Here is a 56,713-nt window from a genome sequence, read left to right on the forward strand (position 1 = left end):
GGGTGCTCGGTGCGGACGCGTTCGGTGAACCCGACGGGGATCGTGGACTTGACCACGATCGTCGCCTCGGGCGCGACCTGTAGTACCTGGGTGATCACGGACTCGACCGAGGACGTGTCGAAGAAGTTGGTGACCTCGTCGTAGTTCGTCGGGGTCGCGATGACCACCACCTGCGCACCGGTGTACGCCAGGTCCTTGTCGAGGGTCGCGGTCAGGTTCAGGGGCTTGTCCCGGAGGTATTCCTCGAGCTCTGCGTCAGCGATCGGCGAGATCCGGTCGTTGACCTGTGCCACCTTGACCGGGTCGACGTCCAGGGCCCAGACCTCGTGGTTCTGGGCGAGCAGCACCGAGTTGGACAGGCCGACATACCCGGTGCCGACAACAGCGATCTTCACGACTGAGCTCCTGACAGGAAAGGTCGATGACGCACCCATGCTATGGCGCGCTCCCCGGCCGTCCCAGCCGCCCGGTGATGGCCCAGACCTTTCATCCGTGACGCACGCCACACCGGCGCTCGTCCGGCGCGGAGGTTAGGCTTACCTCACAATGACTACGCAGACCACGAACGCACCGACAGGCAAGCCCCGCAAGGCAGCCCGCACCACGGCGACCGTGACTGCGGTCCGGCACCTGACACCGCACATGATCCGGGTGACGATCGGCGGAGAGTCCCTGGCCGCCGTCGACCCGACGTCGCAGACGGACCGCTACATCAAGCTCGTCATGGCCGAGTCCCCCGAACCCGAGGGCCGTCCGGTGCTGCGTACCTACACGATCCGCAACGTCGCCGAGTCGAGCTGGGACATCGACATCGTGACCCACGGCGACGTCGGCTACGGCGGTCCCTGGGCGCAGCGCGTGCAGCCCGGCGAAGAGGTCTCGTTCGTGGGGCCGGGCGGCGACTACGCGCCGTCTCCTGACGCCCCGTGGCACCTGATGGTCGGGGACGAGTCAGCCCTGCCCGCCATCGCGGCCGCGTGCGAGGCCCTGCCCGACGGCGCCGTGGCCCACGTCTTCGTCGAGGTCTCCGACGCGTCCGAGGAGCAGACGATCACGAGCGCCGGGGACCTGCACCTCACGTGGGTGCACCGGTCCACGGGGGCGAGCGTCGCCGACGTCGTACAGGCCGCCGAGCTCCCCGAGGGTGTGCCCCACACGTTCCTGCACGGCGAGGCAGGGTGCGTGCGCGACCTGCGCCGGTGGGCGCGCGCGACGCTGGGCGTGCCGCGCGACCTGCTGTCGGCGTCGGGCTACTGGCGCCGGGGCCGTGACGACGAGCACTGGCGTGCCGAGAAGGCCGAGTGGCGCGCAGCGGTGGAGCAGGACGATCTGGCGCTCAGCGCGCACTGAGGTGCGCCGCGGGACCTGTGCGCGGACGCGGAGGCTTCCCGCGTCCGCTCACAGGGCGTCGAGCACCGCCAGCCAGCGCTTCGCTGTCGTGCCGTCGTAGGGCGGCTCCCCCGCTCGGACGGCGGCGAGCAGGGCGTCGGCGTCCGCGCGGACGCGGGCAACGACGTCCGCCGGGTAGCCGTACTTCACGGTGTGCTCGGCGAACTCGTCCTCGTCGTCGATGGAGTACTGCTCGCCTCTCTTGCCGTCCACGTGCCCGTCCCTCATCGCGACGACGTCGAGGTCCATGTCGACGCTGGTCACCTCCCAGGCCGGAGCGCCACCGGCGCGCCCGCCGTCGTACCGCCACTCCGGCACGGTGGCCAGGTCGATGTAGATGGCTGTGTCGTGGGGGTGCCCGTTGAACGACGGGATCCAGCCGAAGTCGCCGACCAGCACCACTCCCGGCGACTTCGAGCGGTACCGCAGACCCGGCCGCGCATGGAGCGTCCGGGTCGGATAGCCCAGCCACGCACCGTGCTCGTCCGAGCCCAGATAGGCGCAGTCCAGGACCCAGTGCGGGGTACCGTCCCACTTGCGGAAGCGCATCCGGACAGGGGTACCCGGCACGGTCGGCAGCGATACCGAAAAGCCCTGGTCAGCAGGTTGTTGCGCAGACATGTCCAGGAGCCTACCGAGACGTCGTCGGGCCGTAACCCAGGGGCACTACGCTCTGGCCACCGTCGCTGTTCGCGCGGGCCCCGATGCCCTGTCGCGAGGCGCGCGACGACGCACGCGCCGCGACGGTACCCGCCACTGCCCACTGCCCCACGAGGAGCCTTCATGTCCCCTGCAAGCCGCCGTCTCGCCGCGTCCGGTGAGACTGCGCACCAGGTCCCGTCCGCTGACGAGATGATCGCCGAGGCGCTGTTGGACGTCGCCGCGATTCCCCTCCACAACCCGCATCCCGATCGGCCCGACCCGATACCCGATGCCCGCCCCCTGCCGCTGCCCGACCAGGAGACCTGGGCGTCCGCCAAGGAAGCGAACCGTCAGCCGCGAGAGGTGTGGTCCGCCCCGGACCGTGCCGCGGACCGCCCCTTCCAGGAACGGCCGGAGCCGCTCTCCGGCGACGCGGTGCTCACCGCTGCCCTCCGGCGTGGCCTCCCCATCGACGAGGCGGTCACCACCTCCATCCGTGGCACCCGCAGCCTGGACACCGCTCAGTGGCGGTCGCTGTGCCACTCGCTGATGGCGCATCCGGAGACGCGCCGTGCCGGTGTCGCCGGCGCCGCGCTCATCGCGCAGCGCGTCGGCCTGCGTGAGCTCGCCTGGGACCTGCTGCGCCAGCTCGGGCCCGACGACGCCGCGCGCCTCGCCCCCGCGGAGTACCTCCGGGCGGGCATCGCCATGGCCAACCCCGACGTCGCCCGGACGGCGGCCACCTGGGTGCGCCACGGATTCGTGACCGACGCGGCGGTGCTGCTCGAGATCGCGAAGCTCCTGTTCATCGGGGACGAGCCCGAGGCGTCGGCGGAGGTGCTCGAGGCCGCCCGGCTCGGCACGGGCCGCACCGAGCAGGTCGGCGCGTCCATCGACTACCTGGCCCCCTGGGTCGAGAAGGCACTCAGGCCCGCCAAGCCCGCACGAGTACCGACCGGCCATGTCTCGTTCGCCGTCATCGACTACAAGGCACCCGACGAGAACGTCTCGTCCAGCAACATCGGCGACGCCGTGCAGACCATCGCGAGCCTTGGTCACCTGCTGCGGCACGAGGGCCTGCGCCTGCACGGCGACGACGCCGTCGCGGACCCCGTACGGTTCCTCGCCGATCGCGTGCGCCCCGATCAGAGGGTGGCCGGACCGGGTGCCGACGTGCAGCTGACGCTGGTGCAGCGCGACATGTCCCGCCTGGACGCCGTCCCGGAGAACACGTGGATGCTCGCGTTCGGCTGGTACATGCACAGCCAGTTCGACCTGCGCTTCGACTTCCCGTTCCACGAGAACCTGCAGCCGCTGTTCGTCTCGTTCCACGTCAACAAGCACGCCATCCTCACGCCCACCGCCGTCGACTACCTCAAGGCGCACGGGCCCATCGGCTGCCGCGACTGGACCACCGTGCACCTGCTGCTCAACGCGGGTGTCCCGGCGTTCTTCAGCGGCTGCCTCACGACGACCATCGACACGGTCTTCCCGGCGGACTTCACGCGCGCGCCCGCCAGCGCCCCTGCCGTGTACGTGGACACCCCCGTCCCGGAGCACGACGCCGGGAGCGAGCTCGTCACCCACCTGCATCCCTCGGTGCGCTCCAACGATTTCGGCAGCAACCTGCACACCGCCGTCGACCTGCTCGATGCGTACCGCGGCCGGTACTCCCGGGTCGTCACCTCGCGCCTGCACGCCTTCCTGCCGTCGTGGGCCATCGGGGCCGACGTCGACTTCCGGCCCCGGAACGACGCCGACATCCGGTTCGCCGGGCTGCTCGACGCCGACGAGGGCGGGCGTCGTGCCATGCAGGAACGGATCCGGGCCGTCGTCGCACCGGCGATGGCCAAGATCCTCGCCGGGGCCTCTCGCGACGAGGTCTACGCCACGTGGCGCGCGTCCGTGGCGGACGAGGTCGAGCACGCGCTGGCGGTGCACGAGGCGCCGGTGCCCGCGCCGTCCGGCAGCTGCTCGGTGGACGACGTGGTCGCGGGTGTTCGGGCCACGCGCGTCGTCGTGGAGGCTGCACGGCCGCGCAGGCTCCCGGCGTCGGGCGAAGCCGGGACCCTCAACGTTGCAGTGGCCCTGGACGGGAACCTGCGTTCGCAGATGGAGGTGGTGGTCGCCGGAGTGGTGCGGCACACCGACCGGCCGGTGCGGGTGGTCGCGCTCACACGCGACCACACCTCGGCGGACCACGACCGGCTCGCGGGGATCTTCCCCGAGGTCACGTTTGAGTGGTACGCGTGCGACGGGATCGACTACGGGACCGTGCTCGGCATGCTCAAGCACATCACGGTCGCCACGATGGACCGGCTGCTGCTGCCCGAGCTGCTGCCGCACCTGGACCGCGTGATCTACCACGACCTGGACGCACTGTCCGTGGTGGACCTGGCCGAGCTGTACGACGCCGACCTCGGCGGGGCACCCCTGGCGGCCCGCCCGTCGATCTCGTACAACTACCGGCACGGCATCGGGAACGTCATCCGGTCCACCCGGCTGCTCGGGCACGACCCGGGCGCCGCACGTGACCTGGTGCGCACCATGACCCAGCGGCACCGGTACGGGTACCGCGGGTTCAACGCGGGCATCCTGCTGCTCGACCTGGCGGTCATGCGCGCCGACCGGTTCACTCACGAGTTCGTGCCGTACGCCGAGCGGTACGGGCTGAACGACCAGGACGTGCTCAACGCCTACGCGGGTTCGCGCTACCGGCAGCTGGACGCGCGCTGGAACGCGTGGCCCACGCAGGAGGTGGTCACCGAACCCGCGCTGATCCACTGGGCGGGACCGGTGAAGCCGTGGCACGACGACCGGTACATCCTCCTGAAGGAGCACTGGACGGCCACGGAGGCCTGGCTGGCCCCCCGCCGGGCCTGACTTGATCGCTGGTCGGGCCCACATCGTTGGTCGAGCTTGTCGAGACCTGGGTCTCGACAAGCTCGACCAGCGATGGCTCGACCAGCGGTCGGGGTCAGTAGGTGTCGGTCGACGGGGTCGGCGTGGCAGCGTTCGCGTCGAAGCCGTCCAGGACCGACGCCGTGCCCGACAGCCCGAGCCGGGTCGCGCCCGCCTCGATCATCGAGAGTGCAGCGGAGAGGTCCCGGATCCCGCCCGAGGCCTTGACCCCGAGCCGGCCGCCACCCGCCGCACCGACGGTGCGGGCCATGAGCGACACCGCGTGCACCGAGGCGCCGCCGGCGGGGTGGAAGCCCGTCGACGTCTTCACGAAGTCCGCGCCGGCGGCCTGCGCCGCCTTGCACGCGCCCACGATCTGCTCGTCGGTGAGTGCCGCCGACTCGATGATCACCTTGAGGATGCGGTCGTTCGGGACCGCGGCGCGCACGGCCGCGATGTCGGCCTGCACGGCGTCGAACCGGCCGGTCCGCGCGATGCCGACGTCGATCACCATGTCGATCTCGTCCGCGTCGTCCGACACGGCACGGGCAGCCTCGAAGGCCTTCACGTCGCTCATGTGCTTGCCCGACGGGAACCCGCAGACCGTCGCGACGGCGAGCCGTCCAGCGGCCACCTCTACCGCGAGGGACACGAACGACGGGGACACGCACACCGAGAACACGCCGAGCGCGGCGCCCTCCTCGACGAGCGTGGTGATGTCACCCGCGGTGGCCTCCGGCTTGAGCAGCGTGTGGTCGACGTACGCGGCGAGCGCCGCCCTGTCGTGCGGCACGGCGGGGGTCCGGGGCGCTTCGGGCTGAGCGGTCATACGAGTGCACCTTCAACTTTCTGGATTCCGGGCAGGATTACCTGCTCCACGAGGTCACGCCGCTCGTCGTGGTGCATGAAAGCACCCCAGGCGGCGGTGACCGTCACGTCGACGAGGTCGTCGAGCGTCCAGCCCGCCTCGTCGACGAGCAGCTTCATCTCGTGCGTCATCGACGTGCGAGACATCAGGCGATTGTCCGTGTTGAGCGTCACGGCGAAGTCCAGCTCCTTGAGCCGGGTGATCGGATGCTTCGCGATGGACTCGGCGGCTCCGGTCTGCAGGTTCGAGACCGGGCACAGCTCGAGCGGGATCTGGTGGTCGCGCACCCAGTGCGCGAGGCGGCCGAGGTCGGCGGCTCCCCCGCGCCCGTCGCCCGTGAGGCCGCTCTCAGCGGGATCGCCGGGTACGAAGGCGATGTCCTCGATGATCCGGGCGCCATGGCCCAGCCGGTCGGCGTGCCCGAGGTGCACCGCCTGCCCGATGGAGTCGAGGCCCTCGGCCTCGCCCGCGTGGATGGTCACGGGCACGTCATGCTCCGCGAGGTAGCGCCAGATCCCGAGGTGGCGCGACGGCGGGAACCCCGACTCGGGCCCCGCGATGTCGAACCCGGCCACGCCGTGGTCCCGGTACGCGACGGCGAGCTCCGCGATCTCCTGCCAGCGGTCCAGGTGGCGCATGGCCGTGACCAGCTGCCCCACCCGGATGATGTGCCCGTCCGCGGCCGCCAGGGCGATGCCGTCGTCGATCCCGGACTGGACGGCCTCGACAGTCTCCTCGAGCGACAGCCCGCCGGCCAGGTGCTGCTCCGGCGCCCAGCGCTGCTCTGCGTAGACCACGCCGTCCGCGGCGAGGTCGAGCACCGCCTCGCGGGCGACGCGCGCCAGGTTGTCCGCCGTCTGCATGACGGCGATGGTGTGCTCGAAAGTCTCCAGGTACCGGACGAGCGAACCGGAGTCGGCGGATTCGCGGAACCATTCGGCGAGGGACTCGGCGTCGGCCGCGGGCAGGGTGTGCCCTGCGGCGTCCGCGAGCTCGAGGACGGTCTGCGGTCGCAGCCCTCCGTCGAGGTGGTCGTGCAGGACAACCTTGGGCAGGGCGCGTAGCAGCGCCTCACCGGGGCGCGCCCCGGGGTCTTGCGTGGTCATGCTGACAACCTACCGTCCGGCACCGACAGCCGGCCGTCAGCCGACCTCGGGGCTCTCTTCGTCGGAGGGGTCGGCGGGCACGTCCAGCGCCTGCTCGACGACGTCCGCCTCGGCGGCGGCGCCGTCGCTGTCGGGACGCGGCGCATCGGGGACGTACTCGTCCGGGTCGTGCGTGGCGTCCACCTCGGTGTCCTCGAGCGGATCCAGGCCGGCGTCGCGCCAGGAGTCGGGACCAGGGAGTGTGCTCATCGGGCCTCCTCGTCGGGTGCTTCCATCGTCACCCGGGACTCGTCACCGTGCCACCGCCCGGCGCGCTCGGGCAGCAGCACCCAGGCGACGTGCGGCCAGCCGCCGAGCGCCGCGGTCAGCGCCTTGCGCACGCGTGCGGCCGTCCGGTCGCCGGTCGACTGCGAGATGTCCGCCCTGCCCGACGGCGCCGGGGGCGGGTCGAGCAGGGCGGCGACGGGAACCGTGTGCAGCCCGGCGCCTGACGGCTCGTACAGGACCGCGCTACCGTCCGCGCCCTCGCCGTCGGCGAGCGTGAGCAGCACCACGTGGCGCGGGACCGCGGAGTCCCAGCCACCCGTGACGTCGCCACCCGTGTACAGCGGCACCGGGACACCCGCACGCGCGCTCGCCACCGCCGCCTCCAGCAGGGCCCGAGACCCGGCCACCCGGTGGGTGTAGCGCACGCCGCCGTAGGTAGCGAACCGCGCGGCGCCCCACGGCGGCGTGCCGTAGGTGCGTGGCCAGCCCGCGACGACGAGTCCGCGCCGGTTGGTCGCGGCCTGGACGGCATGCTGCAGCCGCACGAACTGCTCGGCCGGGTCGCCGCTCGCGAGCCGCAGGGCCGCCCGCGGGTCGCCTGCCAGCCCGAGCATCGCAAGCACCGCCGACCCGCACGTCCGCTCGTCGACCTGCACGGCCGCAGCGGTGGTCCCGTCGAGCGACGGCAGGTTCAGCCGCCGTGGAAAGCCGACCGTCCCGGTGCCACGCTCCCGCGCCAGCGGGTCCAGGACGGAACGCCGCGCGCGGGACGTCACCGACTCGAGGCGCTGCTCGACGTCCTCGGGCACGGCAGGCCGGGCGAAGCGGCCCGGCGGCGGCGGGGCCGGTACCGGCCCGCCGAATGCACGCACGGCGCCGAGCATGGACGAAAGGTGCAATGTCGACGGCACGTCCACAGGCTAAGCCGGGCCGGAGCGACTCGCCGGTTCGCCACGCTGGGGTGCGCGGGCGATCCCGCGCACCCCAGAAGGTGCAGGTCAGCCCGCGAAACGGGCCCGCAAGGTCAGACGATCCGGTCCAGGACCACCGACTCGTCGGACGCCAGCGTGGCTCCGACCAGTGCTCCGGCGCCCACGTCTACCATCGACAACGCGTTCGCCGCGCCGGCCAGGGCGCCACCGAGCCCGCCGACGCCCGCGCTCTCCGGCTCCACCGTCCAGCCGCCCTGGAGCGCCTCGCGCGCCCGGGCGAACCGCTCGGGGGTGTCGGTGTGCAGGGTGAACAGCGGCTGGCCTGCGGCCACGGTCTCCCCCGGCTTCACGTGGATCTCGATGCCCGCGGCGGCCTGGACGGCGTCTTCCTTGCGCACCCGGCCCGCACCCAGCCGGTGCACGGCCACCCCGACGGCGTACGCGTCGAGCGAGGTCAGCACGCCCGACTCGGGGGCCACCACCGTCTCGGACTCCTTCGCGACCGGTAGTGGAGCGGAGACGTCGCCGCCCTGCGCCGCGATCATGGCCCGCCACTTGTCCATGGCCCGGCCGTCGGCCAGGGCCTCGCGCACGTCCGCCTCAGAGGCGGGGCGGTCGGCCGCTGCGAGCATCTCGACGGCGAGCGCGACGGTCAGGTCGACGACGTCGGACGGCCCCCCGCCCGCGAGGACCTCCAGGGACTCGCGCACCTCCAGGGCGTTGCCCGCCGTCCGCCCCAGCGGCACCGACATGTCGGTGACCAGGGCCACGGTGCGCACGCCGGCGTCGGTCCCGAGGTCCACCATGGTGCGGGCGAGCTCGCGCGCGCTCTCCAGGGTCTTCATGAACGCGCCAGAGCCGACCTTCACGTCGAGGACCAGGGCCCCGGTGCCCTCGGCGATCTTCTTCGACATGATCGAGCTCGCGATGAGCGGGATCGCCTCGACGGTGCCGGTGACGTCGCGCAGCGCGTACAGCTTGCGGTCGGCAGGAGCGAGGCCCGCCCCTGCGGCACAGATGACGGCGCCCACGGACTCGAGCTGCGCCATCATCTCGTCGTTCGACAGGGACGCGCGCCAGCCGGGGATGGACTCCAGCTTGTCGAGGGTGCCGCCCGTGTGGCCCAGCCCGCGGCCCGAGAGCTGCGGTACCGCCACGTCGAACGCCGCGACGAGCGGCGCCAGGGGCAGCGTGATCTTGTCGCCCACGCCGCCGGTGGAGTGCTTGTCCGCCGTCGGCCGGGAGAGGTCGGCGAACGACATGCGCTCGCCGGACGCGATCATCGCGTGGGTCCACCGGGAGATCTCCGCGCGGGACATGCCGTTCAGCAGGATCGCCATGGTCATCGCGGACATCTGCTCGTCGGCCACCACACCACGGGTGTAGGCGTCGACGAGCCAGTCGATCTGCTCGTCGGTGAGGGGCTCGGCGTTGTCGCGCTTCGTCCGGATGATGTCGACTGCGTCGAACTGCTCGGTCATCGGCTTGCCTCTCGCACATGGTCCAGGTCGCCCGGCCCGAAGGCCTGGGGCAGTACTTCGGTCATCGGCACCACGCCCTGCGGGGTGTCGACGAGCAGCTCCGGCCCGCCGTGCTCCCACAGGATCTGCCGGCACCGGCCGCACGGCATGATCGTCTCGCCGAGCGCGTTCACGCACGTGAACGCGGTGAACCGGCCGCCGCCCGACATCACCAGGGCGCTGACCAGCGAGCACTCGGCGCAGAGCGTCACACCGTACGCGGCGTTCTCGACGTTGGCGCCGACGAGCAGGCGGCCGTCGTCGGCGAAGGCCGCCGCGCCGACCGGGAAGCCCGAGTACGGCGCGTACGCCTTGTCCACCGCTTCCCGGGCGGCGGCCCGCAGGCCGTCCCAGTCCACCGCGCCTGCCGCATCCACAGAGCTCACGTCCACCACTCTCATCCCTTGACGTACGGCTCGCCCGACGCGGCCGGGGGACGGGACCGTCCCACCAGGCCCGCGACGGCGAGCAGCGTGACCACGTACGGAATCATGAGCATGAACTGGCTGGGCACCGGCGAGCCCACCACGGACAGCACGTTCTGCAGGTTCGACGCGAAGCCGAACAGCAGGCCCGCGAACGCGGCGCGCACCGGGTCCCACTTGCCGAAGATGACGGCGGCCAGCGCGATGTAGCCCGCGCCGCTCGTCATGTTCTCTCCGAACTGGCTCAGGTTCACGGTGGTGTAGAAAGCGCCGCCGAGCCCGGCCACGGCGCCCGCCACGAGCACCGCGTTGTACCGCGTGCGCACCACATTGATGCCGACCGTGTCCGCGGCCTTCGGGTGCTCGCCCACGGCCCGCAGCCGCAGGCCCCAGCGGGTCCGGTTCAGCGCGTACCAGACGGCGGGGACCGCGAGGAACATCAGGTAGATGAGGAGCGGCTGGCGGAACAGGACCGGGCCGAGCACCGGGATGTCCGACAGCAGCGGGATCGGGATCGCCGAGAACCGAGTGGTGGAGTTCAGCTGCTCCGCATTGGGCACGAGCACCTGCGAGTACAGGAAGCTCGTCAGCCCCACGACGAGCACGTTGAGCACCACACCCACGATCACCTGGTTCACGTGGTACGTGATGGCGAACAGGCCGAGCACGAGCGCCACGAGCGCGCCCGCGAGGACCGCCGCGACCAGCCCGGCGAGCGGGCTGTTCGTGATCGACGAGACGACGGCCGCGGTGAACGCGGCGCCGAGCAGCTGCGCCTCGATCGCGATGTTGACGACGCCCGCGCGCTCACCGATCACGCCGCCGAGCGCGCCGTAGACGAACGGCACGGACCACAGCACGGCGCCGCCGATCAGGCCGACGATCGACAGGTCGCGGGGGCTGCCGGCGCCGGCCCAGGCCAGGAAGCCGATCAGGCCGGCGAGGGCGAACAGCGCCACCGGCCACAGCGGCGTCCTGCTCCCCCGGGCCGTCCGCACTGTCGCGAACGCGGTCACCGCGAGCATGACGGCTCCGCACACCCAGGCCAGCGTCGCCGAGGGCAGCACGATCACCGGGATCTGGAAGGCGTCGCTGCGCTGCGACAGCAAGAACCGCGTGTCGCCCGAGCGCGGGACCGCTACCAGCAGCAGCGCGTACAGCGCGGTCACGGCGAGCAGCACACCCGCCGTCTTCCACGTCACGACCGTCACCGTGCGCGCCGTCTCCGACAGCGGAACGTCCAGCTGGGTGGTCTTGTGGTCGGCGCTCACGCGGCCGCCTCCTTTCGGGTCGCCTTGGTGTTCTTCGAGGCCCGACGCCGACTCGGGTCCGGCAGCCGGAAGATCGCCCGCACCAGCGGCGGTGCCGCGATGAACAGCACGATCAGGGACTGGACCACGAGCACGATGTCGCTGGGGACGCCTTCGGCGGCCTGCATGGTGGACCCGCCGGCCTTGAACGCGCCGAACAGGATGCCCGCCGCGAGCACACCCCACGGGTTGGACCCGCCGAGCAGAGCGACGGTGATGGCATCGAACCCGATGCCCGCGTCGATGTCGGAGCCGAACCCGGTAGTGACCCCGCCCAGCACCTGTGACGCGCCGGCCAGGCCGACGAGCCCGCCGGCCACGAGCATCGAGCTCACCGTTGCGCGGCCGGTGTCGATGCCGGCCACGCGCGCGGCGCTCGGGTTCTCCCCGACGGCGCGGAACGCGAAGCCCGCCGACGACCGGTTGAGCAGCCACCACACGCCGACGACGGCGAGCAGCGACAGGACGAAGCCCCAGGTCAGGTTGAACCGGTCACCCAGCAGGCCGGGCAGCTGCGCCGACGGCGGCGTCGGCGGCGTCGTCGGGTTGGACGAACCGGGCGCCTGCAGCAGCCCGGGCGTCGCCAGGAGATAGGCGATCAGGTAGAACGCCACGTAGTTGAGCATGATCGTGACGATCACCTCGTGCGCCCCGGTGCGGGCCTTGAGGAGCCCGGCGATCCCGGCCCAGAGCGCGCCCGCCGCGATGCCCGCCATCAGCGCCATCAGCAGGTGCAGCGGGAACGGCACGCCGCTGACGCCGAAGCCCACCCAGCCTGCCGCGGCGGCCGCCACGAGCATCTGCCCCTGGCCACCGATGTTGAACAGCCCGGCCCGGAACGCGAGCGCCACGCCGAGGCCCGCTGCGATGAGCGGAGTCGCGTAGCTGAGCGTCTCGGTGAGCGGCCGGATCGCGGTGACGAAGTCCGGCGCCTGCAGGTTCACCACCGAGCCGCGGAACAGCGCCGCGTACGCGCCGCCGATCGCCTGGCCCAGCGCGACGAAGGTGTCGGCAGGCCGAGAGAAGAAGTACGCCGAGGCGGCCTGCACCTCCTCGTTCGTGAAGGCGATCATGATCGAGCCCGCCACCACGGCCAGCAGCACGGCGCCGACGGACACCGTCCAGGAGCTGCTCATCGTCTGCTGCAGCGCCTTCGCCAGGCGGCTCTCCGTGTCGTCGCCGACCGTTTCGCCGGCCGTACGGGCCCGCTCCTGCTCCAACTCCTCGGCGGTGCCGGGGTCAAGCTCCGGCTCGGGGTTCGACCCCGAGCTCGATCCGGGCGCGCTCACGCTGCGTCCCCCTTCGCGTTCTCGGCGGAGATGCCCGCCATCATCAGACCCAGCACGTCGCGCGGGGTGTCGGCGGGCACGATGCCCACCACGGTGCCGCGGTACATCACCATGATCCGGTCGGCCAGCGCCACGGCCTCGTCCAGCTCGGTGGAGACCACGACGACCGGCACGCCGGCGTCACGCGTGGCGACGATCCGCTTGTGGATGAACTCGATGGAGCCCACGTCCACGCCACGCGTCGGCTGTGCCGCGACGAACAGGCGCAGCTCGCGTGACAGCTCGCGCGCGAGCACCACCTTCTGCTGGTTGCCACCCGACAGGCGCCCCACCGGGGTGGTGATGCCCTGCGTGCGGACGTCGAACTCGGCGACCTTCTCGCCCGCGAACTGGTCGCGGTAGGCGAGCTGCAGGGCGCCCCGCTTCACGAACGGCGGCCCGTCGGAGCGGTCGAGCATGAGGTTCTCGGCGACGGTGAACTCCCCGATCAGGCCGTCCAGGTTGCGGTCCTCGGGCACGAAGCCCACCCCCGCGTCGAGGATCTGCCGCACGGATCGGCCCACCAGCTCCTGGCCGTCGAGCGTGATGCTGCCCGACACGTCACCCTGCAGCCCGATGAGGGCCTCGGTGAGCTCGGTCTGCCCGTTGCCCTGCACCCCCGCGATGACGAGCACCTCGCCGCCGCGCACCTCGAAGCTGACGTCGTCCACCACTACCGTGCCGGACTCGCTGGTGACGACCAGGTCGGCCACCTTCAGGCTGTTGTCGTGCAGGGTGGGCGCTTCCTTGTGCACTGTCAGCTCGACGGAGCGGCCCACCATCAGCGAGGCGAGCTCGCCGTCCGACGCCGTCGGCCTGGCCTCGCCCACCACCTTGCCGTGCCGGATCACCGTGATGCGGTCCGCCACCTCACGCACCTCACGCAGCTTGTGGGTGATGAACACGATCGCGGAGCCCTCGTCGCGGAGTTGGCGCATGATCACCATCAGCTCGTCGGTCTCCTGCGGGGTGAGTACCGCCGTCGGCTCGTCGAAGATCAGCACGTCGGCGTTCCGGGAGAGGGCCTTGATGATCTCGACGCGCTGCTGCACGCCCACCGGCAGGTCCTCCACAAGGGCGTCCGGGTCCACGTGAAACCCGAACCGCGCGGAGATCTCGCGCACCTGTGCGCGGGCCGCCTCCAGGTCCAGGCGTCCGCCGCCCCTCGTCTGCTCGTGGCCCAGCATGACGTTCTCGGCCACGGTGAAGACGGGCACAAGCATGAAGTGCTGGTGCACCATGCCGATGCCCGCGCCCATCGCGTCGCCGGGACCGGAGAAGTTCTGGACGACGTCGTCCAGCAGGATCTCGCCCTCGTCCGCCTGGTACAGGCCGTAGAGCACGTTCATCAGGGTGGACTTACCCGCCCCGTTCTCGCCCAGGAGCGAGTGGATCTCGCCTGGCTGAACGACCAGGTCGATGTGATCGTTCGCGACGAGCGCGCCGAAGCGCTTGGTGATACCGCGCAGCTCGAGCCGCATAGGAATCCTTCCCGAAAGGGGTCCTGCTCATGACAGGTCCCGGGGTACACGGCGTGAACCGTGCCCCCCGGGACCATCTTGCGTCAACTTGTCGACAGCTACCGATCAGCCGTCACAGGCCGTCACTCGGCGAGGTAGGACTTCACCTCGACGTCGCCCGAGATGATGGACTCCTTGAGAGTCTGCACCTCTTCCCAGAGGGCCGGGTCCACCTTGTCCTCGAAGTTGTGCAGGGGCGCGAGGTCCACGCCGCCGTTCTCAAGGGTGCCCACGTACGGCGTCGGGTCGAACTCGTCGTTGCCCGAGGCGATGACCGCCTCCTTCGTCGAGACGTCCATCCCCTTCAGGATGGAGGTGAGCACGATGTCCTGCGTGGTCTCGTCCGACTCGTAGAAGTCGGCGTCCACACCGATCAGGGCGACGTCCTCGCCCGAGTCCGCGATGGCGTCGATCGCCGACTGGTAGATCGGGCCGCCCACCGGCAGGATCACGTCGACGCCCTGGTCGAGAACGTTCTGCGCGGTCTGCTTCGCCTCCGGGTTGGCCTCGAAGCCGCCGGTGAACGAGCCCTTCTTGCCGTCCCAGCCGACCAGCTCGACCTCGGTGCCGTTGGTCTCGTTGTAGTACTCGATGCCCTGGCGGAAGCCGTCCATGAAGATCGTCACGGTCGGGAAGTCCATGCCACCGAACGTGCCGACCTTGCCGGCCTCCGAATAGCCCGCGGCGAGGTAGCCCGCGAGGAACGCGCCCTGCGCTGTGTCGTACAGCAGGGGCTTGATGTTCTCGGCGTCGGCCTTGCCGTCGAAGTCGGCGTCCGCGGCGTCGTCGATGATGATGTAGTCGATGTCCGGGTTGGCCGTCGCCGACTCGATGGTCGCGGCCGACAGCGCGAAGCCGACGGTGACGATGGCGTTGCAGTCCTCGGCCACGAGCGACTCGATGTTGCCCTTGTAGTCGCTCGCAGACGCCGACTGGACGTCGGTCAGCTCGGTGCCGAGCTCGTCGGCAGCGGCCGTGGCGCCCTCGAAACCGAGCTGGTTGAAGCTCTTGTCGTCGAAGCCACCGGCGTCCGACACGATGCAGGGCTTGAAGTCGCTGGTGGCCTCGCCACCGGTGGTCTCTTCAGGGGCGGCGCCGCACGCCGAGAGCGCGAGCGCCGCTGCTCCCGCGAGGGCGGTAAGCCGAACAGCCTTCTTCACTGGTGCTCCTTCGATGGTCCAGACGGGCCTGATCCAAACGAGTCTGGGGCCCTATACCGCACCGAGGGTAGCCAGCGCATCCCGCATTTCGCGTTTCGAGACGGTAACCGGAGGAAGTCGTTACCGAAGCGTCATCGACAGGAACATCCAGCGGTCAGCTCGCCGCAAACTGGGCAAGGGCCCGCACGCCGACGCCGATCGCGCGCTCGTCGACCACGAGGTCGCCCTGGTGCAGGTCGTAGGTGCGGCCGCCGGGGGTCCGCACGCCGAGCCGGGCCATGGTGCCGGGCACCTTGCGGAGGAACCAGGCGAAGTCCTCGCCACCCATCGACTGCTCGGTCAGCTGCACCGCGTTCGGACCGACGGCCTCGCGGACCGCGTTCTCGAGGTCGCCCGTCGCCTCGGTCTGGTTCTCGACCGGCGGCACGCCGTGTGTCACGGTCACCGCGACGCTGACCTGGTACGGAGCCACTATCTGCTCCACCGCCTCGCGTACCAGCTCGCCCGCCTTCTCCCAGGCGCGCACGTCGAGGCAGCGCAGCGTGCCCTTGACGATGCCGGTGGACGGGATCGCGTTGGGCGTCGAGCCCGCCTGCACGGCGCCCCACGTCAGGTTGACGCCGGAGCGCGGGTCGAGCCGGCGGCCGAGCACGCCCGGGGTCTGGGTGATGACCTGGCCCAGCGCGAACACGACGTCGCCCGTGAGGTGCGGGCGCGAGGTGTGGCCGCCGGGTGACGAGATGGTCACCATCACGGAGTCGCTGGCCGACGTGATCGGGCCGATCCGGGTGCCCACGTGCCCGACGTCGAACTTGGGGTCGCAGTGCAGCGCCGCCATCCGGTCGACGCCGTCGAGCTCGGAGGTCTTGTTGATGATGTCCTCGGCACCGCCGGGGAAGACCTCCTCGGCGGGCTGGAAGAACAGCCGGACGCCGCGTCGCAGCCGCCCCTCCTCCGCCAGGCGGGCGAGCACGAGGCCCGCGCCGAGCACGACGGTGGTGTGCACGTCGTGCCCGCAGGCGTGCGCGACACCCGGCTCGGTCGAGGCGAACTCCACCCCGCTGGTCTCCTGCAGCGGGAGGGCGTCGAGGTCGGCGCGCAGGCCGACCCTGCCCTCGCCGTTGGGCCCGCGGTCAGGGCCGATGTCGCAGACCAGGCCTGAGCCGATCGGCAGCAGGCGCGGCTCCAGACCCGCCGCGCGCAGGCGGTCGGCGACGACCTGGGTGGTGCGGGTCTCCTTGCGGGACAGCTCCGGGTGCGCGTGCACGTCGCGGCGGAACGCGATCAGCTCGGCGTCAAAGGCATCGGTGAGCTCGCCCACACGGGCGGCCAGCGCCGCGACGACGTCCGTCGCGTTCCCTCCGGGCACGTCACCCACCGGCATCTGATCGCCCGAAACGATCTGATCGAAGTCGGCGAGACTGACGGGCTGGGTGGGGTTCACCTGACCCACGGTAGCGCTGTCCGCCCCGCGAGACACGGCCGGGGCGTATCCGTCTCACGATGCGGGCATTGTTGAGATCGGTGGCCTGCCGGGTCTCGACGAGCTCGACCGACGACGGGTCAGAGCAGGTCCTCGCGACCGCGGGCGCGCACCGCCGCCACCACCTCTTTCACCTGCTGGGCGCGTGCCCGCGTGGTGACGAGCAGCGCGTCGGGCGTGTCGACGACGACCACGTCGTCCAGCCCCAGCACCGTCACCAGGCGGCCCGACGCCGGGACCACCACGGAGCCGGCGCTGTCGATCCGCAGCACGTCGGCCGGGTCACCGAGCACCTTGGCGCCGCTGTCGTCGTCCGACGGGAGGAGGACGGCGAGCGAGTTGTAGTCGCCGACGTCGTCCCAGCCGAACGTCCCCGGCACGACGGCGACACCGCCCGCCTCCGCGACGGGCTCGGCCACCGCGTGGTCGATCGCGATCTTCTCCAGGCCCGGCCACACGTCCGCGAGCACCGCGGCGCGGCGCGGGGTGTCCCAGGCGTCGGCGACGAGGCGCAGGGAGTCGTGCAGCTCCGGACGCTGCTCGGCGAGGTGCCCGAGGAGCACCGAGGTGCGCGAGACGAACATGCCCGCGTTCCACCGGTACTCGCCCGAGGCGAGGTACCGCCGCGCCGTGGCCGCGTCGGGCTTCTCCGTGAAGCCGCGCACGTGGAGCGTGTGCGGGGCGTCCTCGATCCCGAGCGGTTCGCCCGAGCGCACGTATCCGAAGGCCGTCGACGGCCGGGAGGCGGCGATCCCGACGGTCGTCACGTAGCCGGCGCGCGCCGCGGCCACCGCCTCCCGGATCGCGAGCTGGAACGCACGCGTGCCGTGGATCACGTGGTCCGCGGCGAACGAGCCGATGACCACGTCGCCGTGCCGCTTCTCCAGCACGGCCGCTGCCAGGCCGATCGCCGCCATCGACTCGCGCGGGGACGGCTCGGCGAGCACCGCGTCGTCGGACAGGCCGGGCAGCTGCGCGCGGCAGGCCGCGACGTGCTGCTCACCGGTGACCAGGATCAAGCCGTCCGGCCCGACCAGCGGACGGAGCCGGTGCTCGGTCGCCTGGAGCAGCGACATGCCGGAGCCCACCAGGTCGTGCAGGAACTTGGGCTCCCCTCCACGCGAGAGAGGCCAGAGCCGGGTGCCCGACCCACCGGCTGGTACCACTGCGAAGAAGTCGTCGATCGGGGACGATAGGGCGGCGGCCGAAGTCATGCCCCGCAGGATGTCAGCCGGACAGCGTTCCCGCAGCCAAAACTCGCCGATCTCCGGGCGAACCCTGGCTGATCCCAGGGTCGGGTCCGGGTAGCAACGCACGGGCTACCTGACGGGTGCCCGAAGCGACGACATCTCCCCTGTGGGATCAGTCACAAATGCCGTGTCTTGATGCCTGTGAGGGCTGCCGGGCGGCGATCGAGGCGACCAGTTGTCATTACAGTGGGGACCAGCCACCCCCAGCCGGACAGCCATTGGAGGCTCCCGAAGTGCCCACCGCACCAGCAGGCACGTTGTACCGCGGCCGTGAAGGCATGTGGTCATGGGTCGCGCACCGCGTGACCGGCGTGCTGATCTTCTTCTTCTTGCTCGTGCACGTGCTCGACACAGCGCTGGTGCGCGTGTCCCCCGAGGCGTACAACGCCGCGATCAGCACGTACCAGACCCCGATCATGGGCCTCGGCGAGGCCGGGCTCGTGGCCGCGATCGTCTTCCACGCCTTCAACGGCATCCGCATCCTCCTGGTGGACTTCTGGGCCAAGGGCCCCAAGTACCAGAAGGTCATGCTCTGGGTGGTCGTCGGTCTCTTCGTCGTAACGATGGCGGGCTTCCTGCCGCGGCACCTCATCAACGTCTTCACCGGGGGTCACTGATGGCACACGGAACCGCAGCGGTGGCGAAGCTCGACTCGCCGCGCTCCCCGTACGCGCGGCGCAAGACGACGCGCGGCAACTACGAGCTGTACTCCTGGGTCTTCATGCGGGCGTCCGGCGTCGTGCTGCTCGTCCTGATCTTCGGTCACCTGTTCGTGAACCTGATGATCGGCGAGGGCGTGCACGCCATCGACTTCGCCTTCGTGGGCGGCAAGTGGTCGAACCCCATGTGGCAGGTCTGGGACCTCCTCATGCTGTGGCTCGCCATGATCCACGGCACCAACGGCGTGCGCACGATCATCAACGACTACGCCACGCGGGACCTGACGCGCGGCATCCTCAAGGGCCTGCTCCTCCTGGCGTTCACCGTCGTGGTCGTGCTCGGCACCCTGGTGATCTTCACGTTCGACGCGTGCCCGGCCGACGCTCCCGCGGAGCTGCTGGCCTCCTTCTGCACGGCCTAGCACCTCCAGCACGGCCTAGCACGGCGCAACACCGGCAAGTCCCCCCAGCCCCACCCTCCGAAACTCTTCAGCAGGAGGCATCGAGCCCGATGCAGACCCATCAGTACGACGTAGTCATCGTCGGCGCCGGCGGCGCAGGCATGCGCGCCGCCCTCGAGTCGTCGAAGGAGGCCCGCACCGCGGTGATCTCCAAGCTGTACCCCACTCGCTCCCACACCGGTGCCGCCCAGGGCGGTATGGCGGCAGCCCTCGCGAACGTCGAGGACGACAACTGGGAGTGGCACACGTTCGACACCGTCAAGGGCGGTGACTACCTCGTCGACCAGGACGCGGCCGAGATCCTCGCCAAGGAGGCGATCGAGTCGGTCCTCGACCTGGAGCGGATGGGCCTCCCGTTCAACCGCACCCCCGAGGGCAAGATCGACCAGCGCCGCTTCGGCGGGCACACCCGCGACCACGGCCAGTCCGCCGTGCGCCGCGCGTGCTACGCGGCCGACCGCACCGGCCACATGATCCTCCAGACGCTCTACCAGAACTGCGTCAAGCAGGAGGTGGAGTTCTTCAACGAGTTCTACGTGCTGGACCTCATCACCGACCACGACCTCACCACCGAGGAGATCGCGGACGGCGAGGAGGTCAACGCGACCGGCGTCGTCGCCTACGACCTCGCCACCGGCGAGATCCACGTGTTCCAGGCCAAGGCGATCATCTTCGCCACCGGCGGTGCCGGGAAGATCTTCAAGACGACCTCGAACGCGCACACCCTGACCGGTGACGGCATGGCGCTGGCGTACCGCCGCGGCCTGCCGCTGGAGGACATGGAGTTCTTCCAGTTCCACCCGACAGGCCTCGCGGGCCTGGGCATCCTCCTGTCGGAGGCCGCCCGCGGCGAGGGCGGCATCCTGCGCAACTCCGAGGGTGAGCGCTTCATGGAGCGCTATGCCCCCACCATCAAGGACCTCGCGCCGCGCGACATCGTCGCCCGGTCGATGGCGAACGAGGTGCGTGAGGGGCGCGGCGCAGGGCCGAACAAGGACTACGTGCTGCTCGACCTGACGCACCTGGAGCCGGCGCACATCGACGCCAAGCTCCCGGACATCACCGAGTTCGCGCGCACCTACCTCGGCATCGAGCCCTACACCGAGCCCGTACCCGTCTACCCCACGGCGCACTACGCCATGGGCGGCGTGCCGACCAACATCAAGGGCGAGGTGCTCCGCGACGGCGTCAACGTCGTCAAGGGCCTCTACGCCGCCGGTGAGGTCGCCTGCGTGTCCGTGCACGGCTCGAACCGGCTGGGCACCAACTCGCTGCTCGACATCAACGTGTTCGGCAAGCGTTCCGGACGGGCGGCCGCCGAGTACGCCAAGACGGCGTCGTTCCACGAGCTTCCCGAGGACCCGACGGTCCGCGTGGTGGCGCAGCTCGACGAGATGCGCAACCGGCCCGACGGCGAGCGCGTGGCGGACATCCGCAAGGCGCTGCAGGAGAGCATGGACCTCAACGCCCAGGTGTTCCGCACCGGCGAGTCGCTGAACGACGCCCTCGCCGACATCCGCGAGCTGCAGAAGCGGTACCGCAACGCCTCGGTGCAGGACAAGGGCAAGCTCTTCAACACGGACCTCCTCGAGGCCATCGAGCTGGGCTTCCTGCTCGACATCGCCGAGGTCACCGTCGTCGCGGCCATCAACCGCAAGGAGTCGCGCGGCGGTCACTACCGCGAGGACTACCCGAACCGCGACGACGCGCACTACATGCTGCACACGATGGCTTACCGTCGTCCGCCCGAGGCCTCGAACCAGGCCGAGGGCCACGTCGAGGGCTACTTCGACCACGTCGAGGAATTCGACGGCTACAAGGTCGTCCTGGGCTCGAAGCCCGTCATCCAGACCCGGTACGAGCCGATGGAGCGAAAGTACTGATGACTGCCACTCTCGAAGCCGCCGCACCGTCACCCGCTGGCGAGATCCCCTCGTTCACGGTCACGATGCGGATCCGGCGGTTCAACCCCGAGGTGTCCGACGAGCCGACGTGGGAGGACTTCACGGTCGAGGCCCACGGCACCGACCGCGTGCTCGACGCCCTCCACAAGATCAAGTGGGACATGGACGGCTCGCTCACGTTCCGCCGGTCCTGTGCGCACGGGGTCTGCGGGTCCGACGCGATGCGGATCAACGGCCGCAACCGGCTGGCCTGCAAGACGCTCCTCAAGGACGTCAACCCGGACAAGCCGATCCTGGTCGAGCCCATCAAGGGCCTGCCGGTCGTGAAGGACCTCGTCGTCGACATGGAGCCGTTCTTCGCCTCCTACCGCGAGATCATGCCGTTCCTCATCACCAAGGGGAACGAGCCGTCCAAGGAGCGCTACCAGTCCCCCGAGGACCGCGCGCGGTTCGACGACACCACCAAGTGCATCCTGTGCGCCGCGTGCACGTCGTCCTGCCCGGTGTTCTGGACGGACGGGCAGTACTTCGGGCCGGCCGCGATCGTGAACGCGCACCGGTTCATCTTCGACAGCCGTGACGAGGGTGGGTCGCAGCGACTGGAGATCCTGAACGACAAGGAGGGGGTGTGGCGCTGCCGCACCACCTTCAACTGCACTGAGGCCTGCCCTCGTGGGATTGAGGTCACGAAGGCTATTCAGGAAGTTAAGCGGGCGATGATTACCCGGGCTTTCTGAGTTTCTCGCTTGCTTCCGCCAAGACGGGCGGCTGACTTCGGTCGGTTGCTCTGCGCGGGCGGCTGACTTCGGTCGGTTGCTCTGAGATCGGTCGTTTGATTGACCGATCTCAGAGCAACCGACCGAAGTCACATGAGCCACTATGCAACCGACCACCGCTCTCGTCAGGTGGAGAGGTGGTAGACGGCGGCGGTGGCACTGTCGGCCCAGTGGTAGGCCGGCATTGCCGCCTCCCTGCATCGTTTGCCTGGTCGGGCGGGCTCGTCGTCCGGCACCCATTGGTAGGTGTGGTGGGTGGCCTCTGTCGCGACCCGCCGGAGCGTCACCGGGCGCCCGCAGTTCGCGCAGGTGCCGCGCAGCGTCGTCGGCGGTGTCGACCACGGTGAAGCCGGGGAGGTCGGCGCTGGTGGGGTGACGGTGGTGATGGCTTCGGCGGCAAAGTCTTCGTGCTCCACCTGGTGTCCGACGACGGCGGGGCTCACCTGGCGACCGCTATCGACCGCAGCACCGCGGCGGCGCCGTGCTCGTGGAGCGTTCCGGTGATCTCGTCGGCGACGGCACGGACGTGGTCAGGCGCACCGCCCATGGCGACGCCGCGGGCGGCCCAGGTCAACGCCTCGATGTCGTTGACGGAGTCGCCCACGGCCACGGTGCGTTCCGCCGGGACGCCGAGCCGGCGCCGGACGGTCTCCAGCGCCACCGCCTTGGACAGGTTGGGTCCGGTGACGTCGATCCAGTCGACGTCGGCTGGTGTGGCGGTGAGCCCGACTGCTCGCAACGGGTCGATCAGGGTGTGCACTCCGGGCGCGCGCAGCACGATCCGCGGTGAGGCCAGGGCCTGCAGCTCGTGGACTGGTAGCAGCATCTGCTGGCCTCGGAGCAGGCCGGTGGGAAAGACGGTGTCGACGTAGTAGCCGACGCCGATCTCCTCGACGGCGATCTGTAGGCCGGACAGGCGCGCGTTCAGGGCTGTGGTGATCACCAGGCGCGCATCGAGGATCTGGACGTCGGTGCTGACGTCGAGCTCGTACCCGTCCGAGCCCGGGTTCAGGAACGCGATCACGGCGCCGTTCGAGGCGACTGCCCAGCCATTGGTGATGCCCAGCGCCCGGACGATCGGCATCACCCCGGCCAGGGACCGGCCCGAAGCAAGAACCACGTGATGGCCAGCCATTCGGGATGCCCGGACGGCCGCAGCCGTCTCGGCAGACACCTCCAGGCTGCCGCTGGTCGTCAATGTCCCATCGATGTCCAGCGCGATCAGGTGCGCCTCGTCCTTCGACGCGTGAGCAACGTTCCTCCGTCGGATTACATCCGTCGTTTCCGTCAGTGCTGTTTCCATGTCGGACCTCCCCATGCCTATTGGCTCTGGGAATGATCCTGAGGTTGTTTTCGAACTCCGCCTAGCGGGTTTCCTGTTCCCGCAAGAAGTCGTCTCGAACAGCACCGACCATGGCTCGCATCTCGTCACCCGACAAGGCGGCTCGCTCGAATCCGTCGAACTTTTGCCGGTAGAGCGCCACGTCACGGGGATCGGTGACAACCAGTTCGGCGTGGACCGTCTCCACCGTCACTACGCGATCATCTCGGATAACGAAGGAATGCGCTGGAACGTCTGCCTGCTGCATGCCGAGCGGAACTATCCGGATCTCTACGTTCGGTAATCGGGACACAGAGATGAGGCGGTCCAACTGACCGGCCATCATCGGAGCCGGAAGCAGTCGCCACCGAATGACTGATTCAGTAATGATGAACCTAAGGATCTTGGTGGCGTCGTAAAGGACTTCTTGTCGGTCCAGTCTCGCCGCAATCGCGCGGACCAGCGCGTCGTTCCCAAGTTCCTTCCGGGACAGCACCGCTCGTACGTATTCAGGGGTCTGCAAGAGGCCGGGGATGAGAGAAGGCTGGAAAAGTTTAAGAGCACCCATCGACTGTTCTAGTGCCCGGATCTGCTGCTGCTTTCGATGAAGGCCCAGACGCCGGTACAGGCGCCAGGCCGTAGCCTCGGTCGCCTGAGCCCGGGCCGCAGCCATGTACCTGGCCTTGATCTCCTCCGAGACGCCTATGGTCGTGAGGATGCGTTCCACGTCCGCGACAGTGGCCGGAGCCTTGCCAGTCTCGATCTTGCTCAGCTTGCTCGGAGACATGAGCGCGCCACGGGAGACTGCTTTGGCTTCCTTTCCGGATGCCTCTCGCAGTTCCCGCAGCGCAGCCCCAATGTCTGTATTGTTCACTCGCCGTGCTTTGCCCACCATTCGGCGAACGGCTCAGCATGTGCCAGCGCCGTGTCACGGTAGGCCAGGAACTCAGATAGCCGATCAGGTCCGGGAAATTCAGCCCCGAGATACTTCCCCTGACCGTCGTAGTTCATGGCCCCGGCGGTCTGTCCGTCGAACAGCCAGAAGTCGGGTGCGTCGGGGATCGGGTTCTCCCGGTCGGTTGTGTCGAGAATGAAGAACTCTTCACCGGCAGCAGCGTTTCGGTGGTAACCCCAGCCGAGCTCGAACCGCAGATACGGCGTGAGCGGCCGCGAGAGGACGTGGACCCGGTATATTCGCTTACCCGCCCGCGTGATATTTCGGACGGTATCGACCCAGTCGGCGGACTTGTACGACTCCGGCTGCGGTTCACCAGCAAGGAATGCCTGGTAAGCGTCAACTCCGCCGGACTGGCTGTAGTCATCCAGCGTCTCCAGTCGGAAGGCTTCCCGGTCGAATGCCTCGAACCACTCTCCAAGCGTCCTGCTAGATGAGGTTGTCACGGATGGCCTTCCGGATGAGTTCCATCGGAATCTCGACCACGGTCTCGTGACCAGGCAGCGTCAGGCCGTGGCCAAGCGGTGTCTCACCCTGAACGAGCAGAGTCTCCCGGTCGGTCGCGTACAGCGTTGGACAGTCGCCTTCCTCGCACGAACTCACGAGCTTGCGAACCAGCATGGTGCCCCCTAGGTCGTTCCCGGTATCGGGTCCGATCCTCCCTGCCACGATCAGCAAGCCGCAAGAGATTCGGGTTTCCGTTACTGGAAACTGGTCCGCGAGCTTCTGGTTCATGTCGCCCGGCTCGTAGACGGAGGTGTCGATGGTCGCGTCCACGGTCCAGCTTCAGCCAGTCGGCGAAGATCATCCGCGCTGCGGCGGTCGCCGGTGACGTACCCAGGCAAAGGAAAGTCGGGTTGTTCACCGCCGCTGAGGTTGCTCGGCTGGCCGCGCCTAAGGGCTGCCGTCGATCCATCGCGACCTGGCTCGAACTGACGGCCCTCGACGTGCGATGACCGGCTAGGCCGCTCAGGGGAGTACGTCAAGGCCCTTCACGTACTCATGGAAGGGGACCGCGCGCTCCAATGCGATCCTCTTCCATTCCAGGTAGGGCGCGAGGTCACCCTCGTACGCCTCTCGGTTTATCTGTGTACCGTCCGAGCGGAAGTTCAGGTGAGCGATCCGCTGTTCATCGAACATCCACCAGTCGCGACCGGTAAGGGGCAAGTTGTAGTCGTCGTGCGTCACGTCCAGCACTCGGATGTCCTCGCCGGCTTGGATGTTCCCCGGAATGCCCCACGCAAATTGGTAGCGCTGATAGTCGGTAAGGGGCCGGCGCACAACACGAACACGGCCGATGCTGCGCCCGGCCTCGACGTAGCTCCGGACCCGTTCGTGCCAGCGAACATTGTGCTCACTCGGTTTTGGCTCCCCGCGAAGGAAGCGAGTCACACTCTCACGCTCTTTGGGCATCGTGTAGGTGGGCTGCGCCTCGAATCGCCATGCCTCACGGCCGAATGCGTCAAAGAATTTGTCCCAGGAGTCACCGTCCAAGATCACGCAAACCCCCCTGTGTGGCCCTGGTTGGGCCTGTTGAGCCGACCGTACGAGCATCCGTCCTCGGCGTGGATGCTACCGATCCGGGGACCCCTCCGACATCCACGCGCTGGCCAGCAGCAGGATCCTGGCCAGGAGGTTGACCAGGACGAGGAGGGTCACGACGACCGCGAAGGACGCCAGCAGGGCGTTGCGGGTGGCCGTGGAAGCGATCACCTCGGTGCCGAGGAGACGCAGCCCGCCGGCCACGATGCCGACGGCCAGGGATCCCAGCAGCAAGTCTCGTCTGGCGGGGCGCACGCCGCCCACGAAGCGGATCGCGGCGGCGACTACTGCGGCGTCGAGCACCACGGTCAACAGGAAGCCGACGGCGCGCACCGCCCAGCCCGCGCCCTCTCCCAGGCCTACCCGGTCCAATGTCCAGGGAACTGCCGCCGACACGACCACGCTCGCGGCCGCCGTGACCAGCACGCCGACACCCAGCAGGACAAAACCCAGGAGCTGCCGCAGCCGCTCAGTCACCGGGTTGGCGCCGTTTTCGGTCAGCCCGAACATCGCGCGGACCGACGTGCGCAGCGCACCCATGAAGTTGGTGGCGGACCAGAGCAGCACCGCTATGGCGACCACCGACGTCCAGCTCAGGCCCGTGGAGAGCACCAGGTCCGACGGCGTCAGGACGCCACCGCTGCCGGTGTCCACGAGGCCCGGTATCCAGGTGTCCACCTGGGTGAGGACAGCTGCGCGCAGGTCGGCGTTGCCGCCGAGCACCCGGACGAACAGCGTGTAGCCGAGGGTCAGGGCGGCGAACAGGGAGAACAGAGCGGCGTACGCCATGCCGCCGCAGAGCACCGAACCGTTCGCGAGGTCGTACTGTGCCAGCGTGCGACCGGCACGAGTTTCCTGCCAGCGCGTCCACGCCGCCTGTCCGATCTCGATCAGCCGCTTCATCGCGACGAGCCTATGCGCAACGGCACCACACGGGCAGGTCAGGCTCTATCTCTATCGGCTGAGCCTGCGGTTCCGCTCCGGCTCAGGCTCTATGGGTGTCGGCTGAGCCTGCGGTTCCGCTCCGGCTCAGGCTCTATGGGTGTCGGCTGAGCCTGCGGTTCCGCTTCGGGCGCGTGCCTCGCTCCTCGGCCCACACCCTGCGCTGCACCTCCGGCTCAGCCGAGGGGGAAGGCCGCCTGGGGGCGCCAGATGCCGTCGTCGCCGTGCTCGTACTGGTAGAAGCGGTCGACGTCGAACTCGGCGGAGTAGTCCGCCATCGCCTCGAACGCCTTGTCGAGCGACGAGTCCGGCACCTCGTGCGCGATGGTCACGTGCGGGTGGTAGTTGAACCGGAGCTCTCCGTCGAGGATCCCGGTCCGTACGCTCGCCTCGAGCTGCTCGCACTCGGAGATCCCCTGCGCCAGCGCCACGAACACGACCGGCGAGACCGGCCGGAACGTCGCCGTGCCTCGAAGCTGCACCGTGAACGGTGGCGCCGCGGCGGCCACGGCCGCCAGGTGCTCCCGCGCCTGGTCGAGCTGCTCGACGTCGAGCAGGGTCGGGCCCAGGAGCGTGATGTGCGGGGGGATGAAGTGGGCGAGCGGGTCCTCGGCGGCGACCCGCGCCGCGCTCAGCTCGGCGGCGTAGGGCTCCGGGATCTCGATGGCGATCCCGATGCGGATCTGACCGGGGCCCCGCTCGGGCAGGTTCACCGGATGCCTCGTGCGGGGAGCAGCCCGAACCGTTCGTACATCCGGTCCAGCACCGGGCCCGCGATCGCACGCGCCCGGTCCGCGCCGTCGGCCAGCACCCGGTCCAGCTCGGCCGGGTCCGCGAGGTAGGTGTCGGCCCGGGCCTGGAACGGCTCGAGGAAGGCGACGACGGCGTCAGCCAGGTCCACCTTGAGGTAGCCGTAGCCGCGACCGTCGTACTCCTTGGCGATCTCGTCGATGTCCCGGTCCGTCACTGCCGAGAAGATCGTCAGGAGGTTCGAGATGCCCGGCTTCTCCGCCGGGTCGAACCGCACGCCGTACGACTCGTCCGCGTCGGTCACCGCCGACTTGATGGCCTTGACGGCCTTCTTCGGGTCCTCCAGCAGCCAGACGACGCCCTTGCCGCCCGTGCTGGACTTGCTCATCTTGGCGCTCGGGTCCTGCAGGTCCTGGATCTTCGCGACAGCCTTGACGATGTGCGCGTCCGGCACGACGGCGGTCTCCGCGCCGAACCGCGTGTTCAGCCGCTCGGCGAGGTCGCGGGTGAGCTCCAGGTGCTGGCGCTGGTCCTCACCCACGGGGACGAGCGCCGCGTCGTACAGGAGGATGTCAGCGGCCATCAGCACCGGGTAGGTGAAGAGCCCGACGGTGGTGCCCTCGCTGCCCTGCTTCGCCGACTTGTCCTTGAACTGCGTCATCCGCCCGGCCTCGCCGAACCCGGTCTGGCAGCTCAGGAGCCACGCCAGCTCGGCGTGCGCGGCCACGTGGGACTGCACGAACAGGATGGACCGCTCGGGGTCGACGCCCCCCGCGAGGTACTGCGCCGCGGTCCGTCGCGTGCGCTCGCGCAGCAACGCCGGGTCGGGGCTCACCGTGAGGGCGTGCAGGTCCACCACGCAGTAGAGCGCGTCGTAGGAGTCCTGCAGCGCGACCCACTGGGCCAGCGCCCCGATGTAGTTGCCCAGGTGGAGCGACCCGTCGGTGGGCTGCATCCCGGAGAAGATGCGCTTCCGGCCGGGGCGGTGGGCAGCGGCGCCAGCGCCCGCCGGGCTAGTGGTTTCGGACGACATGGCGAACATTCTGGCAGGTCCATGCGCGCTCACCGAATCGTCAGGTCGCTTCGTCGTCGTACGGCGCCTTCCCGGGTTCCGCGACCGCCCCGGCCGGAGCCGGGGGCGTGCCGTACCGGTCCGCCGCGCGCGACGCGGCAAGCGAGCCGGCGCCCGCCGGCCCCGCGTACGGGGTGTCGTCGAGCAGCGCGTCCCGGACGATCTTGCGCGGGTCGTACTGGCGCGGGTCCAGCTTCGACCAGTCGACGTCGTTGAACTCCGGTCCGAGCTCGTCGTCCACCCGCGCCTTCGCGGTCTGGAGCAGGTCCCGGCCGCGACGCACGAGCGAGCCGAGCTGCTCCGCATAGACGGGCAGCCGTTCCGGGCCGATCACGAGCATCGCGACCACCAGAATGATCACGAGCTCCCAGCCATTGATGCCGAACACGCTCAGAGCCTACTCGCGTCGCGGGACCAGCCGGAGAACGCCAGATGAACCTGGTTCACTGACCACTCGACCGTTCTTCGAGGACCACGCGGACCTCGCGCTCGTCGCCGTCGGAACGCACCTGGAGCGTGACCGGATCGCCTGGCGCCTTGGCCCGGATGGCGACGATGAGCTCGTCGGCCACCGATACGGGCCGGCCGTCGATCGAGAGGATCACGTCGCCGGGCTTCAGGCCCGCCTGGTCGGCAGGACCGTCCGGCGTCACGGCCGGCGTGCCCTGCTGCGGCTCCTGGGAGACCTGCACGCCCTCCCCCTGGTAGCTGGGGTCGAGCAGCACGCCGATGATCGGGAACGTAGCGGTACCCGTCTCGATGAGCTGTTCGGCGGTGTGCCGCGCCTGGTTGGACGGGATGGCGAACCCGAGGCCGATGTTGCCGGTGGCCGCCGTGGTGCCCGGCCCCTGCGCGATCGCCGAGTTGATGCCGATGACCTCGCCCGCAGAGTTCACGAGCGGCCCCCCGGAGTTGCCGGGGTTGATGGCGGCGTCCGTCTGGATGGCGTCGATGAACGCGGCCTCGGCGGCCTCGCCCGCCTTCACGGGACGGTGCAGCGCACTGACGATCCCGGTCGTGACGGTGGCCTCCAGGCCCAGCGGGGAGCCGACGGCGAGCACCGCGTCGCCGACCACCACCTCGTCGGAGTCGCCGAGGACGAGCGGCTCCAGGCCCTTCTCCTTGACGCGGATCACCGCGAGGTCGTAGTCGGGGGTCGCGCCCACGAGCTCGGCGGGCTGCTCGTGGCCGTCCGAGAACGTCACCGTGACGTCCGCGCCGGAAGCCGCCTCGGCGACCACGTGGTTGTTGGTGAGGATGTAGCCGTCGGCCTTGAGGATCATGCCCGACCCGGTCGCGACGCCCTGCTGGGCACGCACCTCGATCGAGACCACGCTCGGCAGTGCCGCGGCGGCGATGGCGGCCACCGAACCCTCGGGACGCTCCACCTGGGTGGCACCTGCCGCGGGCTTCGGGAGTGCGGCGTCGGCGGGGCGGGCGGACTCCTGCGACTCCAGCAGCGCGTAGGCGGCCGCGCCGCCGCCCGCGCCGGCGAGCAGACCCAGCGCGACGACGGCGGACACGGCCCGCCCGCCGAGCTTGCCGCGCCGGGACCTGGTGCCCTGCGTCGGGGCGTGCTGATCGGTCCCGTGCGAGGCCTGATGCGGGGTCTCCCCCGGAGCCAGGTCCCGGGCCTGCTGCGGTGCGTGCGGGTCGCCGGTGCCCGTCCCGCCGAACGCGGGGGCCGCCACGGTGGTCAGGAACCCGGCCGCCGGGAGCTGCGTGGTGGGCTGCTCACCAGGGCCCCCGGCCGGCGGTGCCGGGGGCGGAAGCTGCTCGGTGACCTGCTCGGGCGCGGTGGGCGGCGCGGGCACGGGTGTGGGATCCGCGGCCGGAGTCCTCGACTCGTTCGCGGAAGGCACTGCTGCACGCGGCGTGGGCGGCGCGAACGGGTTCTCGTCGGTCATGGGCTTTCGATGACTCCTGTCACGGTGTGCCACCCGCGGGCGATGCGGGGCAGGACCCCGGCATCGTAGCCATGCTCACCGAACGACGCCACGAGCTGGGTCAATACCTCGTCCGGCGCGTCTGCCACGACATCGACCACCATGTCTTCCGACTGCCACGCCACGTGGGCCGGTTCCGACGCGAGAACCTGGACTCCCCCGGCGCCGACGGCGCCGTCCTGAGCGAGCTGGCCCGGGCGTTCGCGGACCACGGCGTGGCCGGACGGCCCGACGAGATCGATCTCGAGCGTCTGCCCCTGGTCGCCCACCAGCCGCATCGCGGAGACCGTGTATCCATCGGGCAGCTCGGTGGGCGCCGCCCAGCCGTTGTCCGCCGCCCAGTCGAGCGCGGCGGGCGTGAGCTGGTCGGGTGCGACGTCGAGCGTGGCGAGCACGTCCTGGCCGGCCGCCGTCGTGTCCGGGCCCGTGCGACCCAGCATGGTCATGCTGGTCTGCGCGGAGAGCTGCGGGGACACGACGGGAACGTCGCCGAGCGTGAACAGGGCGAGGCCCAGGACGCCGACGCCGCCCACCCCGAGCGCGGTGATCCGCGCGGCACGACGGCGTCGCGCCGGACGGTCGACCCTGCCGTCGAACCCGGCACCGACGTCGAACGCGGACGTCTGCCACATCGGCACCGACAGCGGGTCGGGGCCGAGGAAGGGCCGGCGCAGCGGGTCGTCGTCGGTGGGCGGGATGCTCGCCTGGAGCGCCATCAGGCGCGCGGTGAGGGCCGGGTCGGGCACCACGTCGGCGGCCGACGAGAGCGCACGCCGGGCCGCGCGAGCCGAGTCCAGCTCGCGCGCGCACAGGCGGCACATCGTCACGTGGGACAGGGCTCGCTCGGTCTCGGCGGGTGAGAGCTGTCCGTCCGCGAGCGCGCTGATCAGGTCCCCGAGGTGGCTCATCGCACGCCCCCGCGCGTGGGCGCCAGGTGCTCCAGTGCGTCGCGGAGCTGGGCGCGTGCCCGGTGGATCCGGGAACGCACCGTCCCGAGCTTGACCCCGAGCGTCACGGCGATCTCCTCATAGCTCAGGCCCTCGATGTCGCACAGCACGACGGCAGCGCGGTACTCGGGGCGCAGGGCGTCGAGCGCCTTCTGCACGTCCTGGTCCAGGTTGGCGTGCTCGTACCCGCGCTCGGGGCGGCCGAAGTCGCCCGTGTCGGCGACGTGGCCGTCGTCGTCGCCCATCGCCTCCATGCGGATGCGCTTCTTGCGGCGCGCGCCGTCGAGGAACAGGTTGGTGGTGATGCGGTGCAGCCAGCCCTCGAACGTGCCGGGCGTGTAGCTGGACAGCGAGCGGAACACCCGGATGAAGGTCTCCTGGGTGAGATCCTCGGCATCCTGCTTGTTGCCGGTCAGCCGGTAGGCGAGCCGATAGACGCGTGCGGAGTGCTCGCGGACTATCTCTTCCCAGGTAGGCGGCTGCCATGGCATGTCGACGGCGCCGGCCCCGGAAGGTGCCGACGCGCTCAGGTCCGCTGCGCGAGTGCTCACAGAAGTCATCGTCCTCTCAACGTACGTCAAAGCCCAGGCGTTCCCACGGGCTGTACCCTGACGCCGCACGTGATGTACACAACTGTCCGACTCCAGCGGAGGAAGCCATCAGCACAGCGGAGCCGTCAGGCCACGGCAAGGTCGCGGCATGGGTCTACAGCGAGGCCTTCGTCCCCGAGGACGAGGTGCTCCTGCGCGCCCGCGAACGCGCCTCCGAGCTGGGTTGCCCGGCCGTGCTGCCCGGTGTCGGCGCGGTGCTCCGGGTGCTCGCCGCCGCGACGAGGGCGCATGCGGTGGTGGAGGTGGGCACGGGTGCCGGTGTGGCGGCGCTCTGGCTGCTCCGGGGTATGCCGTACGACGGCCAGCTCACCACGATCGACCGTGAGGTCGAGCACCAGCGGGCGGCGCGGGCGGCGTTCGCCGAGGACGGCGTCGCCCCCCAGCGCACGCGGATCATCCCCGGCCGGCCGGGCGATGTGCTGCCGCGCCTGGCGGACGGCGCCTACGACCTCGTGCTCGTGGCGAGCGACCCGCTCGGCTACCCCGAGTACGTCGAGGAGGCCCTGCGGCTGCTCCGCCCGGGCGGCGTGCTCGCGATCGACGGTGCGCTGCTGCGGGACCGGGTCGCGGATCCTGCCCGTCGCGACGAGCTCACCACCGTGGTGCGCGAGGTGGGCCGGACCCTGCGGAACGACGAGCGGGTGCTGCCTGCCATGCTGCCGAGCGGAGACGGGTTGCTGCTGGCCGTCCGACGCTGACCCGCCGGGAGGGCCGGTTTCCACGGCGGACGGCCAGGCGAATGATCAGGCGCTGGGCGTGACGACTGTCTGGAGAGCGTCGCCGAGCTCACTTGCCTCGGTCGCGTTGAGCTCGACGACGAGCCGACCGCCGCCCTCGAGCGGCACACGCATGACGATGCCGCGCCCCTCCTTGGTGACCTCGAGCGGTCCGTCACCCGTTCGCGGCTTCATCGCAGCCATGTGTGGCTCTCCCATTCCGTTGTCCGGTGTGTAGCAGCATTCATGTTCTCGGCGAACGCCGAGGGCACAGAACCATTCTAGTTCAATTGGCGCCCCTTACTTTCCACGCGCCAATTCGTCGCCCCTCGTCGGACGGGGTTCGGATCGGGGTCGGATCAGGCTCGGATCAGGCGAGACCGCGCAGCGCGACGGCCGGTGGTGCCTCGTCCCGGACCGCCGCCACGAGGTCGAGAACACGTCGGGTGGCGACCACGTCGTGGGCGCGGAAGACGCGGGCACCGAGCCACGCCGCCACCGCCGTCGCGCCAAGGGTCCCCTCCAGTCGTTCCTCGGGCGGGAGGTCGAGCGTCTCCCCCACGAAGTCCTTGCGGGAGAGCGCCATCAGCAGCGGGAAGCCGAGCCCCGCCAGCACGCCGGTGCGGCGCAGGAGGTGGAGGGAGTGCCAGGTGTTCTTGCCGAAGTCGTGGGTCGGGTCGACGAGCACCGACTCACGCGGGACGCCGCACTCCACCGCCCGCTCCGCGGCGGCCCGGAGGGTCGACACGACGTCGGTCAGCAGACCGTCCCGCCCGTCACCCCCCGACGTGTCAGACGCGTGGGTCACCGCAGTGACCTGTGCGTCTGACAGGTCGGGGTACTCGACGCGGTACGGGTCCGTGCGCGGCGTCGCCCCGCCCGTGTGGGAGCAGACGACGCCGACGCCGGCGGCCCCCGCCACCTCGACCAGGGCCGGGTCGTGCCCGGCCCAGGTGTCGTTGATGAGGTCGGCGCCGGCGTCGATCGCCGCGCGGGCCACGCCCGCACGCCAGGTGTCGACGGAGACGAGCAGGTCCGGCACCGCGCGGCGCACCGCCGCCACGAACGGGACGACGCGGCGGATCTCCTCGGCCTCGTCGACCGGCGACCCGTGGCCGGCCCGGACACCACCGACGTCGAGGATCTCCGCGCCGTCCTCGTACGCCCGCTCCGCCGCGGCCAGCGCGGCGTCGTCGTCGGGCAGCCGGGCTGGGGCGTAGAACGAGTCAGTGGTGCGGTTCAGGACCGCCATCACGACGGGTCGCACGGCGCGCCCGTCGCGCCCCACCTCGCGTCCGCGCAGCACCAGCGGCGCGGACGCGCGCGGAACCGCCGCGGCGGGGTCGTCCGAACCCTCCACCTATGCGCCGCCCACGGTGCTCGGCAGGCCGGGACCCTCGAGCGCTGCCTCCTCGGTGGCGCGCCCCGCGGCGGCGGCCGCCGCCAGTGCGGCGTGCTCCGCCTCGATCTGGTGCACCCGCTCGACGACGTGGTCCACCGCCTCGGCAGGGTCGTCGGTGAGGTAGATGATGTCGAGGTCGGCCTGGCTGATGGTGCCGTGCGTCAGCGCCGTGGACCGGATCCATTCCAGCAGCCCGCCCCAGTACTCCTTGCCCACCAGGACGAGGGGGAACTGCGTCACCTTGTGCGTCTGAACAAGGGTGACCGCCTCGAAGAGCTCGTCGAAGGTGCCGAATCCTCCGGGCATCACGATGAATCCCTGCGCGTACTTCAGGAACATCGTCTTTCGCGCGAAGAAGTACCGGAAGTTGATGCCCAGATTCACGTACTCGTTGACGCCCTGTTCGAAGGGCAGCTCGATACCGAGACCCACGGACGTGCCGCCCGCCTCGGCTGCCCCCTTGTTCGCGGCCTCCATCACACCCGGTCCGCCGCCCGTGATGACGGCGTACCCGGCCTCCACGAGCAGCCTGCCCACGGTCTCCCCGGCGAGGTAGTCCTCGTGATCCGGTTTGGTGCGCGCCGAGCCGAACACCGACACCGCCGGGCCGAGCTCCGCGAGCGCGCCGAAGCCCTCGACGAACTCGCTCTGGATGCGCATCACGCGCCACGGGTCGCCGTGCAGCCAGTCGCTGCCCTGGTCGGAGGCCAGGAGTCGCTGGTCAGTGGTGGTCTGCGGGATCTGGTTCCCGCGGAGCAGTACCGGGCCGCGGCGGTAACCGCGGCCGGACTGTGGAATGCCGTCGTCGCTCATGCGCCCAAACTATCCGCCGAGCAGCCACGCCCGCAGCGCGTCACGGCACTGAGCGAGCTGCGCCACCGGAAGGTGCTCGTCGTCCTTGTGCGCGAGCAGGGGGTCGCCAGGGCCGAAGTTGACCGCCGGCACGCCCAGCTCGGAGAACCTGGCGACGTCGGTCCACCCGTACTTCGGCGCGGGCACACCGCCGGTCGTGGCGAGCACCGACCGCACGAACTCGGCGGCCAGCGGGTCGTCGAGGCCCGGCCGGGCGCCCCCGGCGGCGTCGGTCACGACCACGTCGAAGCCCTCGAAGACCTCCCGCAGGTGGGCCTCGGCCTCCTCGACGGAACGGGACGGCGCGAAGCGGTAGTTCACCTCGACCACGCAAGCGTCGGGGATCACGTTGCCCGCGATGCCGCCCTCGATCCGCACCGCGTTGAGGCCCTCGCGGTAGACGAGGCCGTCGACCTCCACCTCGCGCGGCTCGTAGGCGGCGAGCCGGGCGAGCGCCGGGGCCACGGCGTGTATCGCGTTCTCGCCGATCCAGGCCCGCGCCGAGTGCGCCGCGACGCCGCGGGTGCGCAGCTCGATTCGCATGGTGCCGTTGCAGCCGCCCTCGATCCCGGCGTCGGTCGGCTCGCCGAGGATCGCGAAGTCGCCCCGCAGGAGCTCCGGGTGGTTGCGCGCGAGGCGGCCCAGGCCGTTCAGCGCCGAGTCGACCTCCTCGTGGTCGTAGAAGATCCAGGTGAGGTCGTGCGCGGGCTCACTGCCCGGCGCACCCAGCTCGACGGCCAGCGCGAGCGCCACGGCCACCCCGCCCAGCATGTCGACGGTCCCGCGGCCCCACAGCACGGCGTCGTCCCCCGCACCCGCCAGGCGCGTGGGCAGGTTGTCCGCGATCGGCACGGTGTCGATGTGCCCGGCCACGACGACGCGCCGGTCCCGGCCCAGGTTCGTCCGGGCGACCAGGGCATCGCCGTCGCGCAGCACCTCGAGGTGCGCACAGCCGCGCAGCAGAACCTCTATCGCGTCCGCGAGGGCCTTCTCGTCCCCGCTGACGGACGGGATGTCGCAGATGGCCCTGGTCAGGGCGACAAGGTCGGACCCCTTGCCGTTCGAGTTGCCGGTCGGGTCGAGCAGAGCGGGGTCGATCACGGTGTCCACAGGCCAACACTAGGTGCTGGTCAGGGCCGTTAGGCTGAAGCCATGACGACCGCATGGGGTTTCGGCCTTGCCACGATCGCCGACGACGGCACCACCCTCGACACCTGGTACCCGGAGCCCGCCCTCGGCGAGGCCCCTGCCGGCGCCACCGCGCCCGAGGCCCTCGCGGCGCTCGTCGGCACGGACGAGACCCGTCGCGTGCGGCTCGAGGTCGTGACCACGCAGATCGACCTCGCGGACCCGCCCAAGGACGCCTCCGACGCCTACCTGCGGCTCCACCTGCTCTCGGCCCGCGTCGTGCGCCCACACGGGCTCAACCTGGACGGGATCTTCGGCGTGCTGACGAACGTCGTCTGGACCAGCGCCGGCCCGTGCGCCGTCGAGGGCTTCGAGGAGACCCGCCTGCGGCTGCGCAGCCGCGGCCACGTCACGGTGTTCGGCGTCGACAAGTTCCCGCGCATGGTCGACTACCTGGTCCCGTCGGGCGTGCGCATCGCCGACGCCGACCGGGTCCGCCTGGGCGCGTACCTCGCGCCGGGCACCACCGTGATGCACGAGGGCTTCGTGAACTACAACGCCGGCACCCTCGGCTCGTCGATGGTCGAGGGCCGCATCTCGGCCGGCGTCACCGTCGGAGACGGGTCCGACGTCGGCGGTGGTGCCTCGATCATGGGCACCCTGTCCGGCGGGGGCAAGGAAGTCGTCTCGCTCGGCGAGCGGTGCCTCCTGGGCGCCAACGCGGGTCTCGGTATCCCGCTCGGCGACGACTGCGTGGTCGAGGCGGGCCTGTACCTCACCGCGGGGAGCAAGGTCACCGTGCTGGGCGCCGCCGTCGACCCGACCGGTGACGGCACCGCCGCGGTCAAGGCGCGCGACCTCGCGGGCCGCAGCAACCTCCTGTTCCGGCGGAACTCCACGAACGGCGCCGTCGAGGTCCTCGACCGGACCGGTGTCGGGATCGAGCTCAACGAGGCTCTGCACGCCAACTGACCAGCACGGACAACAGGGAGCACGCATGGCACTCCTGGCCGAGGCCGGTCCGCCGGCCCCGCCGCCCGTAGTCGGTCCACGGTCGCACCGGCCGCTGAGACGCGCCCTCAAGTACGTGCTGGCCGTCGGGTCGGTGTGCGCCGTCGCGACGGTGGGCGTGGTCGTGGGGCTGAACAGCCTGACCGGCGCCGGCCCGGTCACCGAACGGTGCGCCGCCCGGCTGAACGGCTCGGACTGGTACCTGTCGCCCGACCAGGCGGACAACGCGGCGCTCGTGGCCGGCACCTCCGTCGCCCGCGGGCTGCCCGCACGGGCTGCGACGATCGGGCTGGCCACCGCGCTGCAGGAGTCGAAGCTCATCAACATCGACTACGGCGACCGCGACTCGGTGGGCCTCTTCCAGCAGCGCCCCTCGCAGCAGTGGGGCACCGTCGAGGAGATCATGGACCCCGTGTACTCGACCAACGCGTTCTACGACGTGCTGGTGGAGGTCGACGGGTACAAGGACATGGCGGTGACCGAGGCGGCGCAGAAGGTGCAGCGCTCGGCGTACCCCGACGCGTACGCCCAGCACGAGACACGGTCGCGCGCCTGGGCGTCGGCCCTCACCGGCAACTCGCCCGAGGCCCTGTCGTGCGAGCTGGGTCCTGTCGCCGAGGGCGACCAGCTCGCGCCCGACGCCGCCCGCGACGTGGTCGTGGGACGCCTGGGCCGCGATCTGGGCCTCGCTCCCGCGACCGGCAACGCGGACCCGAACCGCCAGGACCCGGCGTCGTCCACGGTGACCGTGGACGCGACGCCGCTCACCCCGGACGACCCCCAGCGCGGCGGCTGGGCGACCGGCCAGTGGGCCGTCGCGACGGCCCATGCCACGCGGGCCGTCGAGGTGCACGTGGCCGACCGCGTATGGCTCCGCGAGGAGGCCGCCTGGGTGGGCGCCGAGACCCGGCTCGCTCCGGGCGAGGTCCGCATCACGGTCGACGCGGCCGAGTAGCGGGGTCTCGACAGGCTCGACCAGCGGTGGTCGAGCCTGCCGAGACCTACGTCAGTTGCTGCCGTCGAAGCCGGCGTCACCGGCGAAACCGGTGAAGCCCGAGGGGTTGCCGCCCTCGTCGTGCCGCGGCCGGGGACGCTCGTAGTCCTCGTCCACGCGCAGCTCCGCGACGTCCTCGCCGAACTTGGCCAGCAGAGCGTGCCGGGCCTCGCGGCGTCGGCGCTGCTCCAGGGGCTCAGGCACCGGCGCAGCCGCGATGAGGCGCTGCGTGTACTCCTCGCGGGGGTGGTGCAGCACCTCCTCGCGCGGACCCTGCTCCACGATCTTGCCGTTCTGCAGCACCACCACGCGGTGGGCGAGCAGGTCGATCACCGCGAGGTCGTGGCTCACGAAGAGGCAGGCGAACTTGTAGCGCTCCTGCAGCGCCGTGAACATCTTCAGCACGTTGGCCTGCACGGAGACGTCGAGCGCCGACGTCGGCTCGTCCGCGACCAGGAGCTCCGGATCGAGCGTGAGCGCGCGAGCGATGCTCACGCGCTGGCGCTGGCCGCCGGAGAGCTCGTGCGGGTAGCGGTTGTAGACGCTGCGGGGCAGCTCGACGGCGTCGAGCAGCTCCAGCACGCGGCGCCGCCGCGACTTGTCGTCGCCCTCCTTGTGCACCACCAGCGGCTCCGCGATCACGTCGCCGATCGGCAGGCGCGGGTTCAGGGACGACGCCGGGTCCTGGAACACGACGCCGATGCGCCGGCGCAGAGCCTTGAGCTCCTTGCCCCGCGTCTTCGTGAAGTCGCTGCCGAGGATGGACACCGAACCGGACGCGGCGGGGATCAGCCCGAGCGCGCACTTGGCGATGGTGGACTTGCCGGAGCCCGACTCGCCCACCAGCCCGACGATCTCGCCCTGCGCCACGGACAGCGACACGTCGTCGACCGCCCGGAAGGTGGGCTTGCCCAGCCGGCGGTACTCGATGACCAGGTTGTCCAGGTCGAGCGCCGGCAGGTCCTCGGGAGCCGCGACCACCGGGGCGACGTCACCGAACTGGCCCGGCCCGGACCCCAGGTGGGGCACGGCGGCCAGCAGGCGCTTCGTGTACTCGTGGCGGGGGTGGTTGAGCACCTGGTCGGCGGTGCCGGTCTCCACGAGGTCACCCTTGAGCATGACGGCGACGCGGTCCGCCATGTCCGCCACGACACCCATGTTGTGGGTGATCAGGAGGATGCCGGTGTCCAGCTTGTCCTTGAGCGAGCGCAGCAGGTCGAGGATGTCGGCCTGCACGGTCACGTCGAGGGCCGTGGTCGGCTCGTCGGCGATGATCACCTTGGGGTCGCACGCGATCGCCATGGCGATGACCACGCGCTGACGCTGACCACCGGAGAGCTCGTGCGGGTACTGCTTGAGCCGGCGCTCCGGCTCGGGGATGCCGACCATGGCGAGCAGCTCCGCGGCGCGTGCCGTGGCCTGCTTGCCGAACGCGATGCCGTGCAGCTGGAGGCCTTCGGTGAGCTGGTCCCCGATGGTGAGCACGGGGTTGAGCGCGGTCATGGGCTCCTGGAAGACCATCGCCACGTCGTTGCCGCGCATGTTGCGCAGCCCCCGGCCGTCGAGGCCGCCCACCACCTTGTCGCCCACGCGGATGGTGCCGCTGACCCGTGCGTTGCGGGGCAGCAGGCCCAGCGCCGTCATCGAGGTGACGGACTTGCCCGAGCCGGACTCGCCCACGAGCGCCACGACCTCGCCGGGGCGCACCTCCAGGTCGATCCCCTTGACCGCGTGGACGTCGCCGAACTCCGTCTTGAACGTGACGCTGAGGCCCTCGAAGGAGAGGACGGCGTCGCCGGCCGCCGCGACGGGACCGGGAGAGCTGATGTCGAGAGTGGTCATGCTCAGTCCTTGGTCCGGTTCTGGCGGGGGTCGAACGCGTCACGCAGGCCGTCGCCGATGAAGTTCACGCACAGGGCGATGGTCAGGATCATCAGGCCGGGCCACCAGAACAGCCACGGCCGGGTCGCGAAGGCGGACTGGTAGTCGTTGATCAGGGTGCCGAGCGACGTGTCCGGCGCCTGCACGCCGAACCCGAGGTAGCTCAGCGACGTCTCCAGCAGGATCGCGCTGGAGATCGAGAGCGTCGCCGACACGATGATGACGCCGACGGCGTTGGGCAGCACGTGCCGGCTGATGATGCGCCACGGGCTCGTGCCCACGGCCCGCGCGGCGAACACGAAGTCACGCTCCCGCAGGGAGAGCACCTCACCGCGCACCAGACGGGCCAGACCGGTCCACGTGACCAGGCCGAGCACGAGCGCGAGGCCCAGGATGCCCGACCCGCCCGCCATCTGGCCGAGCACCGCGGCGACCGCGAGCAGCGGGATGACGATGAAGACGTCGGTCATCCGCATGAGGACCGACTCGAGCCAGCCGCGGTAGAAGCCGGCCAGGGCCCCGATCAGCGTGCCGACGACCGTGGAGATGATGCCGACGGCGAACGCGATGATCAGCGAGAACTGCGTGCCGCGCATGACCAGGGCGAAGTAGTCCTTGCCGCCCGTGTCCTGACCGAACGGGTACGTCCAGGTGGGCGCGCCGTCGCCGATCTTGTCGTACTGGAGCGTGTAGTCCTTGGGCCACCAGCCCGGGATGGGCCCGACGCCGATGGAGGTGAACGACACGACGATGACGATGCCGAGCACGATCATCGAGGTGAGCGCGGCCTTGTGCCGGAAGAAGCGGCGCGCCACGAGCTGGCCCTGGCTGTACGACTTGTCCTCGCCAGGCAGGGGGTCGGCGGAGCCGCCGGACGAGAGGCCCACCGCGTCGGTTCCGGTGACCGACACCTGAGGCTCGTAGTCCTCGCCGCCGGGATTGCTGTTCCTGATGTCACTCATGTCTGTGTCTCCTGCCTAGACCCGCGCTCAGCGCCGGATCCGAGGGTCGAGGGCCGCGTACGCGATGTCTGCCACCAGGTTCATCAGCACGGCGGCGATGCCCGTGACGAGGAAGAACGCCATGACCGGTGCTGGGTCCACGGCTGCCAGGCCGTCCTGGAACAGGGCGCCCATGCCCTTCCAGCCGAACACCTGCTCGGTGATGATCGCGCCGCCGATGAGGCCCGCGAAGTCGAAGGCGATGATCGTCGTGATCGGGATCAGCGCGTTGCGGAACGCGTGCTTGACGATGACCTCGCGCTCGGACAGACCCTTCGACCGGGCGGTACGCACGTAGTCCTGGTTCAGCGTCTCGAGCATCGAGGACCGCGTGTACCGGGAGTGCGTGGCCACGGAGACCAGGGTGAGCAGGATCGTCGGCAGGAGGATCTGCGTGCCGACGTCGAGCGTCCGCTCCCAGAACTCGCCGGTGAAGTTCGGCGTCTGCGACCCGATGGTCGAGATCGGACGCGACTTGAGGCTCAGGAAGCTGGCCCAGTGCGAGATGAGGATGTCCGCCACGACCATGATGCTGGTGATGGTGCCCGTGATGCCGGTGACCAGCATCGCCTGCTTGCGGGCGTAACCGCCCCAGGCGGCGCCGATCGCCACCGAGACCACCAGGGTGACCACGAACAGGCCGATGAGCAGCGGCCAGGACGGGGCCCGCAGCAGCGGGGCGAGCGCGAGGTAGGCGATCACGCCGACGACGGCGGTGGTGAGCGCCGCATAGAGCGCCCGCCGGTTGCGGAGCCCGGCGACCAGCGCCGTGACGAGCACGCCCGCGGCGGCCGAGACGAGCAGCACACCGCCGACACCGAACATCGGGTTGCGCCACCAGTCGAGCGCGTTGAAGACGAAGAGCAGCACCGTGACGAACGCGAACACCGTCGCGGCCGTGATCAGCCGGCGCTTCCTGGTCCCGCCGAGCACTGCCTGGATCAGGAACGCCGCCACGATCGCGGCGATCACTATGGTCCATGGCGCGTACTGCCCCACTGCCATCCAGTTGTTGTACTGGATCGCCGCGTACTCCTTCAGCAGGGTCGCGGCCCAGAACACCGGCAGCGAGAAGAAGAGGAACGCGCTGAACGTCACCGTGTAGTCGAGGCCGGAGTACTGACGGATCGCCGTGAGGATCCCGAGCGCGATGCCGACGACTATGGCGAGCAGCGTGGCCAGGGTGACGAGCCGCAGCGTCGAGGACGCCGCCTGCTGGGTAAGGCCCAGCACGTCGACGCCGTTGACGTTGACGCCGAGGTCACAGTTGCCGGTGAAGCAGCCGCTGACACCCTTGAGCCAGTCCCAGTACCTCTCCCAGCTTGAATCGTCGAGCCGCATGCGTTCGGTGCGCTCGGCCATGAGCGCGTCGCGGTTCGGGTCGTTGGACTCACGCAGGTCCTTGAGGGGGTCACCAGAGTTGATGGTGAGCATGAACATGAGCAATGAGGCGCCGAGCAGGACGAGCGCCGAGACGCTGATGCGCCGGAGGATGAACTTGAGCACGGGTTGGCCCTTCGAGGCGGACGCAGCACGGCGTCTGCTGGGGAAAGCGATCAGCGTGTCACTATAGGACACCGGTTGAAAAGTGCCGTCATCGCACCAGGTCAGGCCCGGAAATTATCCGGCGGTACTCCTTACCGGCAGCGGACAGCCCTGCGGGGAAGGGAACAGGCGTTCCCTTCCCCGCAGGTATGTCAGGCTCGCGTCAGGAGGCGGCGCGTGCCCACTGGTCTGCGTTCCACAGCACGCCGGTCTGGGCGGCCGAGTTGTGCACGTTCTCCAGGTTGGCGTTGCTGGCGATCACACCGGGGTGCGCGAACAGCGGGATACCGAAGAGCGTGTCCCAGAGCTGCTTCTCGATGATCGGCAGCTGCGCCGCGTGCACCTCTTCGTCGACGGACGATGCGAGCGTCTTCCACGCCTCGTCGACGATCGGGTCGGAGTACCCGCCGTAGTTCTGCGTGCCGGGCGTCGAGTAGATGTTCTCGCCCGAGGCGATCTGGCCCGAACCGGCCCAGGCGAACAGCGCTACCTCGTAGTCACCGTTCGGCAGGGACTTGTCGAAGAAGTCCGGCGCGGCGGAGTCGACGATCTCGAAGCCGACCTGGTCGCACGAGGACTTGATGGCCTCGACCTCAGCGGCACGGCGCGGGTTCGGTGCGGCGTAGCCGATGCGGACCTTCTCGCCCTGCTTGAGGCCGGCGGCCTCGAACTTCTCCTTGGCGGCGTCGAGGTCGACCTCGTCGTACTGGCCGCCGTAGGTCTCCGAGACCAGCTCGTCGTAGCTGTCCTGGAACGGGAAGACCTCGCGGGCGTTCATGACCACGGCGTCGGGGGCGATCGGCTTGATCAGGTCGTCCACGATCTTCTGGCGCGGCACGCAGAGCGCGAACGCCTCACGCGCCTCAAGGCTGTCGGCGAAGATGCCGGACTTGAAGTTGAAGTCGAGGTGCTCCCAGGTCAGGGTCTGGTTGGTGTCGACGTTGATGGTGTCACCGAGCTGCTCGAGCTGCGTCGTCGTGTCGACCGTCGGGCCGCTCGGCTGGATCACGTCGAGGTCGCCGTTGGCCAGCGCCTGGATCTGCGCGTCAGCGCCGATGAAGCGGAACGTGAGCTCCTTCGTGGCGGCCGGCGTGGCCCAGTACTCGGAGTTCGCCTCGAGGGTGATGTACTGCCCGCTCTCCCAGCCGTTGGCCTTGAAGTCGTACGGGCCGGTGACGGGGGCGAGCGCCGGGTCCGGGACCTCGCCCGGCTGCGTGGACCAGCCCTTGTTCCAGAACTCGGCGGCCTTCTTCAGGACCGGCAGGTCGAGCTCCTCGATGGCGGTGACGAGCTCCTCGGTGGAGACGCCGATCTGCTCGGCGACGACGTGCGCCGGGAGCGGCGGGTAGGCCTGGATCTTCCAGTCGGCGTACACGCGCTCGTAGTCGTACGTGAAGGTCTTGGCGTCAGCGGAGTCCGCCTGCGGGCCCTCGGGCACGTAGTCACCGAACGTCAGGCCGTCGATGTGGTTGAAGAGGGCCTTCTCCGTCGCGTCCTTCGTCACCTTGCCGTCTTCGGTGATCGCCCGGGCCGCCCAGTCGAGCGCGTAGTCCGCATAGGTGACCGGCGTGCCGTCCGACCATGCAGCCTCGTCGTTGAGGGTGTACTGGACCTGCAGCGGGTCCTCGGAGATGGCCTCGTAGGTGCCGTAGGCCTCGTCGGTGCAGATCGTGCCGTCGGTGCCGAAGTACCAGAAGTTGCTGAACAGCTGGCCGTCGACCGCGCTGTTGTACACGGAGTAGGTCTCAGGGGTCAGCCCGTTGTAGCTGAGGAACTCGTCCTCGATCGACATCTTGATCTCGCCGTCGGCGGTCTCGATGTCGCCGAGGTCGGGCTTGCACGTCACGTCGGCAGCCGGGGCCGCAGTGGACTCGCCGTCCGCCGGATTGTCGCCGCCCGCCGGGCTGGTGCACGCAGAGAACAGCAACGCGCTCGTGGCGGTCACCGCCACAGCGGCGCTCAGTCGCCTGATCTTCAATGTTCCTCCTCAAGGGGATGCCGGTATCGGACTTCCTGGCGGCGCGCCGCAGCGCGCGCCGGGGGTGAGACGTCCGTCACCGTCATGGTTTCCGCTCACGCTACTCACGCGATGGGAGGGTTTGCCCTACTTCACCGTTTGCCGGACTTGATCGTTACCGACCTGATATCGCCCCGTAGCGGTACCGTCTCCGCGCATCAGAGCAGGAAACAGGGCGTTAACACCCCGAAGCGGAATCAGACCCAGCCGTGCGAGCGCGCCACAGCGACGAAGGCACCCCGGGTGGCGAGGACCTGCTCGGCAGTGAGGGTCGGCACCCCCGCGAGGAGAACTTCGGTGACCTCGACGGCGAGCTCCCGCTCGGACGGCGCCTCGCCGTCGGCCCGGGAGGCGGCGTCGGGCAGCGGCGGGAGGAATGCCGGGGCGGGCGCGACCTGGGTTATCGCGGAGACGGTGGATGTCGCCAGCGCCGGGGCGGGCGCGACCAGGGTGACGGTCGAGGCCTTCAGGCCCCGGTCGCCGTCCTCCACCGCGAAGTCCACCACTGCGCCGACCGCGAGGTGGCGCTTGTCGAACTCGAGATCGTTGACGTGGATGAACACGTCGTCGCCGCCCGTGTCCGGCGCCACGAACCCGTAGCCGCGAACCTCATCGAACCTGATGACCTTGCCTTGAACCACGACACACACTCCGCCTCGTAAGAATCCCTGCACGCCCGAGTCTAGGACGCTTGTCCAACTCGGGCTGTCAAACGCATGCCGTGTCGGCCAGGTTCCGGCACGAGCGGGTGAATCAGGACGGCGAGGTCGCGGCCTACCTGGCCACCGTGCTCCCCCGCGACGGCCTTCCCGCGACGAGACCCGCTCGCCGGCGTTAGCGTGCCGACATGACGATCCGCACCCTGGAGACCTCGGAGGTGCTGCGGCGCTCGGACGAGATCGCCGGCATCTTCCAGCGGGCGTTCGGCTACCCCGACGAACGCCGCGACCACTTCCGGGACACCCGGCTCGCCTACCTCCCGCTGTACGACGGAGCGCTGACCCTCGGGGCGTTCGAGGGCGCCGACCTCGTGGGGTTCGTGTACGGGTTCGACTACCAGCCCGAGCACTGGTGGCCGCAGCAGGTGGGCCCGGCGCTGGTGCGGGCGGGCCATGCGGCCTGGACGGAGGACGCGTTCGAGCTCAACGAGCTCGAGATCCTGCCGGAGCACCAGGGCCGAGGGCTCGGGACGGCGCTGCTGCGCGGGCTGTTCGACCGGATCCCCCACCGGCACACCCTGCTGTCCACGACCGCCGACCCCGCCGACCGCGCCAAGGTGCTCTACGGCCGGCTCGGATTCGTCGACCTGGTACCCGGGTTCCGGTACGCAGGCGTCACCGAGCCGGCCAACATCATGGGCCGACGGCGGCCGCCGCACACCGCGCCCTGAACAGCGCCCGTCAGAGGCTCGCCACGATCAGGCTGTGCCTCGCCCACGAGTACTTCTGCACGAAGCCCAGCTCACGATAGGACACCGCCATGGGGCCTCCGCGAGTACCTACGCTCAACGACACGAACCCGTTGGCACGAGCGGTACTCCGCAGGGTGTCGACAAGGTACCGGCCCACCTCCGGCTCGGGATCGGCGACACAGACGGACTCCAGCCACAGGTCTTCCGGCTCGTCCGGCCAGACCAGGACGATCGCGAACCCTGACACCTTTCCTGCGTCGTCGGTCACCAGGCGCGACAGGTCGGTGCGTAGGTGGCCGGTACGGCGCCAGCGATCGGCGACCGTCATACCGTCCGGCGTGCCGGCCAGCCCGGTATACGTGGCCGCGTAGAGCTTCCCGAGGTCATCGATCTCGTCCGCGGCTATCGCACGTGCCCGGAGCGCGCGCGGCAGAGGACGCACCGTGTCCTCGGTCCGGCGAGCAGACACTCCGCACGTCAGCTCGTCGAAGCGCTCGGCCTCAAAACCTCGTACCTCGAGAAGCCGGTCGAGGTGCGGACTCGTGGAGTCGACCCAGACCTCGACGAGCCCCGCGGCCGTGACGGCTCCGACCTGGTCGAGCATCGCGTCGACGAGCAGGCCGCCCAGTCCGCGCCGTTCGTATCCGTCGAACACCCCGCCGAGGGTGGTGACAAGAGTCGGCCGCCCTGGCTCCGGCTGGACGAAGAGCCGGCAGGCGCCGGCAAGCCGGCCGTCCTGCCGCGCCAGAACGACCTCGCCCCGTGCCGCGGCGCGCTCGAGGTCGGCGAAGAAACGCGTCCCGTCGGCGACGTAGTCGGCGTGAAACGCCCCGTCGGCGTGGAGGGTCCTCAGCTCGGCGACATCGGCGGGGGTCGCCACCAGCACATCAGGCATCTCGCGTCCTTCTCTGGAGCGCTGCGTGGACGGTCCGGAGGAGCAGGTCGCACGCGGACACGACGGGCCCGTCCCCTCCGTCCGGGAGGAGTTCCACGACGTCGACGCCTACGACGTCCAGCCTGCTCACGAGATCCGCCAGCAGCCTTGCCGCCTCGCGATGCGTCCACCCTCCTGGCAGGAGCGTCCCTGTGGACGGCATCACGGCAGGGTCCAGGACGTCGACATCGATCGTGACGTGCCAGCGGAGCCTGGGCGGCAGCGCCGCCACGATCTCGTCGACGTCGCAGGACAGTGCTGACTCGCCGGGCCACCGGAGGAGCTTGGGGTCTGCCTGAGGCGCGTGCGCGGTCAGCTGGCGCTGACCTAGCTGAGCGACGCACGCGACGTGCGGGTTCGCGACCACCCAGCCAAGAAAGTTCCCGTGGTGCACGTGCTCCCGGGAGTCCTGGCGCGGCTCCGCGTAGTCATGGTGCGCGTCGATGTGCAGCACGCCGACCGGACCGCCGGAGCCGCACAACGCGTCGACGACACGCAGCGTCAGCGAATGGTCTCCGCCAAGGACCACAGGCAGAGCTCCCGACGTCGCGACCACGCCGACCGTGCTCTCCAACATGTTGAGCATGCTCCGACCGCCGTCCGAAGCCGTGCTCGTGGCAAGGTCCCCCAGGTCGACGACCCGCATCCCCTCGAGCAGCCGGCTTCCCGTCCGCGGATCGAGAGCTCCCGCGGACCATCCATCGGCATCGGTAGCAAGCAGTGCGGGACTGACTCGGCGCAGGGCTCCGGGGCCGAAGCGCGCGCCTGGCCGATAGGTCACCTTGGCATCGAGAGGGACACCTACGACGACGACATCCGCGTTCGTCCTGGACGCCTCCGAGAGCGTGACGACGGGTGCCCCGAACAGCCCGCGCTGCCTGGTGACTCCGCTTCCCGCGAGTACGTCCACGAGGATCTCCTGCTCCACCAGGCTTGCCAACGCCTCCTCCAGGCCGCCCCCGGCCGCCCCTGCCGACCGGCCGAGGTCGGCCAGCACCTCGGATGCCGCCGCCGGTACCGCGAACTGCTGGACCAGCCGGTATGCCGAGCGCGACAACGTCGCTCTCCGGCCGGTGGCCGGCCATTCCAGGACCACCACATCATCGGCGGTGCCGAAGATCCGTGACAGGAGCGGATTGACGACCAACCGCGTGCTCGCTGCCGTCACGGTCCCTGCAGCTCTGTCGTCAACGCCCGATCTTCCGCACGGGCAGCCCAGAGCGACACATACGGTCCTGATCCCCGCAGAAGCTCGGCGTGGCTGCCGTCCTGGACCACCGCCCCCTCGGCCATCACCAGAACTCGGTCGGCGTGCTGCGCCGTGGCAAGGTCGTGCGCGATCTGGACGACCGTCCTTGATCCGCGTCCGGACGCCAGGGCACCCCGGAGGGCCTCCCCTGCTTCCGCGGACAAGGCAGCGGTCACCTCGTCCAGAACCAGCACACGCGGGGCGAGGAGCAGAACACGAGCCAGGGCCACCTGACGCGTCTGCTCGGGTGTCAGCGCGTGCCCGTCAGCCCCGAGCTCGGTCGCCAGCCCCTCGTCGAGCTCACCGACCCATCCCGCCGCGCCCACGCCCTCGAGGGCCTCGAGGATCTCAGCGTCGTTCGCAGCGGGTGCGGCGAGGGCCAGGTTCTCGCGCAGGGTGCAGTCGAACACGTGGTCCTCCTGCGAGACCATCGCGATCGACCGGGGAAGTCCTTCGCCGTGGGCCTCGGTCGGGATCCCCCCGATCCTGACGACGCCCTCCTCCGGGTCGAGCAGGCCGGCCATGAGCATGGCGAGCGTGGTCTTTCCCGCGCCGGAAGCACCGACGATCGCAATGTGCTGTCCCGCTGGGACCCGGAAGCTCACGTCGTCAAGGACTCGCCCCTTGCCCGGGTACGCGAAGGCGACCCCCGCGACCTCGACGGATCCGTCCGCGGCCTGCTCACGCGTCAGGCGCCGCGAGGGACGGGGGCGAACCCCGAGGATGCGCGCGAGGGCGACCTGAGCCGACTGCACCTCACCGAACCAGTAGATGAGGTCATCGAGCGGGGTAAGGATCAGCTGCATGTAGAGCGCGAGCGCGGCCACCTCTCCGATCGAGGCGCCGCCGTTCGCGACCAGGATCGAGCCAAGGACCAGCACCGCCAGGAGCGGCAGGTGATAGCCCACCTGCACGGCGGGAAACCACCACGAGTCCAGGCGCACCGGCTCGAGCTGCGCCTCACGAGCGGCCCGTGCGCTCGCCGTCATGACCCGACGGCGACGGTCGCGCAGGTTGAGTGTCGTCACGATGTCGGCGGCACGGACGGTCTCGGAGATCTCGGTGGTCGTGTGGGCGACAGCCGAGAGCTCGCGGGCCGCGGCGGCCGGCGCCTGCCGCACGTAACGTCGTGTGGCCAGGAAGATCCACGGCAAGCCCACCAGCGACGCGAGCGCCAGGACCGGGTTGATGAGGAAGGCCGCGACGATCGTGAGTGTCGTCGACAGGATGCCCACAACGGTCTCGGGCAGGCCGATCCGCACTACATCGTGCACAGCGTCCATGTCGGAGGTCGAGCGACTCAGGATCTCTCCGGAGGCTACGCCCTCGATGTCCTGGTGCGGCTGGTCCAGCAGCGCGCGGACATAGTCCTCTCTCAGCCCGGCAAAGATCCGCTCCCCCAGCACGAAGGCCGCCCTGGCCGCGAGGTACCCGACGGTCGCGTTGCCGACCAGGGCCGCCAGGATCAGGGCCACCTGCAGACCGAGCTGTGTCAACGAGCCGTCGACCAGGCCGTCGACCACCCGCCCGAGCAGGTAGGCAGGCAACAGCCCGAGGCTCGTCGCGAGTATCTGTACGAGGCAGATGAGCCCGAGCCGCCACCTGTGCGTCGCCAACAGGCGTCGCACGTGGGAAGCCACCTCGGGTCGAGTCGCAACCGGTAGCTCCGTCATGTACTGGCTCCGCTCTTGTCCGGCTCGTCCCAGACGTCCGCAACCGCGCCGACAGCCTGACTCCTTGTCACGACCGCAGTCGTCCTTCCTTGCCGGTTGGCCCTCAAGCGGCGAGCGACCTCGCTCTCCGTCATCGCGTCCAGGGCTGTCAACGGGTCCTCGAGGACCAGGTAGTCCGGGGCCGCGACCAGGCTCCGCGCCAGGGCGATCCGTTGTCGCTGCCCACCTGAGAGGGACCTTCCGTCCGCCTGGACCTCATGGTCGAGGCCGTTCGGAAGCCGGTCGACGACGTCCTCGGCGCCTGCGACGCGCAGCGCCTCCCAGATCTCCGCATCCGTCGCGGTCCCGTGGGGGTCGACGACGTCCCGGATCGTTCCCGGCAGGAGTGTCGCTCGGCTCGGCTGAAGTCTGAGCGTCTTCCGAAGGGCACCGTGGGACAACCGGTCCAGGCGGTGCCCGCCGATCTCGACCTCGTCGAGCGCCTCGAGACCTCCGAGGCGGGCTGCCGTCGCCGAACCAGGGCGAACACGGGAGAGCTTGCCCTCCCGCACGACGGTCCCGGTTCCGAGGTCCACGAGGTCCCCGCCGATCACGAGGTCCGCGTCGTCAGGCTCCGGTTCGCCGGTGCTCACCTCGTTCACGGAGCCGTTGTCCGTGCCCGTGCCCGTGCCCGTGCCCGTGCCCAGGATCTCCTGGAGCCGTGTTGCGGCGGCCGCGCCGCTCGCACGGGAGCCGACGTAAGCGACGAAGGCCTCGATCGGCGCGACCAGGTACAGGGAAGCCGCGTAGAACATCACGAGCGCCGGCGGATCCAGGTCCCCGCTCAGCGTCATGGACCCGCCGAGCCAGACGAGGAGCGCCATGAGCACACCCGGAAGCAGGATGCCGAGCGAGAGCAACATCGCCTGGATGCTGGCCACCCGCACTCCTGCTTGCTCGGCCGCCGCCGACCGCTGCGCGAAGCGACTGACAAAGGCCTGTCCCCCGCCGACCCCACGCAGGACCCGCAGGCCCAGGCCGAGGTCGGCGCACATCGAGCTCAGCACGCCCGACAGCTCTCGGTGTTCGTCCTCTCGCGACTCCAGGGGCGCCGATATCCGTCCCGTCACGAACATCAGCACCGGGACTGCCGCTATGACGACCGCGGCAAGCACGGGAGATGCGGCGAACAGGTAGATCGCGACGACCACGAAGGAGACCAAGGAGGCGATCACCCTGATCCGGCGCGTCGCCACCTCTGCGACTCGGCCGATATCCGAACCGACAGCGGTCGCCATGTCACCCGGGCTGATCGCCGCGGCGACGCTCCGAGCGTTCTCGGCGACATGGTCGGCGAGGCGCAGACGGAGGTCCAGGACGATGTCGATCCGGAGCCTGGCCGCGGCGACGTACTGGGTCACGTTCAGCGCGATCGAGGCAGCCAGCGTCGCAGACGCAAGGACGAGATCGGGCGTGGGCAGCCCGTCGCTCCCAGCCCCCAGGCCGCCGAGAATCCGGCCGATCCAGAACGGCACGAGTGCGTCCGCGACGGCGCCCACCATCGCAACGAGGAAGAGCACCGTCACCCGGCCACGCCGCGGCCCCAGGACCACGGCGAGCAGGCGACGCAGGCCGTCTCGCGATGCCGATCGGTTCATCGCAGAGGCACAGGGGTCAGCGCACCGTAACGGCGGCGCAGCGATTTCATTGAGTCCATTCCTCCGATGTCTTGCAGGACTTCGATCAGGCCTTCGAGTGATGGGCCGGCACGCGAGCCCGCGGCAACCTTGAACAGTCCCGTTCCGCTGTCCGCTCGGGGGAGGATCGTCTCGAACCTGGTGTGCCGGAATCCGAAGCTGGAGCCGTGCACCGCCACAAGGCCCCGCTCACGTATCGCCTCTCGGATCACCGCCAGTACCAGCCCGTGATCAGCGACCGCGTCGCCGCCTTCGATCCGCCCGATGACGAACGGGGCGTGACGTACCGTGCCGCTGACTCCGAGACTCGGGTGCACGACCTCCCTGAACAGCCCCTTTGTCGACGCGAGTATCTCAGCGACCCGGGCGTTGTTCGCCATGACCTGCCCCGCATGGATCCTCGTCCAGGCCTCGGTGAGCAAGAACGGCGCGTCCAGCGCGGCCAGCGAGGAGACCGACAGCCCTGCCCCCAAGGTGCCCCGCATCAACCGGAGCGTTGTCCCCAGCTGCTCGGGCGACGGCGTACCCGGGGCACCCTGGTCGTGCGCGAAGACGTCGATGACCCCGAGGTTCGCCACCTCGAGTCCCTGCTGGTCGAGCTTCAGCCCGGAACGCACCTCGATGACCATCGGAGCCCCCGGCCCGCGGCCGAGAGCGGCGAGCACCTTTGCCGTCGGCCAGGCGGCCGAGCTCAGCGTCGTGTCGATGACGACGATGCGGGGGCGTCGCCTCCGCTCGGACCAGGTACGCAGCAACGCCTGGACGTCGATCGGTCGCAGGCCCCAGTCGTACCGGACCGGCTCGAGGACCAGCACCTCCGGGACCCCTGCCGCACCCGCTCCGGCGTCTGACCAGCTCGACTGATCATCCCCGAGCCACGTCACCTGCAGCACCGGCGAGCTGAGGTACTCCAGCAAGGTAGTGGTCTCGAAGTACGACCCGGCGAACCCGATCCGGAGGGGACGGTCAGGCGTCGGCTGCAGCATGTGACCAAGAGACGTGAGGACCAGGTGCAACGCCGCCATGGCCGACCTGGTCGCGACGGTAGTGCTCGTCCAGCCTGTGTCCGCCAGACCGACGCGCGCAGCCAGACGCCTCTCGAGCGCCTCGGCCGGAACGCTGCGCTCGTAGGCGTGATGGAGCGGTTCTCCGTTCGGCATCAGACGGTCGCTCTGGGAGTCCGGTGACCGCATGTGCTCGACGTCGAACCAGTGTCCGCGCCGGAGCAGCGCACGCCGGATCTTGTCCGCCTGGCCGTCCAGACGATTCTCGATCTCACGCGGGGACAGCGATCGAGGAATTCGTCCGAGCTCGCGGCGCAGCTCGGACCAGTCCTCGCGGTCTTTCCATCCCTGCTGCTCAGCCTGCTCGGCGAACGAGACCAACAGGTCGTGCTCGGTCTCCAGGGCGGCCGACCGTTCGAGCGGAAGAGTCACGTGAGCTTCCTCAGCCCTTCCCCCGTGTGCAGGAACTCCGAGGGGACGGGGAGCCTGTTGAAGCGACGCGCGTTCGTCATGGTGTACGCGCCGGAGGCCGACATGAGCAGCCGGTCCCCGACCCGGCACTCCGGCAGGTCGAAGGTTCGCCGCTGTACCAGCAGGCTCGTCCCGAAGAAGTCGTTCTCGTACAGGGTGTTTCCCGCGATGAGCGTCGGGCGGGGCGCACCTTCCCGCCGGTGCGGGTCGACATGAAGCACGTTCGGGATGTGCCAGGGCGCGTAGTTCCACGCTGAGGCATCGACCGTCACGATGTCCGCCTCGAACTCGGGATGAGAGTGCTCGACGGCCAGTGCCTCGACGACGAGGTAACCGTGCGCCCCCAGGATCCCTCCGCCCGGTTCGAACTGGAGCCTCATCGGTCGGCCGGTCTCCGCGCGCCACTGGACGAGGAGCTCGTCGAGCTGCGACATCGCGGCCACGGCACGAGAACGGCTCGCGTACAAGCTGTAGAACCCGCCGCCCATGTCGATGCACGTCACGTCCGGGAGGTGGCTGGCCAGCGCGAGCAGGTACCTGGCCTTGTACACGAGGTGCTCGGGAGTCATCTGGCCCGTGTGCGTGTGCAACCGCGTCAGGCGTCCGCGCGCTCGTGTCACGAGTGCGTGGAACTCGGGATCCGTCGGGAGCACTCCGAACCGGCTGCCTGCTCCGAAGGTGGTGGCGCCGTCCTCGATCGACGGCGGGAGCGGAACCCGGACCCGGACCCCGAAGTCATGATCCGGCCAGCTCTGCCACAGAGCTCGGAGCTGGTCGAGCGAGTTGGCGTCAAGGGTCACGCCGTGCGCTTCCAGCAGAGGGACGTCGTCGACCGTGAACGCCGGCCCCGTCGCGGTGATCTCCGAGAACCCCGCCTCGACCGCCAGCTCGAGCTCACCCGTCGAGGCGACGTCGGCTCCGAGCCCCCGGGCTGCCAGCTCCCGCAGCAGGCCCGGTGTGTGACAGGCCTTGAGCGCCAGGTTGAGCTGCGCGCCCCCGATCCCGCTCACGTCTTCCTGGATGATCTTGATCGAACGTGCGAGGTTCAGCAGGTCATAGACGATGCTCGGGCTGGGCACGCTGGCCAGGTCGGCGACCAGACGCTCGGACGGGGGCGCCACCATCGGCTCCACGGACAGCACACGTTCCTGAGTCATCGCATCCACTTCGTCGTGCGTACGGGCTACCAGCGGATGGTGCCGCGGCCCGTAGGCCGCGGCACCGCCACTCAGCCCTTGCCCGACGGGCGGGTCATCGCCGTCGCGGCGAGGTCCGTACGGATCTCCCGGACTCCGTCGGTGATGTCGATGTCGACCGGGCTACCGGCCCCGTCGACCTCGAAGTTGTCGCCGGCAAAGATCTCCGCCAGCTGGCTCTCGAGCTGCGCAATGGAACTCATGACAGTCCTCCCCTTGTAAACAGGTGTCGTTCGCTGGCCCGCGACAGATGTCGCAGACTTCTCAGACCGTCTCGGGCATATGCCTGTCGTAGACGGCACCCCTGCGAGAACTGAGCTGCTCCCCGGGGTAGATCTCGAATTCACCTAGCCGCGCGACGAGCGCGGAGAGCCACTGGATCAGTCGTCTGCCGTCAGCTCCCAGCTCCGCCTGGATGTCTTCCGCCTGGCTGGGAAGGTCGAAGTGCGCCGCGCGAGCCCAGGAGACCGACAGCAGCTCGACAGCGGCCTCGGCCTCCTCGCCGTCCTTGGCACACGCCAGCATGCCGAGATGCAGGAGGGCCTGGTGGCTGTACACGTGGAAGGCGGCAAACGTGCGGTCAGCGCTGAAATGCCGTGGGAGCGGTGTGCCGGGTCGCCCCCACGGGACCGTGATCTTCGCGCTGAGGTCGTCGTCGTAGTCGGCTCGGAAGAGAGAACGAGCGATACCGATGTCGTTCAGCTTCTGGTGGAGGCACTCGTGCTGCATCATCTCCGCGCCTTCGACCGGATCGTCGAACGTCTTCCGGTTGACGAACACGAACAGCGGCGTCGCGGCGCTGTAGCCGCTGACGAGAGGCCCGTCGAACAGGGCAAGGGCGGGGACCGCGGCAAGGACGTCTGCCGTCAGCCGGGGAACCGCTCTACGCATCAGGCCGAGTCCCACGTCGAAGGTCTCGCGTTCCTCCGGCGTCGGGTCGACCGGCACGACCGCCGAGCCGTCCTTGTGCTGGGCCATACCGTCGTTGAACGTGGTGATGATCCGGTCCGCCAAGGGGTCCGCGACCCAGGCCGACATGAACGTCGGCTCGCCCTCCGCGGTCCAGGCCGCGGCATCCGCCTGCGCGTCCGGCGATCCGGCCAGCTGATGAAGAGGCGTGTAGGCGGCGATCTCCTCGGCAGCAGCCGCCTTGTCACCCGCGAAGACAGAGCTGAGTGCACGATCGATCATCGAGCGTCGAAGGCTCTCGACGTGCGGAACCGGGTGTGGGGCGATCTGGTCACCGTCGATGCCGAGCACCGAGGCGAGCATCCGAGCGCTGCCCGCGTAGTAGACCGCCGCCGTCGCCGCGATCGCGGCACCGTCGCCGAACATCCCGGTCGTGGCCACGGTCTCGAGCTCATCGGCCAGCCGACGCGCTCTGGTCTGCAGGGACAGATCGGCTGACACGGAACTCATGCGGCCCCCTCACCGATCGTGACCAGGCCACGCTCCTCAAGGGTCCGCAGCCGTGCACGAGCCACGGTCCGAGCGTCCCTGAGTCCCTGCGCCACCCCTGCGACACGGTCCTCGATCTGCGTGATCGGAGAACCGTCGCACAGTTCGAGGACGTACCAGGTCAGCCGGTCGAGCACGCTGATCCCCGGCGGCTCGGTCGCGAACACGAACGCTGCCGACCCGTCCGCAAAGGGTTCGAGCTCCCAGCCGGAGGTCCTGCGCACAGCAATGCCCACGCTGTCGTCTTCATCTGAACCGCTACCCACCACTCAACGCCTCCCGGTCCGGACGCTTCGCGCCCACCGTGGATTCGGCGGGCGCGCTCAACGTAACCGCACCATGGACGTTCCTCCACTAAAAGGGCGAAATACGTCCTCTAGCCTTATGGAACGGCAACAGGCGAACCACGATCAGGTAAGGGTCAGCGCTCCCAGGCGTAAGGCGTCGTCGTGGAGACCTTGACGAAGCCGTAGCGCTCGAGGATCGGGCGCGAGTACTCGGTCGAGTCGCTGTGGATCAAGGTCTTGCCCAGCGCGAGGGCAGAGCGAGCACGGGCCGCCGTCAGCGCGCGGTAGATGCCGCGCCCCCGCCACTCGGGCCGGGTGCTGCCGCCCCAGATTCCCGCGACCTCGGTGTCCGCCACCGGCTCCAGCCGGCCGGCGGTGACGATCTGCCCGTCGGCCTCCGCGACCCACAGCTCCATGCCGTCGCCCAGCGCCTGCCTGCGCAGGATCGCGTTCGCTGTCTCGTCGGACACGGGGGCGCCGAACACCTCGTCCTGCATGGCGCACATCGCGCGGACGTCGGGCTCCTCGGTGACCTGGCGCAGGGTGACGCCGTCGGGCAGCGGGACGTCCGCCGCGAGCGCTGCCGCCTCGCCGATCATGATCGACTCCGGGTCCTCCGGGACGAACCCGTGCTCGAGCAGCGCGTCGTGCAGGCCCGGGGCGTGGTCGTGGCCGCGGGTCTTCCACTCGACCTTCGTGATGCCGCCGTCGGCGCGGAAGTGGGCGATGGCGTCGGCGACGAGCTTGCGCACCTCGGGCTCGTCGGCCCCGCCGAGATCGCGGTAGGTGACGAAACCACGTCCGCCCAGGAAGGTCACGA

Annotated in this window: 55 protein-coding genes and 1 pseudogene (1 of these 56 cut by a window edge); 10 read left to right on the top strand and 46 right to left on the bottom strand. The window is 70.0% G+C overall.

Translation table 11 applies throughout. The features are described 5' to 3' along the window. Window positions 1-395: pseudogene (locus ACFO6V_RS19565) on the bottom strand (UDP-glucose 6-dehydrogenase); the annotation flags it as partial. A gap of 151 nt (window positions 396-546) precedes the next feature. Here ACFO6V_RS19565 and ACFO6V_RS19570 point away from each other — a divergent pair. Continuing rightward, window positions 547-1,350: a siderophore-interacting protein gene (locus ACFO6V_RS19570; protein WP_377138204.1), complete on the top strand. Its 804-nt coding sequence runs from the start codon at window positions 547-549 to the stop codon at window positions 1,348-1,350. 48 nt (window positions 1,351-1,398) lie between these two features. On the opposite strand, the gene ACFO6V_RS19575 is transcribed toward ACFO6V_RS19570, so the two are convergent. Next, a complete protein-coding gene (locus ACFO6V_RS19575; protein WP_377138207.1) occupies window positions 1,399-2,010 on the bottom strand; it encodes a DUF402 domain-containing protein in 612 nt (203 codons plus the stop codon). Window positions 2,011-2,172: 162 nt separating this feature from the next. Here ACFO6V_RS19575 and ACFO6V_RS19580 point away from each other — a divergent pair, with 162 nt between their 5' ends. Further along, window positions 2,173-4,914: a glycosyltransferase gene (locus ACFO6V_RS19580; protein WP_377138209.1), complete on the top strand. Its 2,742-nt coding sequence runs from the start codon at window positions 2,173-2,175 to the stop codon at window positions 4,912-4,914. Between the two features lie 94 nt (window positions 4,915-5,008). Here the strand turns inward: ACFO6V_RS19580 and deoC are convergent, their stop codons facing one another. The 12 genes from deoC to ACFO6V_RS19640 form a co-directional block, all read right to left on the bottom strand. Next, entirely contained in the window at window positions 5,009-5,761 is a 753-nt protein-coding gene (gene deoC, locus ACFO6V_RS19585) for a deoxyribose-phosphate aldolase (RefSeq protein WP_377138211.1), read from the bottom strand. Continuing rightward, window positions 5,758-6,906 (bottom strand): adenosine deaminase, encoded by a 1,149-nt coding sequence (locus ACFO6V_RS19590; protein ID WP_377138214.1) that lies wholly within the window; start codon window positions 6,904-6,906, stop codon window positions 5,758-5,760. The genes deoC and ACFO6V_RS19590 overlap by 4 nt, the downstream gene beginning before the upstream one ends. 36 nt (window positions 6,907-6,942) lie before the next feature. Next, the gene (locus tag ACFO6V_RS19595; protein ID WP_377138216.1) at window positions 6,943-7,155 is read right to left on the bottom strand and encodes a hypothetical protein; all 213 of its coding nucleotides are present in this window, start codon (window positions 7,153-7,155) and stop codon (window positions 6,943-6,945) included. Next, window positions 7,152-8,084 (bottom strand): hypothetical protein, encoded by a 933-nt coding sequence (locus ACFO6V_RS19600; RefSeq protein WP_377138219.1) that lies wholly within the window; start codon window positions 8,082-8,084, stop codon window positions 7,152-7,154. The genes ACFO6V_RS19595 and ACFO6V_RS19600 overlap by 4 nt, the downstream gene beginning before the upstream one ends. Before the next feature lie 113 nt (window positions 8,085-8,197). Then, a complete protein-coding gene (locus tag ACFO6V_RS19605; protein WP_377138222.1) occupies window positions 8,198-9,586 on the bottom strand; it encodes a thymidine phosphorylase in 1,389 nt (462 codons plus the stop codon). Beyond that, window positions 9,583-10,026 (bottom strand): cytidine deaminase, encoded by a 444-nt coding sequence (locus ACFO6V_RS19610; protein ID WP_377138225.1) that lies wholly within the window; start codon window positions 10,024-10,026, stop codon window positions 9,583-9,585. The genes ACFO6V_RS19605 and ACFO6V_RS19610 overlap by 4 nt, the downstream gene beginning before the upstream one ends. After that, window positions 10,023-11,321 (bottom strand): ABC transporter permease, encoded by a 1,299-nt coding sequence (locus tag ACFO6V_RS19615; RefSeq protein ID WP_377138228.1) that lies wholly within the window; start codon window positions 11,319-11,321, stop codon window positions 10,023-10,025. Before ACFO6V_RS19615 ends, ACFO6V_RS19610 begins: the two co-directional genes overlap by 4 nt. Continuing rightward, window positions 11,318-12,649, bottom strand: a complete 1,332-nt coding sequence (locus ACFO6V_RS19620; RefSeq protein ID WP_377138230.1) for an ABC transporter permease — start codon at window positions 12,647-12,649, stop codon at window positions 11,318-11,320. Before ACFO6V_RS19620 ends, ACFO6V_RS19615 begins: the two co-directional genes overlap by 4 nt. Continuing rightward, the gene (locus ACFO6V_RS19625) at window positions 12,646-14,169 is read right to left on the bottom strand and encodes an ABC transporter ATP-binding protein (RefSeq protein WP_377138233.1); all 1,524 of its coding nucleotides are present in this window, start codon (window positions 14,167-14,169) and stop codon (window positions 12,646-12,648) included. Before ACFO6V_RS19625 ends, ACFO6V_RS19620 begins: the two co-directional genes overlap by 4 nt. Window positions 14,170-14,291: 122 nt before the next feature. After that, the gene (locus ACFO6V_RS19630; RefSeq protein ID WP_377138235.1) at window positions 14,292-15,368 is read right to left on the bottom strand and encodes a BMP family lipoprotein; all 1,077 of its coding nucleotides are present in this window, start codon (window positions 15,366-15,368) and stop codon (window positions 14,292-14,294) included. 154 nt (window positions 15,369-15,522) lie between these two features. Further along, window positions 15,523-16,752: an amidohydrolase gene (locus tag ACFO6V_RS19635; protein WP_377139154.1), complete on the bottom strand. Its 1,230-nt coding sequence runs from the start codon at window positions 16,750-16,752 to the stop codon at window positions 15,523-15,525. Window positions 16,753-16,931: 179 nt separating this feature from the next. Next, entirely contained in the window at window positions 16,932-18,065 is a 1,134-nt protein-coding gene (locus ACFO6V_RS19640) for a mannose-1-phosphate guanylyltransferase (protein WP_377138238.1), read from the bottom strand. A 269-nt stretch (window positions 18,066-18,334) separates the two neighbouring features. Here ACFO6V_RS19640 and sdhC point away from each other — a divergent pair, with 269 nt between their 5' ends. The 4 genes from sdhC to ACFO6V_RS19660 all read left to right on the top strand — a co-directional run bounded on the left by sdhC (window position 18,335) and on the right by ACFO6V_RS19660 (window position 21,862). Next, complete coding sequence (sdhC, locus tag ACFO6V_RS19645) at window positions 18,335-18,718, top strand: succinate dehydrogenase, cytochrome b556 subunit (RefSeq protein WP_377138241.1); 384 nt, start codon at window positions 18,335-18,337, stop codon at window positions 18,716-18,718. Further along, entirely contained in the window at window positions 18,718-19,182 is a 465-nt protein-coding gene (locus ACFO6V_RS19650) for a succinate dehydrogenase hydrophobic membrane anchor subunit (RefSeq protein WP_377138244.1), read from the top strand. Before sdhC ends, ACFO6V_RS19650 begins: the two co-directional genes overlap by 1 nt. Before the next feature lie 89 nt (window positions 19,183-19,271). Continuing rightward, window positions 19,272-21,104 carry a succinate dehydrogenase flavoprotein subunit gene (gene sdhA, locus ACFO6V_RS19655; protein WP_377138247.1) on the top strand — a complete coding sequence of 611 codons (1,833 nt, stop codon included), beginning with the start codon at window positions 19,272-19,274 and terminating at the stop codon, window positions 21,102-21,104. Continuing rightward, window positions 21,104-21,862 (top strand): succinate dehydrogenase iron-sulfur subunit, encoded by a 759-nt coding sequence (locus ACFO6V_RS19660; RefSeq protein ID WP_357445147.1) that lies wholly within the window; start codon window positions 21,104-21,106, stop codon window positions 21,860-21,862. Before sdhA ends, ACFO6V_RS19660 begins: the two co-directional genes overlap by 1 nt. A gap of 164 nt (window positions 21,863-22,026) precedes the next feature. On the opposite strand, the gene ACFO6V_RS19665 is transcribed toward ACFO6V_RS19660, so the two are convergent. From ACFO6V_RS19665 to sigE, 13 genes are all read right to left on the bottom strand, one after another. Next, entirely contained in the window at window positions 22,027-22,344 is a 318-nt protein-coding gene (locus ACFO6V_RS19665; protein ID WP_377138250.1) for a hypothetical protein, read from the bottom strand. Then, on the bottom strand, window positions 22,341-23,219 hold the full coding sequence (locus tag ACFO6V_RS19670) for an HAD family hydrolase (RefSeq protein WP_377138253.1): 879 nt from the start codon (window positions 23,217-23,219) through the stop codon (window positions 22,341-22,343). The genes ACFO6V_RS19665 and ACFO6V_RS19670 overlap by 4 nt, the downstream gene beginning before the upstream one ends. 46 nt (window positions 23,220-23,265) lie before the next feature. Beyond that, window positions 23,266-24,096 (bottom strand): helix-turn-helix domain-containing protein, encoded by an 831-nt coding sequence (locus ACFO6V_RS19675; RefSeq protein ID WP_377138256.1) that lies wholly within the window; start codon window positions 24,094-24,096, stop codon window positions 23,266-23,268. Then, window positions 24,093-24,623 (bottom strand): DUF6879 family protein, encoded by a 531-nt coding sequence (locus tag ACFO6V_RS19680; RefSeq protein ID WP_377138258.1) that lies wholly within the window; start codon window positions 24,621-24,623, stop codon window positions 24,093-24,095. The genes ACFO6V_RS19675 and ACFO6V_RS19680 overlap by 4 nt, the downstream gene beginning before the upstream one ends. After that, window positions 24,607-24,954, bottom strand: coding sequence for a hypothetical protein (locus ACFO6V_RS19685; RefSeq protein ID WP_377138261.1), 348 nt, complete (start codon window positions 24,952-24,954; stop codon window positions 24,607-24,609). The genes ACFO6V_RS19680 and ACFO6V_RS19685 overlap by 17 nt, the downstream gene beginning before the upstream one ends. A gap of 192 nt (window positions 24,955-25,146) precedes the next feature. Further along, entirely contained in the window at window positions 25,147-25,677 is a 531-nt protein-coding gene (locus ACFO6V_RS19690) for a DUF6879 family protein (protein ID WP_377138264.1), read from the bottom strand. 72 nt (window positions 25,678-25,749) lie between these two features. Then, on the bottom strand, window positions 25,750-26,622 hold the full coding sequence (locus ACFO6V_RS19695; protein ID WP_377138267.1) for a YihY/virulence factor BrkB family protein: 873 nt from the start codon (window positions 26,620-26,622) through the stop codon (window positions 25,750-25,752). 215 nt (window positions 26,623-26,837) lie between these two features. Then, window positions 26,838-27,374 (bottom strand): 2'-5' RNA ligase family protein, encoded by a 537-nt coding sequence (locus ACFO6V_RS19700; protein WP_377138270.1) that lies wholly within the window; start codon window positions 27,372-27,374, stop codon window positions 26,838-26,840. Next, window positions 27,371-28,444, bottom strand: a complete 1,074-nt coding sequence (trpS, locus tag ACFO6V_RS19705) for a tryptophan--tRNA ligase (RefSeq protein WP_377138272.1) — start codon at window positions 28,442-28,444, stop codon at window positions 27,371-27,373. The genes ACFO6V_RS19700 and trpS overlap by 4 nt, the downstream gene beginning before the upstream one ends. Before the next feature lie 40 nt (window positions 28,445-28,484). Beyond that, a complete protein-coding gene (locus ACFO6V_RS19710; protein WP_377138275.1) occupies window positions 28,485-28,871 on the bottom strand; it encodes a twin-arginine translocase TatA/TatE family subunit in 387 nt (128 codons plus the stop codon). A 55-nt stretch (window positions 28,872-28,926) separates the two neighbouring features. Next, a complete protein-coding gene (locus ACFO6V_RS19715) occupies window positions 28,927-30,390 on the bottom strand; it encodes a S1C family serine protease (protein WP_377138278.1) in 1,464 nt (487 codons plus the stop codon). Then, complete coding sequence (locus ACFO6V_RS19720) at window positions 30,387-31,337, bottom strand: zf-HC2 domain-containing protein (protein ID WP_377138281.1); 951 nt, start codon at window positions 31,335-31,337, stop codon at window positions 30,387-30,389. Before ACFO6V_RS19720 ends, ACFO6V_RS19715 begins: the two co-directional genes overlap by 4 nt. Continuing rightward, window positions 31,334-31,867, bottom strand: a complete 534-nt coding sequence (gene sigE, locus ACFO6V_RS19725; RefSeq protein ID WP_377139156.1) for an RNA polymerase sigma factor SigE — start codon at window positions 31,865-31,867, stop codon at window positions 31,334-31,336. Before sigE ends, ACFO6V_RS19720 begins: the two co-directional genes overlap by 4 nt. A 245-nt stretch (window positions 31,868-32,112) precedes the next feature. Here sigE and ACFO6V_RS19730 point away from each other — a divergent pair, with 245 nt between their 5' ends. Beyond that, a complete protein-coding gene (locus ACFO6V_RS19730; protein ID WP_357445173.1) occupies window positions 32,113-32,685 on the top strand; it encodes an O-methyltransferase in 573 nt (190 codons plus the stop codon). A 45-nt stretch (window positions 32,686-32,730) separates the two neighbouring features. Here the strand turns inward: ACFO6V_RS19730 and ACFO6V_RS19735 are convergent, their stop codons facing one another. From ACFO6V_RS19735 to dapE, 4 genes are all read right to left on the bottom strand, one after another. After that, a complete protein-coding gene (locus ACFO6V_RS19735; RefSeq protein ID WP_116673979.1) occupies window positions 32,731-32,907 on the bottom strand; it encodes a DUF3117 domain-containing protein in 177 nt (58 codons plus the stop codon). A 166-nt stretch (window positions 32,908-33,073) separates the two neighbouring features. After that, window positions 33,074-34,063, bottom strand: coding sequence for a dihydropteroate synthase (locus ACFO6V_RS19740; protein WP_377138284.1), 990 nt, complete (start codon window positions 34,061-34,063; stop codon window positions 33,074-33,076). After that, window positions 34,064-34,918, bottom strand: a complete 855-nt coding sequence (locus ACFO6V_RS19745; RefSeq protein ID WP_377138286.1) for an LOG family protein — start codon at window positions 34,916-34,918, stop codon at window positions 34,064-34,066. Window positions 34,919-34,927: 9 nt separating this feature from the next. Beyond that, window positions 34,928-36,058 (bottom strand): succinyl-diaminopimelate desuccinylase, encoded by a 1,131-nt coding sequence (gene dapE / locus ACFO6V_RS19750; protein WP_377139159.1) that lies wholly within the window; start codon window positions 36,056-36,058, stop codon window positions 34,928-34,930. Window positions 36,059-36,109: 51 nt separating this feature from the next. Here dapE and dapD point away from each other — a divergent pair, with 51 nt between their 5' ends. Continuing rightward, the gene (dapD, locus tag ACFO6V_RS19755) at window positions 36,110-37,057 is read left to right on the top strand and encodes a 2,3,4,5-tetrahydropyridine-2,6-dicarboxylate N-succinyltransferase (protein ID WP_377138288.1); all 948 of its coding nucleotides are present in this window, start codon (window positions 36,110-36,112) and stop codon (window positions 37,055-37,057) included. Window positions 37,058-37,082: 25 nt separating this feature from the next. Beyond that, the gene (locus ACFO6V_RS19760; protein WP_377138291.1) at window positions 37,083-38,051 is read left to right on the top strand and encodes a hypothetical protein; all 969 of its coding nucleotides are present in this window, start codon (window positions 37,083-37,085) and stop codon (window positions 38,049-38,051) included. A gap of 51 nt (window positions 38,052-38,102) precedes the next feature. Here ACFO6V_RS19760 and ACFO6V_RS19765 read toward each other — a convergent pair whose 3' ends face one another. From ACFO6V_RS19765 to ACFO6V_RS19785, 5 genes are all read right to left on the bottom strand, one after another. Further along, entirely contained in the window at window positions 38,103-39,932 is a 1,830-nt protein-coding gene (locus ACFO6V_RS19765; RefSeq protein ID WP_377138293.1) for an ABC transporter ATP-binding protein, read from the bottom strand. 2 nt (window positions 39,933-39,934) lie between these two features. Next, window positions 39,935-40,933, bottom strand: coding sequence for an ABC transporter permease (locus ACFO6V_RS19770; RefSeq protein ID WP_377138296.1), 999 nt, complete (start codon window positions 40,931-40,933; stop codon window positions 39,935-39,937). 27 nt (window positions 40,934-40,960) lie between these two features. Next, entirely contained in the window at window positions 40,961-42,478 is a 1,518-nt protein-coding gene (locus tag ACFO6V_RS19775) for an ABC transporter permease (protein WP_377138298.1), read from the bottom strand. A 202-nt stretch (window positions 42,479-42,680) separates the two neighbouring features. Further along, the gene (locus tag ACFO6V_RS19780; protein WP_377138300.1) at window positions 42,681-44,495 is read right to left on the bottom strand and encodes an ABC transporter substrate-binding protein; all 1,815 of its coding nucleotides are present in this window, start codon (window positions 44,493-44,495) and stop codon (window positions 42,681-42,683) included. A gap of 236 nt (window positions 44,496-44,731) precedes the next feature. Beyond that, window positions 44,732-45,175 carry a cold-shock protein gene (locus ACFO6V_RS19785; protein ID WP_377138303.1) on the bottom strand — a complete coding sequence of 148 codons (444 nt, stop codon included), beginning with the start codon at window positions 45,173-45,175 and terminating at the stop codon, window positions 44,732-44,734. Window positions 45,176-45,381: 206 nt separating this feature from the next. Here ACFO6V_RS19785 and ACFO6V_RS19790 point away from each other — a divergent pair, with 206 nt between their 5' ends. Further along, window positions 45,382-45,924 (top strand): GNAT family N-acetyltransferase, encoded by a 543-nt coding sequence (locus ACFO6V_RS19790; RefSeq protein ID WP_377138305.1) that lies wholly within the window; start codon window positions 45,382-45,384, stop codon window positions 45,922-45,924. 10 nt (window positions 45,925-45,934) lie between these two features. Here ACFO6V_RS19790 and ACFO6V_RS19795 read toward each other — a convergent pair whose 3' ends face one another. The 10 genes from ACFO6V_RS19795 to ACFO6V_RS19840 all read right to left on the bottom strand — a co-directional run. After that, window positions 45,935-46,840 (bottom strand): GNAT family N-acetyltransferase, encoded by a 906-nt coding sequence (locus ACFO6V_RS19795; RefSeq protein ID WP_377138308.1) that lies wholly within the window; start codon window positions 46,838-46,840, stop codon window positions 45,935-45,937. After that, entirely contained in the window at window positions 46,833-48,047 is a 1,215-nt protein-coding gene (locus ACFO6V_RS19800) for an arginase family protein (protein ID WP_377138310.1), read from the bottom strand. The genes ACFO6V_RS19795 and ACFO6V_RS19800 overlap by 8 nt, the downstream gene beginning before the upstream one ends. Further along, the gene (locus tag ACFO6V_RS19805; RefSeq protein WP_377138313.1) at window positions 48,044-49,756 is read right to left on the bottom strand and encodes an ABC transporter ATP-binding protein; all 1,713 of its coding nucleotides are present in this window, start codon (window positions 49,754-49,756) and stop codon (window positions 48,044-48,046) included. The genes ACFO6V_RS19800 and ACFO6V_RS19805 overlap by 4 nt, the downstream gene beginning before the upstream one ends. A gap of 41 nt (window positions 49,757-49,797) precedes the next feature. Continuing rightward, window positions 49,798-51,438, bottom strand: a complete 1,641-nt coding sequence (locus tag ACFO6V_RS19810; RefSeq protein WP_377138315.1) for an ABC transporter transmembrane domain-containing protein — start codon at window positions 51,436-51,438, stop codon at window positions 49,798-49,800. Then, entirely contained in the window at window positions 51,435-52,913 is a 1,479-nt protein-coding gene (locus ACFO6V_RS19815) for a hypothetical protein (RefSeq protein ID WP_377138318.1), read from the bottom strand. Before ACFO6V_RS19815 ends, ACFO6V_RS19810 begins: the two co-directional genes overlap by 4 nt. Beyond that, on the bottom strand, window positions 52,910-54,109 hold the full coding sequence (locus ACFO6V_RS19820; protein ID WP_377138321.1) for a diaminopimelate decarboxylase family protein: 1,200 nt from the start codon (window positions 54,107-54,109) through the stop codon (window positions 52,910-52,912). Before ACFO6V_RS19820 ends, ACFO6V_RS19815 begins: the two co-directional genes overlap by 4 nt. Window positions 54,110-54,180: 71 nt before the next feature. Continuing rightward, on the bottom strand, window positions 54,181-54,351 hold the full coding sequence (locus ACFO6V_RS19825) for a hypothetical protein (protein ID WP_377138324.1): 171 nt from the start codon (window positions 54,349-54,351) through the stop codon (window positions 54,181-54,183). Window positions 54,352-54,412: 61 nt separating this feature from the next. Then, a complete protein-coding gene (locus ACFO6V_RS19830; protein WP_377138326.1) occupies window positions 54,413-55,567 on the bottom strand; it encodes an aKG-HExxH-type peptide beta-hydroxylase in 1,155 nt (384 codons plus the stop codon). Further along, window positions 55,564-55,830: a hypothetical protein gene (locus tag ACFO6V_RS19835; protein WP_377138328.1), complete on the bottom strand. Its 267-nt coding sequence runs from the start codon at window positions 55,828-55,830 to the stop codon at window positions 55,564-55,566. The genes ACFO6V_RS19830 and ACFO6V_RS19835 overlap by 4 nt, the downstream gene beginning before the upstream one ends. 197 nt (window positions 55,831-56,027) lie before the next feature. Then, window positions 56,028-56,713, bottom strand: the 3' portion of a protein-coding gene (locus ACFO6V_RS19840; RefSeq protein WP_377138330.1) for a GNAT family N-acetyltransferase. The gene runs 103 nt beyond the window's last position; only the last 686 of its 789 coding nucleotides appear in the window; its start codon lies beyond the right edge, outside the window — the gene reads right to left on this strand; its stop codon occupies window positions 56,028-56,030.

It is taken from the genome of Promicromonospora alba (genome assembly GCF_042654905.1).
Taxonomy (GTDB): domain Bacteria; phylum Actinomycetota; class Actinomycetes; order Actinomycetales; family Cellulomonadaceae; genus Promicromonospora; species Promicromonospora alba.

Excerpts from the sequence above, each read along its gene's own strand:
- ACFO6V_RS19660 (WP_357445147.1), top strand. The coding sequence starts at position 21,104 with ATGACTGCCACTCTCGAAGCCGCCGCACCGTCACCCGCTGGCGAGATC.
- ACFO6V_RS19610 (WP_377138225.1), bottom strand. The coding sequence starts at position 10,026 with ATGAGAGTGGTGGACGTGAGCTCTGTGGATGCGGCAGGCGCGGTGGAC.
- ACFO6V_RS19605 (WP_377138222.1), bottom strand. The coding sequence starts at position 9,586 with ATGACCGAGCAGTTCGACGCAGTCGACATCATCCGGACGAAGCGCGAC.
- ACFO6V_RS19795 (WP_377138308.1), bottom strand. The coding sequence starts at position 46,840 with ATGCCTGATGTGCTGGTGGCGACCCCCGCCGATGTCGCCGAGCTGAGG.
- ACFO6V_RS19595 (WP_377138216.1), bottom strand. The coding sequence starts at position 7,155 with ATGAGCACACTCCCTGGTCCCGACTCCTGGCGCGACGCCGGCCTGGAT.
- ACFO6V_RS19760 (WP_377138291.1), top strand. The coding sequence starts at position 37,083 with ATGGCACTCCTGGCCGAGGCCGGTCCGCCGGCCCCGCCGCCCGTAGTC.
- ACFO6V_RS19770 (WP_377138296.1), bottom strand. The coding sequence starts at position 40,933 with ATGAGTGACATCAGGAACAGCAATCCCGGCGGCGAGGACTACGAGCCT.
- ACFO6V_RS19810 (WP_377138315.1), bottom strand. The coding sequence starts at position 51,438 with ATGAACCGATCGGCATCGCGAGACGGCCTGCGTCGCCTGCTCGCCGTG.
- ACFO6V_RS19670 (WP_377138253.1), bottom strand. The coding sequence starts at position 23,219 with ATGGGGAGGTCCGACATGGAAACAGCACTGACGGAAACGACGGATGTA.
- ACFO6V_RS19695 (WP_377138267.1), bottom strand. The coding sequence starts at position 26,622 with ATGAAGCGGCTGATCGAGATCGGACAGGCGGCGTGGACGCGCTGGCAG.
- sdhA (WP_377138247.1), top strand. The coding sequence starts at position 19,272 with ATGCAGACCCATCAGTACGACGTAGTCATCGTCGGCGCCGGCGGCGCA.
- ACFO6V_RS19580 (WP_377138209.1), top strand. The coding sequence starts at position 2,173 with ATGTCCCCTGCAAGCCGCCGTCTCGCCGCGTCCGGTGAGACTGCGCAC.
- trpS (WP_377138272.1), bottom strand. The coding sequence starts at position 28,444 with ATGTCGTCCGAAACCACTAGCCCGGCGGGCGCTGGCGCCGCTGCCCAC.
- ACFO6V_RS19715 (WP_377138278.1), bottom strand. The coding sequence starts at position 30,390 with ATGACCGACGAGAACCCGTTCGCGCCGCCCACGCCGCGTGCAGCAGTG.
- ACFO6V_RS19735 (WP_116673979.1), bottom strand. The coding sequence starts at position 32,907 with ATGGCTGCGATGAAGCCGCGAACGGGTGACGGACCGCTCGAGGTCACC.
- ACFO6V_RS19575 (WP_377138207.1), bottom strand. The coding sequence starts at position 2,010 with ATGTCTGCGCAACAACCTGCTGACCAGGGCTTTTCGGTATCGCTGCCG.
- ACFO6V_RS19825 (WP_377138324.1), bottom strand. The coding sequence starts at position 54,351 with ATGAGTTCCATTGCGCAGCTCGAGAGCCAGCTGGCGGAGATCTTTGCC.
- deoC (WP_377138211.1), bottom strand. The coding sequence starts at position 5,761 with ATGACCGCTCAGCCCGAAGCGCCCCGGACCCCCGCCGTGCCGCACGAC.
- ACFO6V_RS19635 (WP_377139154.1), bottom strand. The coding sequence starts at position 16,752 with ATGCCGGTGGGTGACGTGCCCGGAGGGAACGCGACGGACGTCGTCGCG.
- ACFO6V_RS19650 (WP_377138244.1), top strand. The coding sequence starts at position 18,718 with ATGGCACACGGAACCGCAGCGGTGGCGAAGCTCGACTCGCCGCGCTCC.
- ACFO6V_RS19720 (WP_377138281.1), bottom strand. The coding sequence starts at position 31,337 with ATGAGCCACCTCGGGGACCTGATCAGCGCGCTCGCGGACGGACAGCTC.
- sigE (WP_377139156.1), bottom strand. The coding sequence starts at position 31,867 with ATGCCATGGCAGCCGCCTACCTGGGAAGAGATAGTCCGCGAGCACTCC.
- ACFO6V_RS19790 (WP_377138305.1), top strand. The coding sequence starts at position 45,382 with ATGACGATCCGCACCCTGGAGACCTCGGAGGTGCTGCGGCGCTCGGAC.
- ACFO6V_RS19745 (WP_377138286.1), bottom strand. The coding sequence starts at position 34,918 with ATGAGCGACGACGGCATTCCACAGTCCGGCCGCGGTTACCGCCGCGGC.
- ACFO6V_RS19765 (WP_377138293.1), bottom strand. The coding sequence starts at position 39,932 with ATGACCACTCTCGACATCAGCTCTCCCGGTCCCGTCGCGGCGGCCGGC.
- ACFO6V_RS19570 (WP_377138204.1), top strand. The coding sequence starts at position 547 with ATGACTACGCAGACCACGAACGCACCGACAGGCAAGCCCCGCAAGGCA.
- ACFO6V_RS19590 (WP_377138214.1), bottom strand. The coding sequence starts at position 6,906 with ATGACCACGCAAGACCCCGGGGCGCGCCCCGGTGAGGCGCTGCTACGC.
- ACFO6V_RS19640 (WP_377138238.1), bottom strand. The coding sequence starts at position 18,065 with ATGACTTCGGCCGCCGCCCTATCGTCCCCGATCGACGACTTCTTCGCA.
- dapD (WP_377138288.1), top strand. The coding sequence starts at position 36,110 with ATGACGACCGCATGGGGTTTCGGCCTTGCCACGATCGCCGACGACGGC.
- ACFO6V_RS19625 (WP_377138233.1), bottom strand. The coding sequence starts at position 14,169 with ATGCGGCTCGAGCTGCGCGGTATCACCAAGCGCTTCGGCGCGCTCGTC.
- ACFO6V_RS19830 (WP_377138326.1), bottom strand. The coding sequence starts at position 55,567 with ATGAGTTCCGTGTCAGCCGATCTGTCCCTGCAGACCAGAGCGCGTCGG.
- ACFO6V_RS19820 (WP_377138321.1), bottom strand. The coding sequence starts at position 54,109 with ATGACTCAGGAACGTGTGCTGTCCGTGGAGCCGATGGTGGCGCCCCCG.